The organism is Halomonas litopenaei, from assembly GCF_003045775.1.
Lineage (GTDB): Bacteria > Pseudomonadota > Gammaproteobacteria > Pseudomonadales > Halomonadaceae > Halomonas > Halomonas litopenaei.
The window spans coordinates 1-57,671 of record NZ_PXNS01000016.1 but is presented as its reverse complement, the minus strand read 5'-3'; the positions used below and the strand labels follow the sequence as shown (position 1 = coordinate 57,671).

Below are 57,671 nucleotides of genomic sequence, written 5' to 3'. Positions count from 1 at the left end.
CCGTCAGTTCGGGGAGGTCAGGAGCCACCCAGCGATAGGGCTCATTGCTGGCAGGATCTCTGTTGTATCCAAAGTCGTGGTTCAGCCTGAAGCTATAACTCCCACCGCCATCGGTGACAGAGAGAAGGACAGCGGGCTCCACGCCGCGGGTATTCATCAGCGCAGTGGCGCTGGCATTGGCTCTTTCAGTGTCGGTATTCATGGGAGTGTCCTCGCCGCCGGTTGGTGGCGGCAAACAACGAAAACAAGGCAACAAGCACGGTGTGATTCCTGCGTCTGCCTTAAACCTAGGCACTGATTTTCGCTCTCGACACTGGACTGACGAACATCATTATCACTCGAAGCCTCCTTGTTTTCCGACATCAAAAATTTCTTTTTTATAAAACAGATAATTGCGCGTCAGAAAACGCCTCATCCGCCAATTCACACTTTGTGATAAAAAATTCACAAATTTTTAAATGATTGATAATTCGACACTTTACTGTATAAATAAATACCAAGATCACTGCCATCAAGCGACTAAACAATCGATTAAGCACAATTTTGCATACTTATTCCACGCCTCGGGCAATGATGACTGCGAACAATCACACAAAACACTCTAGATTTTACGTCACGATTTTCTTCCCTTGTCAGTTCGACAACTGAAAAAACAAAAACCACGCTTCCATCTTTCCATAAGCGAGTACACGCCGGCCTTTACGCACGTCGCTATAACGCCATAACAAAAATTATCACCTTTTGATAAAAACCCCGATTGGCCGAATTCAAGTGCTGATGTTGTGGGTCGAGATCACCGCCCGAAGAACAGCCGATAGTTGCTGCGCTTGCAGGATGCAGTGCACGGCCCTGTCGCTGGGAGGGGGCCGGGAGAGAGGGCTGGGAGCGCTCGTAGCGATGCGAGATAGCCGAGGCGTCTCGTACTCGAGGGAGGCTCGTCGCTATGCAAAAAACATCACCCGGCCAAGGGCCGGGTGATCGAAGGGGACTTTCGCTGGAGTGATCCACCACTTGCTCCACGGCCTATTCGACCGCTTGCTCCACGGCCTATTCGACCGCTTGCTCCACGGCCTATTCGACCGCTTGCTCCACTCTCTACTCCACTGCCTACTCCACCAGCAGCGCGGCCTCCTGGCCGATGCGCTCCAGGGTGGTGTCGCCGGCACCGGCGACGCTCAGGGCCAGCGCTTGTTCGCTGTCTGCGCCGCTGTCACTGCCGCCACAGCGCCATTGGGATGATCAGCCCAGCAGCCTTCGAAGCTCGAATGATCGCATAGACCGGTGTCCACTTTTGTTGGGCAAGATCAGGAAGCACCCGCCTGGCGATGGAGCCCAGGCCGTTATGCCTTTCGGGGGATGGCGCCCTCCCACCTCACTCGCCACACTGCGACCACGCCCGAGCAACACGCCAATGCTGCACATCCTGGCACCACCCGACGGATACCGGGAAGACATCAGGCGCCAGACAGCGTCCTGCTTCAGTGATCACATGTCTCCCCTGGCACCGCGGCTCTCTTCTTTCCCTGGGCCCGACACATGGAGTGGAAAATGAGGACTTCCATCGCTGCGACAATGCTGACCGTGGCCCTGTCGGCAGGCCTGTTGGCGGCCAAGGCCCCCATCGCCATGGCCAGCACGCTGTCCCGGGCGGTGGCGGAAAACGACCATCGTCAACCGGCCATTCCCCACCCCCAGCAGCAGGCTGCGGCCGCCCAGGCACTGGCGGACTTCGAGGCCCGCGCAGGCCAGAAGCCTAATATCCTGCTGTTTATCGTCGATGACCTGGGCTACGGTGACCCCGGCGCCTTCGGTGGCGGTGAGGCCATCGGCGCCCCCACCCCGCATATGGACCGGCTGGCCGATGAAGGCCTGATGCTGACGTCGACCTATTCGCAGTACACCTGCACGCCGACCCGCGCCGCCATCCTTACCGGCCGACTGCCGGTACGCACCGGCCTGATCCGCCCGATCCTTGCCGGCGACAGCGTCAGCGTGAATCCATGGGAAGGCGAGACGTCCATTGCCAGGCTGCTGTCGAACCAGGGCTACTACAGTCTGCTGGTGGGCAAGTGGCATATCGGGGAAGAAGAAGGCATGCGCCCCCACGATGTGGGCTTCGACGAGTTCTACGGCTACTATCGCGCGCAGAAGGAATACACCCAGCGCTTCGATGAGCGTCGCTATCCCGACCTGGTACTGGATGACGACAAGCTTGAGCGCTACGACCGGATCAAGGCCGATGACAACCTGATCCATGGCCTCGCCGACGGCACCACCGAGGTGGTCAGCCAGGTCAGCTCCATCGAGGACATGGCCGAGGGTGACGCCCGACTCAGGGACTACACCGTCGACAGCATCCAGCGGCTGTCGCAGCAGGACGCGCCCTTTTTCATCACCCACGCCTTCATGAAGGTGCACGCCGACAACTGGCCATCGGAGGCGTTTCACGGCGCCAGTCCATCGAAGTATCCCTACAAGGACGCCGTCGTCGAGGTCGACAGCTATATCGGTGACATCGTTCAGGCGCTGGATGACAGCGGCGAGCTGGAGAACACCTTCATCTTCGTCACCTCGGACAATGGGCCCCAGATGGATAGCTGGCCGGACAGCGGCTACACCCCCTTCCGTGGCGCCAAGGGCACCACCTGGGAAGGCGGCGTGCGGGTCCCGGGCATCGCCTACTGGAAGGGCATGATCCCGCCCGGCCAGCGCTCCGACGGCCTGTTCGATCTGATGGACCTGTTCAATACCTTCGCCACCCTGGGCGGCGCCGAAGACGGCATCCCTCAGGACCGCTACATCGACGGCATCGACCAGACGTCCTTCCTGCTTACCGAGAACGGTCAGTCCCACCGCGAGCAGGTCTACATGTGGCTGGGCAACCAGTTCACCGCCCTGCGCATGCGTGAGTACAAGATGCATACCGCCGTGGTGCGCGCCGACGATGGCCTGCGCTGGATCGACATGGCGACGGTGGAAAGGACCGCCCTGGCCCCTTGGCTGTTCAATCTTTACATCGACCCCAAGGAACAGATGACCGTCGGCCACCGACGCAACGCCTGGCAGGCGTCCATGGTGGCCGAAGCCGGCGCCCATCGCGCTACCTTCGAGAAATTCCCGGCCAAGAACATCGGACTGGAGTAGCCCGGGCGCCGGGCTCAAGGCCCGCAGCGCCCATCGCAGGAATCGTCTCTGCCAGGTCGGCAGACGGTGACGACCGTGGCGCCGACGACGTCTGTGCTATCGAGGCGACTTGCCTACTCTGAGGCTGTCGCCGCACGGTGCTTGAGCAGGCTGATGCCGGTCACCGCACCGAGAATCAGCAGCATGCCCCCGACCTGAGGCAGGGTCAGGCTCTCGTCCAGCACGAACAGCCCGAACAAGGTCGCGGTGACCGGTTCGACCATGGCGACGATGGAGGCCATGGTCGGCAGCGTATAGCGCACGCCGACAACGTAGCAGAAGAACGACAGCGCGCCGCCCAGCACACCGACCAGCAGAAACAACGAAACGTCAGCGGACGCCGGCACCGAGGCCAGCGTCGACAAATCCGCCAGCGGCAGGATCAACAGGGCGGCGGTGGCCAGCGCCATCGGCAGCGCCGCCGTGGCCGAGCCATGCAATGCCGCAAAGCGAAAGCCGAAGATGAAGAAGGCGTAACCGACGCCTGCCAGCAAACCGGCGGCGATGCCGAACGGCGTCACCACCCCGGCGTCGGCGCGATAGATGCCGGTCAACAGCACGATACCGCCCATCACCACCGCCATGGCCAGCCACTGCACCAGTGACGGACGCTCGGCCCCGGTGAGGAAGGACACGACGAACACGAAGATCGGCGCGCTGTACATCAGGGTCGCCGCCACCGCCACGCTGCTCTCACTGATGCTGATGAAGTAAAAAGTGAAGTTGGCGGCGATACCGCACCCGGCGAGCATTGCCCACATCGCCATCCGGCGGTTGACCGTCGGTCGCCCGCGCCGCCACCAGGACAGCGCCAGCCACACGAGCATCACACCCACCCCCACCAGCGCCCGCCAGAAGGACACCGCCTCAGGCGTCCAGTCGCGCTGCAACAGCAGGCTGCCGAAACCGCCGGCGAGCCCCCACTGCAGCGATGCCAGCATCACCAATAACGTCCCTGTCATTGCCATGACATGCCCTCGCTTCGAACAAATGAGCTCTCGGTCGGGCGTCGCTGCCCAACCGTACCCCAGCGTAGGAAATGATCACGGCGCGTCCTAGAGGCGCGGCAATGACTTCGTGTAAGCCTCATGTACCTTCGGTGGGGTGGCGACACCTTCGGCTAAGGCGCCCCGCGTCACCTCACGCCAGCAGCGCCTCGATATCATCGAGCAGCGCCTGGGGCACCCAGGCGCCACGGGATTCACTCAGCGCCCGCTCACGGTAACGACGCTGGGCCGGCAAGCGTGCGCCCTGGCCCAGCAGCTCGTCGAACAACCGCTCGGCCCTGTCCATGTGCGCCTCGCTGGTGGCGCCTGCAGTGCGCGCCGGGTCGATGGCGATGATCAGTTCGCCGTGGTACGGAAGTCCTGCGCGACCGGCGTCGTGCTCGCTTGACTCGACGCTCAGCAGGTCGCCGATCATCGGGCCGGCGATCAGCTCGACCATCAGCGCCAATGCCGATCCCTTGTGCTGACCAAACGGCAGCATGGCGCCGTGATCCAGCACTTCTTCGGGGTCGGTGCAGGGCGCCCCGTCGCGATCGACCCCCCAGCCCTCGGGGATCGGCTTGCCCTCGCGGCGATGCAGCTCGATGTCGCCCCGGGCGATGGCACTGGTGGCAAAATCGAACACCAGCGGCTCGCGCCCGGGCCTGGGCCAGCCAAAGGCCAGCGGGTTGGTGCCCAACAGCGGACGACTGCCGCCGTGGGGCGCCATGTAGGCCTGGGTGGGGTTACAGACGATCGCCACCAGGCCCTGTTCCGTCAGCCGCTCGAGTTCGACCCACAAGGCGGTGGAATGCACGCAGTGATTGATCGCCATCAGCGCGACCCCGGCGTCGCGGGCCTTGCCCACCAGCAGCGGCAGCCCCAGCTCGAAGGCCAGCGGTGAAAAGCCACCGCCGGCATCGACCCGCACCACCCCCGCGGCCACGTCTTCTACCTCCGGGACGGCGTCGGCGACCGCCGCGCCCTGGCGCAGCGTCTGGACGATCCCCAGCAGACGGTAGAGCCCGTGTGAGTGGCTAGCGTCCATCTGCGCCGCCACCAGGGTCTCGCCGAGGGCCCTGGCCTGCTCGGCACTGAAGCCCTGGTGCTCCAGCACGCGGCGACTGAGCGACATCAGCGCCTCGCGGGTCAGGTAGGCCCCGTTGTCGGCGGTGGTGTCGGTGTCCTTCATGGGGGCGTCTCCTTTGTCAGTGTCCGGGGTCATTTCCACGAGGGGCCACTCAGCTGCTCGGGTAGCCACAGCGCCAGCGACGGGAAGCTGAGTACCAGCGCCAGCACTACCAGCTGTACCACGATAAAGGGCACCACCCCGATGTACATGTGCTTGAGCGTCACCTCCGGCGGTGTGATCGCCCTGAGGTAGAAGATCGACGGTGCCAGCGGCGGCGTCAGATAGCTAGTCTGCATCACCACCAGGAAGGCCACGCAGAACCAGATCTCGTCGAAGCCGAGTGCACGCACGATGGGCATGGCCACCGGGATGACGATCAGCACCACCGAGATCATGTCGAGCACGAAGCCGGCCAGGAAGGCGATCAGCAGGATCATGCCGAGGATCATCCAGGGGCTCATGCCGGTGTCCATCAACAGCGACTGCACCGTGGCCATGCCACCGGCGGCGAAGAACACCCCGGCGAACATGTTGCCCCCCAGCACGATCAGCAGAATCATCGCCGAGATATTCAAGGTCCGCTTGGCCGAGTTCCACAGCACGTCCAGCGTCAGGTTGCGATAGGCCAGCGCCAGCACCACCGATCCCAGGGCACCGCAGGCGGCCGCCTCGGTCGGCGTGGCGATGCCGAGCAAGATCGTCCCGAGCACCGTCATGATCAGCGCCATGGTCGGCAGCAGCGCACCGAAGGTCATCTTGAGCTTCTCGCCGAGGGTCGCCCGCTCGGCGTCATCCTGCGCCATGCGCGGTGCCATCTCCGGCTTCAAGTAGGCGATCAGCACGATGTAGAGCAAGAAGAACAGCGCCATCAGGAAGCCCGGGAACATCAGGCCGCTGAACAGCGACCCCACCGAGACGCTGGCCACCGGGCCCAGCACCACCACCGTGATAGACGGCGGGATCGCCGTCCCCAGCGAGCCGCTGGCACAGATGGTGCCGGACATCAGCGACTTGCTGTACTGATGCTTGAGCATGACCGGGATGGCCAAGAGCCCGATCACCGCCTCGGTGGCACCGACCACGCCACTGGCCGCGGCGAACAAGGTCCCCATGACCACCGCGCCGACGCCCAGTCCCCCGGGCAGCCGACGGGTCCAGAAGTGGATCGCGGTGAACAGCCGCTCGGCGATACCGGAGCGCTCGAGCATGGCGCCCATGAAGATGAACAGCGGCACCGCCGCCAGAATCGAATTGGAGGCGGTGTCCTCGATCTTGGTCAGCAACTGATAGGCGGCAGCGTCACCGAACTGCATGATGCCGAACAGCGTCGCCACCAGAATCATTGAAAATGCGATCGGAAAGCCGGCGATGATGAAACCGATCAAAGCCGGGAACATCACCAGCGCAAGATAGTCACTCATGCCGCGCCCCCCTGTTCGGGCGTGCGGCCTTGCATGATATGAACCGCCTTGAGGATCTCGGCCACGACCTGCAGCGCCAGCAGCACGAAGCCGGCCCACCAGGTCAGAAATACGGGCCAGATCACCGGGTTCCAGGCCGAGCGGCCAGAGCGCTCGTTCGAGGCGAACGCCTCCAGCGCATACTGCCCCAGCTCCCACACCAGCCAGCCCAGCACCGGCAGAAACAGCAGGTAGCCGACCAGGCGCACCGCTGCGTTGGTGCGATCCGACCAGCGCAACGTCAACAGATCGACGCTGACGTGCTGGCCCAGGCGCAGGGCGTTGGCCATGCCCAGCATGAAGATGGCACCCATGACCATGTAGCTGACCTCGAAGGCCCACAGGGTCGGGCGGCCTAGCACGTAACGGCTGAACACCTCATAGACCAGGGCCGCGATCAGCGGAAAGGTCAGCATGGCGCCCAGCCCTCCCGCCAGGCGGGTCAGCCGCTCGATAGCGTGAATAAGCTTCATCTCGTTTGCCCACAGGTGGTGGTAAAGACAGCGGCCCGACCAGGCAGCGAGGGGGTTAGCTCTTGCTGTCTGGCCGGGCCGCAAGGCGTGTGGTCAGTCGCGACCCATGGCACCGATCGGCAGGCGATACTGCTGCCAGTTGGTCATGCTGGCCTTGAACTCACGCTGGGACTCGAGCACCCGGGCAAACCACTCGTTGCTCTCGGCGTTCTCGTCTTCCCACTTGCGCGTTTCTTCATAGATGGCGTCGATGAACGACTGATCCAGCTGGACGATCTCGTTGGGGCCGTCGACCAGCTCCTGATAGGCCTCGAGGTCGGCGTAGGAGCTCGCGAGCCAGGAGTCGAACACGCTTAGCTTGCCGGCCAGACGCAGCAGCTCCTGCTGTTCGGCGCTCAGCGCATCCCAGGCGTCCTGGTTGACCTGGCACTCGAGGAAGCCACCCGACTGGTGCACACCGGGCAGGATCACGTACTGCGCCACGTCCTGGAAGCCGGTGGGCTTGTTCATCTCGGGGCTGCCCCACTCGGCGGCATCGATCACGCCACGGTCCAGGGCGTTGTAGATCTCGCTGCCCGCCATGACCACGGTGGATGCACCCAGCTGAGAGGCGATCTCGGCCCAGGCGCCGGAGGTGCGCAGGCGCAGACCCTGGAAGTCTTCCAGCGTCTCGACCTTCTTGTTGGAGTGCAGGAAGATCTCGGTGCCCAGAATCGAACAGGGGAAGGCCACCACATCGAAGACGTCACGGCGGAACTCTTCATACAGCTCCACGCCGCCGCCCTCGTACATCCACATCATGAACTCTTCCGGCGTCAGGCCGCTGGAATGCCCGGCCAGCAGCGCCGCGGTGGGATCGGTGCCGTAGTCGTAGTTGACGTAGTTGTGGCTGACCTCGGCCACCCCGGCCTTGACCGTATTGGTGACCCGCAGCGCGCCCCCCAGGGTGCCACCGGGGAACACCTCGATGGCGATGTCGCCGGCCGTCAGCTGGTCGACGTAGTCGGCGAAGGTCTGGGCATCGCGCTCAAGCCAGGGACCGCCGCCCCAGGGAGTGGCCATCTTCCAGTTCATTTCCTCTGCGTTTGCACTCAGCGAGGCACCCGCCAGCGCGGCCGCCAGGGCGACACCGCCCGCCAGTCGATTCAGTTTGTACATTATTATCCCTATTGGATTTTCTTGTGGAAATTCGGAGCGCAATGACCGTGCTGGCAAGCGCTTTGGCAACCCCGGGATCACGCCGGAGCACCCGCTCACACGCACACACCTTGCTATTGTCGCGTTCGTGAATGAGGATTGCATATACGCAATATTCAGTCAAAATTATAAAAAAAGACCAACAATCAACGCTTTTTCTTGAAAAATTCAAGACAAAGGCGTCGGAGGCCAGCATGAGCGACACCGTCACCCCGCCCCCACGCGTCAGGGAGCGTCCGCGCAAGGCAGGTTCCATCGGCACCAACCTGAAGGCACTCAGAAACGATAGGGGCCTGACCATCGCCCAGATGGCCGAGGCCTCGGGCAGCTCCGCCGCCAGCATCTCGCGTATCGAGAACGGCCGGCTATCCCCGACCTACGACGTGATCGTCAAGCTGGCCGCCGCCCTGGAGGTCGATGTCAGCGAACTCTTCTATCACAACGAACGCAGCGCCCTGAGCGGCTGGCGCACCCTGACCCGGGCGGGCCAGGGGCCGGTGGTCGAGACGCCCAACTATCGCTTCGAGCTTCTGTGCAACGACATGGTGGCCAAGGACTTTCTGGTGTTTTCCACGACGGTGCTCAACACCAGTATCGAGGAGTTCGGCGAGTTGCAGCGCCACGCCGGACATGAGCAGATCGTGGTGCAGCAGGGTGAAGTGGAGGTATGGACGGAGCACTACGAACCGACCCGGCTCAAGGTCGCCGACAGCATGTCCTTCGACAGCCAGATGGGCCACGCAGTGATATCGGTCGGCGAGCAACCGGCGCGGATACTGTGGATCTGTACGTCCTGAGAGACTCGACCGCCGTAGGCTCGTCCCGACATCGAGCCCCGTGCACACTGCGCCGGCCCGGGACAAGCACCGGCGTGGCCGGCCACACAGGGGCCGACCACGCTCGTCGCCCGTAGCGCTTCCGTACAGGCAGACGAGCGATGGCTCAAGTGCGAGCGATAGTGCCAACGGCTTGCCGGACAACGTCGCAACATCGCCGATACGCTGGCGATGCCTGACGATGGCGACATCGATATCGACTTAGAACCTCCTCGTGCGGAGATCGCCACCAGACCAGCCGATGACCCATGATGCTGCTAGACTGCGCAAGGGCCAGTAAGGCAAGGCTGATCCTGCAGTGGCGGCCTGCGCCCAAAGCAGCAACGCACGGATCACCCGTTCAGGACGAGATATCGCTGGAAGACATTCTTGCGAACCGGCGCCTGCCGAGATCCACCAGGCTACACAGGACAAACACCAAAGCGGCGAGGCTGACGATGGTCGGACCGGTGGGCGTGTCGAGCCAGTAGGCCGCCTGAAGACCGCCGCTAGTAGACGCGGCTCCGATCACCGCTGCCACCAGCACCATGGCTTCCGGGGTGCGGCAAAAGGGTCTGGCGGCGGCGGCGGGAATGATCAGCAGTGCAGCGATCAACAGTACCCCCACCACCTTGAGTGCCACAGCCACGACCACCGCCAGGGACAGTGTCAGCACCAGCTGCTCGCGCCCGGGATGGATGCCATTGGCCCGTGCCAGATCCGCATCCAGGGTCGCCGTCAACAGTGACGACCAGCGCCACCCCACCAGCGCCATGACCAGCAAGGCGCCGCCAGCGATCAACACCAGATCCCCCTTGCCGACCGCCAGAATGTCACCGAACAGATATGCCATCAGGTCGATACGCACCCCGGACACGAAGGACACCGCCACCAGCCCGAAGGCCAGCGCCGAGTGAGCCATGACCCCAAGCAAGGTGTCCATGGCATAGTCGCGCCCGCTGAGCAGTGAGACCAGGATCGCCATCAGCAGCGACACCACCAGCACTCCGGCGAAGATCGAGGTCGACAGCAACAGCGACAGAGCCACACCAAGGATGGCGGCGTGCGCGGTGGCATCACCGAAGTAGGCCATGCGGCGCCACACCACAAAACAGCCCAGCGGGGCGGCGGCCAAGGCCACACCGATACCGGCGAGCGCCGCACGCAGCATGAAGTCATCGAGCATCAGGCCGAGACCCCCAGTGAGTGGGCAGCGCCCACCTGCGCCAAGGCCGGGCTAGCGGCGTCTTTTTCGCGCAGATGTTCGTGGCGGTAGAAGGCGAGCGCGTCAGCGGTATCGGGGCCAAACAGCGCCTGATAGGCCGGGGACGCCAGCACTCGCTCGGGCGTGCCCTGGCAGCAGACGTGGCGATCGAGGCAGATCACCCGGTCCGAGGTGCGCATCACCACATGCAGCTCATGGCTGACCATCAGGATCGCGCAGCCCGTTTCGCGCCTCACCCGCTCGATCTGGCGATAGAAATCCGCCGTACCCCGGTGGTCGAGGCCCTGGGTTGCCTCATCGAGCAGCAACAGGTCGGGCTTCTCCAGCAGGGCTCGCGCCAGCAGAACACGCTGTCGCTGACCACCTGACAACGACAGCAACTGTTGCGAGCCCAGCTCAGGCACGCCGGCCTGCGCCAGGGCCTGCTGCACGGCTTCGCGGGAACGTCGACGCGGCAGGTTGAGAAAGCGTGTGACCGTCATCGGCAGGGTCGGATCGATGGCCAGCCGCTGCGGTACGTAGCCGATGGTGAGCCCGGGCCTTCGCACCAAACGTCCGCCAGCGGGCGTCAGCGCACCGATGATGGTACGCAGTAGCGTCGATTTGCCCGACCCGTTGGGGCCGACCAAGGTGACGATTTCGCCGCATTCGAGCTTGAGGTCTATGCCCTCGAGGATGGTCTGCCCTCCCAGGACGACCCGCAGATCATCGATCGACAATAGCGGCATGAACATTCTCCAGAGCCTTTCTCGATTTCGAAAACAATGTTATATCATAACAAAACATGCCACAATCACCCGCCCCGAGAACGCTCCAAGAGATCGATGACGATGCACACCTCGCTACGCCCCCTTCTCCTCCCTTGCCTGCTGCTTCCTGCGATGGCTGCCGCAGAGGTCCCCTCGGTGGCCGTGGATATTCCGCCGGTCCACAGCCTAGTGGAGCGCGTGATGGGAGACCTGGGGACGCCGCAACTGGTGATCCAGCCTGGGGCCTCTCCCCACGGCTACGCCATGCGTCCTTCCGAGGCGGAAGCACTGGCACAGGCCGACGTGGTGTTCTGGGTCAGCGATGGATTGACGCCCTGGCTTGCCAAGGCACGCCAGTCACTGGCGCCGGATGCACAACAAGTCGAGCTGATGGAAAGCGCCGGCACACAGCGCCTGACCTATCGACAGGGCGCGACCTTCGAGGCCCACGATCATGATGAGCACCATGAGCTCGAGGAGCATGAGGGCCACGAGCACGACGCGCATGACGGCCACGAGCACGAGCAGCATGCCGGCCACGACCATCACGACCATTCAGGCTGGGACCCCCACGGCTGGCTGGACCCGGTCAACGCCCAGGCCTGGCTCGATGCCATAGCAACCTCACTGGCCGAACTCGATCCCGACAACGCCGCCATCTATCGACACAACGCAGAGGAAGCCCGCGGCGAGCTCGACGACCTGATCGATGAACTGGAGACCCGCCTCCAGCAGGCCCAGGGTACGCGCTTCATCGTCTTCCACGATGCCTACCAGTACTTCGAGCGCCGCTTCGATGTGCCGGCGGCCGGAGCGATATCCTTGGGGGATGCATCTGACCCGAGCCCTGCGCGTATCCGAGAGATCCAGCAGCGTGTCGCCGAACTCGGCGTGCAGTGCGTCTTCCGAGAGCCCCAGTTCAACCCGGCGCTGGTGGATAGCGTGTTCCAAGGCACCGGGGTCGAGACGTCGCTGGTCATCGATCCCCTGGGCGTCGACCTGCCGCTCGGTACCGAGCTCTATCCCGCATTGCTGCGCCAACTGGCCGACGGCGTCGCCCGCTGCGCCGCCGAGGCCGAGTGATGAAAGCCCTGTTCTCTCCAAGGCCTCCCCGGGGAGGCCACAACGCCCCACCGACCATCCCAAGGAGCAAGACGATGGACCCGATTCTGACCCGCCGCATGGCCGTCGCCGCAATCAGCGCCCTGACACTGGCGACCGCCCCCCTGGCCCTCGCACAAAGCGATTCCGCGGCCAGTGATGCGCACGATCACGATCACGATCACGATCACGATCACCATGATCATGAGCATGATCACGCCAAGGACATCTACGCCGGCTATTTCGACGACGACCAGATCAAGGACCGACCGCTGTCCGACTGGGAAGGCGACTGGCAGTCCGTCTACCCCTACCTGCTGGACGGCACCCTCGACGAAGTGTTCGCCCACAAGGCCGAACAGAGCGATGACAAAACCGCCGAGGAATACAAGGCGTACTACGAGATCGGCTACAAGACCGACGTCGACCGTATCGTCATCGATGGCTCTACCGTCTCCTTCCACGAAGATGGTCAGGTGCTCTCCGGCGAATACGCCTCCGACGGCTACGAGGTGCTGACCTACAAGGCCGGCAACCGCGGCGTTCGCTACATCTTCGAGTACCAGGGTGAAGACGACAGCCTGCCGAACTACATCCAGTTCAGCGACCATGCCATCTACCCGACCGAGGCCGACCATTACCACCTGTACTGGGGTGACGACCGTGCGGCCCTGCTTGAAGAGGTCACCAACTGGCCGACCTACTACCCCTCAGAACTGGATGGCCAGGGTATCGTCGATGAAATGCTGGCCCACTAAGGACCAGGCACAGAGAGACCAAAGCCCCTCGATCGAGGGGCTTTGTTTTATCGGTGAGTCGGTGCACTAGCCGGAATGCACAGCAGTGCGCCGGACGAACCGTTCACCCACCAGAAACGGTTTGCCAGCGCCATCCTGCTGAACTCGCCTATCGTGCTGACGATGCAGGCCCGCATTATCGCCCTTTACCGCTATGATGTATAATTTTACGCATAGCTGCGTAAAGAGGCGTATTCCATGGTTTCCGCAACTTATGTCTTTCACCGACCAGCCCTCGCACAGTCGATCGTGACAGGCCTGGCTGGCGATGGCCTGATCGACTACAGCGGCGGGCTATTCCTCGCCGCACCACGGCGCACCGGCAAGAGCACCTTCCTGCGGCAGGACCTGATGCCTGCCTGCGAACAGCACGGCTGGGAAGTGGTTTACGTCGACCTCTGGGCAGACCGCCAGATGGATCCAGGCCTGCTGATCGAACACGCCATCATGGCCAGATTGCAGACCTACTCGCCGCGCATCAAGAAGCTCTTGAGTGCTGCCGGCGTCGATTCCGTCACGCTACACAAGACGCTGACGTGGGACCTGACAGGTTCCGCTCTGCCGGATGAAGCCACCCTGACGGAAGCCCTGCAGGCACTGCACGAAGCATCGGAACGTCTGGTCGTACTCTTCATCGACGAGGCACAGCATGCACTGAGTAGCGAGCAGGGGATGAACACCATGTTCGCACTCAAGGCCGCTCGCGATGCGCTGACCCTGGGCAGGGCAAAACCAGGCCTGCGTCTGGTGTTCACTGGGAGCAGTCGTGACAAGCTGGCCCAACTGGTGTTGAGCCGCGACCAGCCCTTCTTCGGCAATACCGTCACACCCTTCCCGCTGCTGGGGGATGATTTCGTGGAGGCATTTACCCACCACGTCAATGCAAGGCTGGCTCCTGGCAACACCTTCCAGGTCGCAGATGTCGCCAAGACCTTCGAACGTGTGGGTCGCCGTCCTGAACTGCTGTGGGACGTCATCAAGCGCGTTGCCTTGGAGCACGGGCGGGCCGACGACCTCGGAAAGCTGCTGGAGCAAGGTGCACAATCGATCCAGGCAGACTACCAGGCCCTCTTCCAGTCCGACTTCGATCAACTGCCCGAGCCACAGCGCGCCATCCTGCTCGTCCTGGCCCGAACGTCGGCGCAACAGCGCCCTTTTACACCCTTCACCAAGGATACGCTCAAGGAGATCCAGGCTCTTGCCAAGCGCAAGACCCAGCCTTCGGCATCCACCGTTCAACGTGCACTCGACTCGCTTCGCGATAAGGGCCTGGTATGGCGCTCTGGTCGGGGAGTTTACGCCCTTGAGGACAGCGGAATGGGAGACTGGCTGCTCTATGCTGATGAGGCAGGCCCAGCGAAGCCCCTTTGACGCGTTAAAGCCGTCAGCAAAGTTTGCTATCCACCACTATCGCCTCTTGGGCAGGTTGAGATACCGGCCTGCCAATCCCGCTGGTCCAGCACGAAGGCCTCCTAGGCTCAGTCCGGAAAGTCGAGGAGCGAAGGTTAGACAAGGCAAAAATCGGTGAGAAAGCGCAGTTAACGGGGTGTAAATGAGCATTTTGACCGGGATGGCGAACCAGCCGATTTCTAACGCCGTATTACCGAGCGCAGACACTTTTCAGACAAGCCCTAAGCCGTATCCAGAAACACTCTTACAGGGATGGCAGCCTTGCCCACCCAGTACCCGGGCCGCTAGAAGCAGACGATCTACAAAGACAGATCATCGCCAGAGATTGATCTACGCAAGACAACCCGAGCATGCGGAGCCCGAAAAGAAGATCAAGGCCGGCCACACACGGCCAGGCCTAAACTTTTCACACACAAAAACGACAAGACCCGCCGAAGCGGGTCTTGTCATTCATCTAAGCTAGCTAACTAGAAGTTAGATAACTTTGATGTTAGAAGCCTGAAGGCCTTTCTTGCCCTGGGTCACGTCAAAAGAAACCTCTTGACCGTCCTGCAGGGACTTGAAACCTTCAGCCTTGATTTCGGAGAAGTGGGCGAACAGGTCGTCACCACCGTCGGCCGGAGAAATGAAGCCGAAACCTTTAGCGTCGTTGAACCACTTAACTGTGCCAGTTGCCATGATCGATTTCCTTAACGCAGAGCGTTGTCATTACAGTTTGCCGGGTGTCATCCCAGAAATATGGATATAACAAGGGGGATATTGCCAGGCTACCGAATGATTCGATCACTACTGAAATATACGACTTGCTAACCAACGAGAAGCATCGTCTCACGGCTCGCCGCGCCTTGTCAAACCTTTTTAAAGCATGGCAACAGAACTTTCGCACGTTGCGCTGCTGGTCCTCGGGACGATCGAAAAAACATCATCAAGATCCGATAAAAAACTGAATTATTAATCACTTACACGAAATCAGCCTGCGTGATCGACATTGGCATCGTCCGGTACGGCCAGGCGATGGCGGCAATCACCCACGCTTTCGTCCTGCTCTCGGCCCAGCACTCCTGTCAATCGCGCGCCGCATGTGTACGACGGTTTCTCCTAATTCAGTCGTGCAAAACGCCAGAGTCTGGCGATTCGCCACGCTTTCCCTCTAGCAAAACGCTTCGGTTGGCCGAACACGGCTACCTCAAGTCATCTCCTCGCTGCTATTCACTACCCCAACCTATTGAATAAAAAGACCAATTGGTCTTTCTGGCACGACTTGAGCAATAGCCATGTCAATCACAGGAGGACGCCAGGATGAAGGTCTCGCTGCCCCACAAACTCACCACCGCCTTAGCACTCACTGCAACCCTGGGTGGCTGCGCCTCCATCGGTACCGATCCCGTGGCACCCCGTGAAGGCTCGCGAGTGATGACCAACCACACGCCCTACACCCGCTGCCTGAGCGCACTCAGCCAACAACCCGGTGAAAACCTGCCAGTGGTCAGCGTAGGACAGATCCTCGACCGGACCGGTCAAGTCAGCTACTCGACCATCACCGAGAGCCGCACCTTGACCCAGGGCGTGTCTGAAATGCTGATCAGCGCGCTCTACAAGACGCGCAAGGTACGCCTGGCCGAGCGCCTCGACATTCGCATTCCGCTAGCCGAGCGCCAGCTCAAGGATGCCGGAGCCATGCAACGCGCGCCCGCAGCGCTCAACGTGCAGCCCGTCAACTACGTCATTCTCGGCGCACTCACCGAGCTCAACTACAACATCCTGACCCAGGGGGCACGCCTTTATGTAGGACTGATAGGCGCAAGCAACCGAGAAGCGGTCATCAACGTAGGCCTGGATCTCCGAGTGGTGGACGCCACTACCTTTCAGACCGTCTACGTCACCAGTTTGCAAAAGCAGATTGTCGGCAACCAGGTGGAAGCGGGCGTCTATCGCTTCTTCGACAATCAGCTCGTGGAATTCGATGCCGGGACGGTGAGGAACGAACCTCTCCAGCTCGGTGTTCGATCCGTCGTGGAAATGGCTGCATACCAGATCCTGACGGAAGGGCTCGGCCTGCCGATCAACGACACCCAAGCGTGTCAGGTGGCAGACGGGCATTACCCTGCGGCTTGAAAACATCCGAAAAAACAAGGAACGCCGTCATGAAAACTCAGCAAAAAACCGCACTGTCCGCTGCTATCGCCCTCACTGGTCTGATGTCAGCCTCCTCGGCCTTGGCCTTCGACTCGGTGACCTGGGTGTGGGATGCCACGGTCAACAGCACGGTCGACACTTCGGCGCTGTCTGAAGTCAATGTCGCCCCCGAAGGCCTGAACATGACCGAAAATGACCAGACCGCCCTGGGCACCATCAGCGCCACTAGCCTGGTCACCGCCGTCGACAACACCATCATACCGCTGCTCGATGGAAACGCCTTTGAAGACCTGGCGGCGGTAGAAAGCATCGCGACCGCAGTGGGTAACAACGCCGCGATCGAGTCCGATGTGTCGACCCAAACCGACAACTCTCAGGTGTACGCGGGGCTCGACGCCTCAGTCGGCACGCCGCTGACCGGTGAACTGGTGGATGCCACGCTGCCTGGTGCCGTCACCGCGACCGCCTCGGCACTCGCCATCCTCAACGCCACAGTAGACGTTGACGCAACGGCCGTAGGCAACAACATGACCGTCGACCTGACCACCCTGTCTGACAACGACGCCTTCGCCATCACCAACAACGAACAGCTCTCTGTGGCACTGGTCACCAGCACTGCCACTGCCGACGGTGTGCTGTTCAACGGCATCAACGGTATGGGAGGAGGCGATACCGCCGCCGTATCCTCCACCGCCACCGCCGTGGGCAACAACCTGTCGGTCAAGGTGGATGGCAACTTCTGATTCCTCATCTCAACCCTGGCTCGGGCATCCGTGGCCTCCACGGATGCCCTGGGAGTTCTCTCATGACACGCACAGTTAACCGACATGTTTCCGACATTGACTGCCTCCCCCTCGACTCTGGTGCCCTTCCCTCTCGGCGATGGGCCAGCTGGATGGCCGCAGCCCTTGGCGCAGCGCTTCTATCTGCCGGTGGCCCCGCTGAGGCGAGAGATCGAGATCCGCTCGTCGGCCCCTACCCCTACGACTTCCCCGCGCGAGCCAGCATCCAGGGTTCCCTCATCCTGCAGGAGGCACGGCGTCGCAATAACGGTAGTGGAGGTTCAGGATCTGGCGGCAGCGGCAGCATTAATGCCGGTGCCATCGTCAACAACAATTCCACGTCGATCGCCGTGGGCAACTGGCAACAGATCGAAATGACTCTGGGCGATGGGGCAGAGGGTCTGATCATGACCGAAAACCATCAGACTAATGAAGCCGAGGCCAACGCCCTGTCAAAGATCAATACCACGCTGAACCTGGATGCCGAGAGCTCAGAGGACGTGCTTTCCAACGAACAAACAGCGAAGTAGCAATAACTTGCCCTAGCAATAATGAGAAATTCAGTACTCAAAGTGGAATAACTACGAATGGAGTACCAGCCAAATCCCAGACAATGTCAAACACTGTTAAAGCAACCTTTAAAACAAGGAAAGCTGCTTCGAGTCTGGCTAGGGTGGCAATTGACTCTTGTACGAATCAGAAAGGCTGCGGCAACCGGTACACCCGTTCATACCGAAGCCATCGGTGTCATCAAACCCGATCGCCAAGCGCTGATCGGACGGCGCACTGAAAGATGGCGACGCACGCATCCAAAGAGCACCTCGAGTGACAACTCGTACAAGCTCTGAAACCGGCTTAGAGCCAGCCAAGGGTATTGCCATGACGTCTTACAATGCGCAGGAGCATCACCTTACTTCAACCACATGTCTCCCCAAGCCTGGAGTGCTGATCATCGTAGTCGAGGATGACACCGATACCGCTCACCTCTATCAGACCATCCTGGCCACGCGTTACCACCACGTGGCCGTCTGCCACAGCGGTAGTGAAGCCGTCGCCAGGCTGGTCAGCCACCAAGGCCCTGCCGTAGTGGTACTGGACTACCACCTTCCCGACATGACCGGTATCGAAGTCATGGCCACCTGTCGTGACCTTGAACACCCAGTCGACTGCATGATGGTGTCCGCCGACCGCCTGAACGACCAGGAGGCCGGATGCGGCGAGGCGATACGTCTGACCAAGCCGCTCGGCTGTCAGACGCTGCTGCAGTGGACCGCAAAGCTCGTGCACAAGGTACAGACTGCAGTTCACGGCGAAGGCCCCGGCGACCATGCCCCCGAAAATCTGCTGATCGGTCAGAGCGCCGCCATGCAACACCTCCGCACGCTCATCCCACGCTTGGCGCAGTCGCGTTCTCCCTTGTGGCTACACGGAGAAAGCGGGACCGGAAAGGAACTCGCAGCGCGCAGTGTGCACTACTGCAGCCCAAGATCCTCCGGTCCGTTTGTGGCCGTTAACTGCGCAGCATTTCCCGAGGCACTGATCGAATCCATGCTCTTTGGTCACGTCAAAGGAGCCTTCAGTGGTGCCACGCGGGATCACAAGGGTTTCTTCGAAGCGGCCGACCAGGGCACCCTGTTTCTCGACGAAGTCGGCGATATGCCACTGCCCTTCCAGGCCAAGCTGTTGCGCGCACTTCAGACCGGCACCATCACTCCCGTGGGAAGCACGCGAGACGTTCGTGTCGATTGCCGGGTGATCACCGCCTGCCACCGAGACTTGGCGCAGTCCGTGCGAGAGGGGGCGTTTCGGGAGGATCTCTATTACCGTCTCAACGTTCTGAGTCTTGCCTTGCCACCCCTGCGCGAGCGACAAGGGGACGCCTTGATGCTGGCAGATCACCTGCTGGAGTCGCTGGCCAGAGAAGAACGTATCGCAGTCTGCCCCCTGGATGAGGAGGCCAGAAACTGGATCCAGCAGCACGACTGGCCCGGCAATGTCCGAGAACTGGAAAATCGTCTGAGGCGCGCCTTGCTGCTATGCGACGGAAAAGCGATAACGGTCAACAACCTGATGCTGAACGATGACGAGCGCCTTCCGTCCGCACTCCCGCCCTCGCAAGCGCCGTCTGGCGTCGGTATACACTTCAGCCCAGGTCGCATGACCTTGCGCCAGATAGAAGACGCGGCCATCGAAGCGACTCTGGAAGCCTGCGACGGCTGTATAGAACGCGCCGCCCGGCAACTCGGAGTGGCGGCGTCCACCTTGCACCGACGGCGCAGGCGCCAGGCCGCCTGAGGCATGTCGAGACCAGCGGCCCGGACACCAGCAAACTCACACACTGTCCTCAGACAAACCTGGGGCGGACGCCGGTCCCCGCCTCCTCGGTACCTGACATGGGACACTCGAACGCCAAGGTCCATCGCCGATGACACTGCGACAAGACCTTATGCATCGGTGCTGCTAGGCCGCTCAGGACAGATCGACACCCCTGCCACGCCATTGGCAAACCGCGTCACTACCCCCGCGCTCGATACGGGCAATTTGCTCGCGACAGTGCGACATTTTTGCCTTCGGCGCCAACTGCTCCAGGCGCGCCGCTTCCGCGGCAAGCTGCCGACACCCCAACGAGGCCGCCGCGCCCTTGAGCGAGTGCGCCTCGCGTTTGATCCGCTCACGGTCACTGCCATCGACAGCCTCGCGCAACGCTTCGACCCGACCATCGAGTCGAGAGAAAAACGCTGCGAGCAGCGACTTCAACGTCTCATGCTCCAGGCTCTGCTTGAGTTCGATCACGGTGTCAGCATCCAGGCCGCCCCTCCCGACGCAGCTGTGATCCTGCACGGGCCTGGCGGCGTCAACATCGGCAACCTGCTCGGGCGCGTAGTCAAAAGGCACGACATGCAAAGCAGCCTGACGGCGCCTGGGTGGGTAAGCGCGAAGGACATCGGCCAGCTCCAGCCGCGTGAAAGGCTTGCTCAGAATGTCGTCCATTCCCGCATCACGACATGCCTGCCGATGCTCCGGCATGACATTGGCCGTCATGGCCACAATAGGCAGGTGGCCCTCGCCCTCTTCGGCACGAAAGCGCCGAGTCGTCTCCACGCCATCCATGCAGGGCATCTGCATATCCATCAGCACCAGGTCATAGTCCTTGCACTTCATCGCAGCCAGCCCCTGCTCTCCGTCTTCGACAAGGTCGAAGGTCTGACCGAGGCGCTTGAGCAAAGCGGCCACCAGATCCCGGTTGACAGGGTTGTCTTCCACCACCAGCAGATGTCGTGAGGCCAGTGCTTCAGACGGATCGTCGAGCAGACGCTCGCTGACACCCTCGGCGGCGCTCAGTGGAAGACAAAAGCGAAAGACGCTGCCCAGGCCCGGCATGCTGTTCAATTCAAGGTTTCCCCCCATGGCTTCTATCAGCCGGTAGCAAATCGCCAGGCCAAGACCGGTCCCCTCGTGACGGCGCGACAGAGATGTATCCACTTGCGTGAATGGCTCGAAAAGCGCGGCCTGGGCCTGTTTGTCGATTCCGACTCCAGTATCACGCACCTCGAAGATGATCGACGCAGGCTTTCGCGATTGGACAGCGAGCGTAATGCTGCCCGCCTGGGTGAACTTGAAGGCGTTGTCCATCAGGTTCATCAGCACTTGTCGTAGGCGGGTCGCATCACCGATCACCACCGCAGGCAAGTCATCACCTAACTGCACGATAAACGACACGTCTCTGGTCTGACGTGATCGATATCCTTCGGCAAGCCTCGCGACCATCCGCGTCAAGGGAAATGGAGAATGGTCAAGATCAAGACGTCCGGCCTCGATCTTCGAGTAGTCCAGTACGTCATTGATGACCGCGCGCAGCGAGGCGGTGCTTTCCCTCAGGGTCGCAAAGTGCTGCTCACGCTTTTCCTGGCAGCGCTCATCCTCGAGCACATCGAGCATGCCCACCACACCATTGAGCGGGGTGCGGACCTCGTGACTCATGATCGCCATGAATTCCGACTTGGCCTGACTCGCCGCTTCTGCCTGCTGCACAGCACGCTGAAGTTCCTGAGACTGCTGCTGCAGACGCTCACCGTGGCGAGCACGAGAGCGCGCCTCGCGCCACAGCGCCATGACAAGATAAGTTCCTGCCAGCATGATCAATATCATCAGCACGAACAGCAGGACGTACACCCGCAGCATGCCCTGCCGGGTCTGTTCACGAACGCTCGCGAGCGCCTTGTTATGGTCGAGCAGCAACCGTTCCGCATCGTCACGCATGGCGCTGATCAGCTGTGACAATTGCCGGCGCTGAGCAGGCAGCGGTGCCAGCGCTTCCTGATAGAGTGGCTGCAGCAGTACATCAATATCTTCAAGGCGGGCATCGAGGTGCCACAATGCTTCGAGGAGCTCAGGTTGTGAAGCCAGATATTCTCGATATTGTCCTTGCTGCAGCAGCTTTATCCGGCCGTAGAGAATGTCGAAACGCTCCATCAGCCGGGTCCAGGAAGAAAGCTCGCCACGAGTACCTGATACGCCGTGCGTCAGCTGGCTGTCCACCTGCTCCAGCGCCACTTCGACTTCACGTGATTGACGATCCAGTTGATAGATCGCCCAGGTGACGTTCTCCAGCCCTTCATGTCGCAGTCGATCGTGACGCTGGAAAGCGGTCACACCAATGACAAGACAGGCCGCGAACAGCAAAAGTGCCGCTGCCGCGGATAACTTGAGACCGCGCGCCTCCTTCATCGACTAGTTGTCGTATACATCAATGGCGGCTACCTGCCAGACGGAGCGGGTGAGATAGGTCTCGGTCAGTAGATCGGGATTGTCATCGAACGGGTAGACGATAAAGAGAGGCCCTTGTTCGCGAATGCTCATCGGCTCACCATCCTTGTGGGTCGCCAGCACGACCCCATGTTCAGCAAAGTCAGAGGCCGGCACATCGGCGGCGTAATCGTTCAGCGCGGTGACGCGCAGATCACTCCCTTGTGCTCCCACCTCCGCCAGCAAGGCGACGCCCAGCGGTCCACTGAAGGACACCTTCCCCTCATGCCAGGGAGTCTGTGTCACGATCTCGCCCTGCTCGAGGCTCGCCAACATGGCCATGTCGAAATGTGCCTCGTCACCGACATTGGTCTGGGTGATGTCACCGCTCACCACCAGTACCGTCTTGCCGGCAGGCGACTCCAGCGCCATTGCCTGATTCGCAACAAGCCCAACCGCCAGGACCAGCAGGACAGGAGTCTTGCACCACAAGGTCTTCATCGACGCATCTCCAAACGTTTGAGCACTTACCTATTCGGTATATGCTAATTTTGGATGTAGGTTTGTGAAACTTTGTCAAACCTGCTCCTGCGAGGCACCAAGACAGGAAACTTCGGTATGCGCATCGCTATCCTCGAAGACGACCCCGACCAGCAGGCTTTGATCGCCGCGGCGCTAGGCGACGGCACAGCCACGCTGACCCCCTTCACCACGGCCCACGACCTGTTTCGGGCAATGCAGAACACAAGTTTCGAGCTACTGGTGCTCGACTGGCGTTTACCGGAGGTCGATGGGTTCGAAGTGCTTGAGACCTTGCGCAATGCGTATCAGTGGCCAGGCGCGGTGCTGTTCATTACTGCCGACGACGCCGAAGACAACGTCGTCCGAGCCCTCGGGGCAGGGGCCGATGACTTTCTGCACAAGCCGCTGCGGGTCCCCGAGCTCAGGGCTCGGATCGAAGCCCTGGGTCGCCGGCTAGGTCACGTAGACAGCGTTGGAACGACGCTGTTCGAATGCGGCCCCCTCCAGCTCGACCTGACGGCAGGGATCATCCGCCTGCATGGCGATATCGTCGAGCTCACCGATCGGGAATATCGGCTGGCTGCCCTGTTTCTCCAGAATCCCGGTCAGCTCTTCACGCGCGCCTATCTGCTTGAGCGAATCTGGAGCGTCAGTGGTGACCTCAATACCCGTACCGTCGACACCCACATCAGCGGCCTTCGGCGCAAGCTGAAGCTGGATGGGCAACAGAACCACCGACTCAAGAGCGTCTATCAACAAGGTTATCGTCTTGAACTGAGCCAGCACTAAACCTCTGCCACGCGACGCCCCCTCCTCCGAGCCCCGCCAAGGCAACAACACGACGCGACAACCAACTGTGGGCCATCTGTCGCGTTTGTAGCGCGGCATGCGTCAACCCGGTAGTTAAACCGAGACCAAGAGGATGGTCAGCGCCGCGCGAAACATCAGCGCAGCCGACCGATAAGGCGGTGAACATCACTCGCTGGACTTGGCTTCCACACCGGGAATGGGCTGGGTTGACCTGGGAAACTGTCCTTTCAACACATCAACACCCGACTGGGGATTGGCCAGCGGCACCAGATCTTGCCGGGCCTGACGCCGCTCCTCTGTGTCGATCCCCATACGTTGGTCTCGATCTTCGACCAGGCCTGGCTGCGGCTCTCCGGTACGATTAAAGGACCAAGCCAGCTCGGGCTTACCCAGTGGCAACGCCTGGTCTTCTTCATCGCTGTGTGAACTGCTCCATGTATGCCACGTCTTGCCATAGCTGTTCATCTTGGATTGCATCAGCTCATGATCAGCGGCTTCAGGCAGGTTGGGAGCGACCAATTGGCCAGACAGAATCTCGCCGTTATGGGGATGCCAATATTGCTTCTCTTCTTCAGGCAGGCTCTCAAAAACGCTTTCGGATATGATGTATTCCACCCCGGTGAGGTGGGCATCCGCGGTATTTCCATCGTAAAGCGCACACTGCATGAAGTCTTCATTGACCTGCTGGCAGAAATGATGCGCTTCGAATTGATGGCTTGGCTCATCTTTCATGGGATGGAAGCCAACAAGATATATATTGAGCTGATCCGTCGGTGCATCGGTCTGCAATGCACTGGCTCCTGCCTCCAGCACATTGGTCTTGGTGCTTTCTGGCTGTCCGGGCACGTCGGCTGCAGGGCCCGTCTCGGCCATACCGGTACAGCCGTTTAGAACGACGACACACAGAGCCGCTGACGCACCGCGATAAAACACTGGAGTTACAGGCACACGCTTATCTTTCATGACCATTCCCTTGGCACGATGAATATCACGCTCACCCATCGCATTATCTGACAGATGCGACTGGATGACGTCTTTGCAATAGCATCACGACTATACAAGCCGGCCCTTATCTACATCAACACGCCGAATGCCAACTGTATATGACGTCAGCCTTGCTCTTGGCGGCTCTCCCAGCCGTTGTTTATCAGTTACTTAGCGGCTTCTGGGCATCGGGATGAGGACGGAGACGGAGACAACATGCGGAAGCCACGGACAGTTGTCAGCCGTTGATTATTGCCATTCGTGCAATAACAAATTGCAGACAGGCGCCTTTTTTGTGTCTGCACCAATGCACTAAGCTCGCGAACCAGCCTGTTGGACTCGCCACAGCACAGGCGGCCGGCCCAAGTGCATGTCAGTGCTCATCCTCTGACGACTCATCGTGAAGGAGGTCTCGATCATGTCAGCGCCCATCCTTACCCGCTTGGCGTTCGTCAATTATCAGCTCGATCGCCCGGAAGGTCTGCAGATCAAGGTGGACCCGGACGGCGAGACCGGTCGGCGCATTGAGCCGAAGCATGATCGCCAAAGCGTCAGCTTGCAGGATCTGCGCGCTACTCAGCCAAGCTTCGCGTCCCAGGGCCTGCTGTTTCTCGATACGCCCGAGCTTGCCGTGGATGTACGCGACGCCAAGGCGCGCGACCGCCTGCACACGCCAGCCATCGAGGTGTTGCTCAAGCAGCAGCTCGGTGTCAGTGAAGTGCATGTGTTCGACCACACCCTGCGCGGCTTCGAAGGTGAACGCGTGCCGGCGCAGCATGTGCATGTCGACTACTCGCCACGCTCTGGCCCGCAGCGCGTGCGCGATCTGCTGCCGCCCGAGCAGGCGGAGCATTGGCTGAGCGGCCACTACGGCATCGTCAATGTCTGGCAGCCCGTCGAGCAGGCCGTCGCGCGTGACCCGCTGGCATTCGCCGATACCCAAAGCGTGCACCACGAGGACTGGGTCAACATCGACATCCTCTATCCAGATCGCTGCGGCCAGATCCAGGGCCTCGTCCATAATCCGGATCACCGCTGGTACTTCGTCTCACATATGCGCCCCGACGAAGCCATCGTCTTCAATGCCTTCGACAGCGCCGGCAAGCCACCGGTCGCGCATACCGCGGCCGAGCTGCTCGACACGCCCGAAGATGCGCCCACACGCACCAGCCTGGAGACGCGGGTATTGGTCCGCTATCCCGACTGAGGTGCAGCGGCCGTTGGTAGCGGCTGAGCGCCAAGGGCAACATGGCGGATACCGGGCCCATCCAGGTAGCTGACTATTTCTCCTCGGTACCGGCACTCACCGCCAGTTGACGGTCATCCAGGCCTTCCTCCCGGCAGGCATCGCTGTCCCCACGTTTTCGTCTCACATTCTTTGTCATTCAGGAGCTTTGCCATGAGCTTGTCATTCCATGTCGTCAGCCACGAACGCGGCTTCTCCCCCACGCCCCTGCCCATCTGGACGGACAACGGCGACGTGTCTGACCTCTTCGAAACCGACGCGACGCCTGAGGTTGTCCGTCAGGAGGTCGAGGGTGTCCCCGGCGCCTTCCAGCTGCTCAATGTGCTGACACCTGCCGAGGCCGACAACTTCGTTGCCGTTCTGGAGGACATGGGCTTCGAGGAAGATGCGCCCGTCTCCCTGCCGCGCTCGGTACGCCACAATCACAACGTCAACTGGATCGTCAGTGAAGCGGTCGATCAGGTCATCTGGCAGCGCTCGGCGCCGCGGGTCACCGAGCAGATCCAGGGCGAGGGAGCCAAAGGCATCAATGCGCGCTTTCGTGTCTATCGCTACGAGGCCGGCGACTTCTTCAAACCGCACACCGATGGCGCCTGGCCGGGCAGTCGCGTCATCAATGGCGAGGTCGTCCAGGACGCCTATCCGGGCCTGATGAGCCAGTACACCTTTCTTATCTTCTTAAGCGATGGCTACACTGGCGGACGCACCGAGTTTCTGGTCAGCCGCCGTGATCCCGACAAGCCGGCTCAGTCGCGGGACGATATCCAGACGGTCTCGGTCTCCACGCCCAAGGGTGGCGTACTGTGCTTCCCGCACGGCTCGCACCCGCAGCACTGCGTGCACGCCAGCGAGCCGATCCGCGACGGAGCCAAGTACATCATCCGCAGCGATATCCTCTACTGAGGACTCTCAGATGAGCACCATCTGATAAACACCGCCTGATGAGTATCGTCCAAGCAGTCGCGACGTGCGCACAGGGCTCGATCTCCCTTTAGATCGGTCCCTTCGTGTATGTGGACGGCGAACAGCGCTCACGCCTGGCTAGTGACAGGACAGCCGCTCGCGGCGGGCCAGCAAGAAGTCGATCCAGGCGCGCACGCGCGGGTTATGCTGATTCTCGCGCGCGTAGACGACATGGATACCGGTATCGAAATCCGATGAGGTGACCTGATAGTCCTCCAGCACCGGCATCAAGCGGCCGCTTGCCAGCTCTTCCCGTATGGCCCAGAGCGGTTGTACCACGACGCCGGCGGCGCCCAGCGCCGCCTGGGTGAGAATGTCGGCATTGTTGGTGCGCAACGCGCGGGCCCGCACCGAGATACGATGCTCCCGATCCCCTTGCACCAGCCGCCAGTGATGATTGGCGGTGGTATAGCTGAAGGTCAGCAGACGGTGCTGCTCCAGGTCTTCCGGCCGATGAATGGGGGGCTGGGCCGCGAGGTAAGACGGCGCGGCGGCCAGCACGAAGCGCTGATCACTGATGTGCCGCGCGATCAGGCTCGAATCTTCCAGGTGACCGATGCGCAGGGCCACGTCGAAGTGGTCCTCGATCAGATCCACACGCTGGTCGCTGCTGACGATATCCAGCGCCACCTCGGGATAGCGCTGCATGAACTCGCTCACCAGCGGCGCCAGATAGAGGCGTGAATAGCGCCACGGCACCGAGATACGCAGCGGCCCCGCGACGCGCTCACTCAGCGTCTCGAGCTCATCCTCCAGTTGTTCCACCTCGGCCAGAATGGCGCGAAAGCGGATCAGCGCTCGCTCTCCAGCGGGCGACAGCCGCACATGGCGAGTGGTGCGCACCAACAGCGGCTCGCCCAGCTGGCGCTCCAGATGATTGACATGACGCGTCGCCGTGGAACTGGCGATATCCAGCTCCCGCGCCGCCACATTGAAGCTCTGGTGCTCCGCCACCTTGAGAAAGGTGCGCAGGCGTTGAGTCAGTTCGTTCATGGTGCTCCTGCGAATCCTCGGCGCCCCTGTCGCGTGCCCCACAGGTCAGCCGGCCGGCCAATCACCTGACCAGTAGACTCGGCAGTCGATGGGCGAAGTTGCCTGGCGATGACGGTTGGCGATGGTCGGGCACGAGCATATCATCGTCGCAACGCTGGATGGCCGAAAGGGAGGACGAATGACATGGACATCATGAGCAGCATGAAAGGACTCGCCGGCGGCGTCCTGATCGGCCTCTCGGCAGTGATGCTGATGGCCTTTCTGGGACGTATCGCGGGTATCAGTGGCATCACGCGGGGAGCGCTTCTGGAATCAGGCCCGGACCACCGCTGGCGTATTGCCTTCGTGCTCGGGTTGATCAGCGGCCCGCTGCTCCTTGTGCTGTTCAATCTTGACTGGGGCAATGTGGCCGAGCGCTCAGATGCGCTGATCGGCAAACCCACCAGCGGGGGTCTGAGCATGATGTTCGCAGGCCTGCTGGTAGGCGTGGGAACCGGTATCGGGGGCGGCTGTACCAGTGGCCACGGCGTCTGCGGTATCGCTCGTCTTTCACCCCGCTCGCTGGTGGCCACTGTGGTGTTCGTGGCCGTCGCCATGCTGACGGTCTTCGTGAGCCAACACCTGCTGGGAGCGTCACCATGAAAGCGATCATCGGCTTCATCACCGGCCTGGTCTTCAGCCTCGGGCTGACACTCAGCGGCATGACCGATCCCGCGCGTGTCGTCGGCTTTCTCGACGTGGCCGGTGACTGGGACCCCACACTGATCTTTGTACTTGGCGGTGCCGTCATCACCACCTTCATCGGTTATCGCCTCGTCTGGCGGCGTGGCACTCCCCTGCTGGGCGAGCGCTTCCAACTGCCCAGGCGTCGCGATATCGATGGCCGCCTGCTGCTCGGCGCGGCCCTGTTCGGTGTTGGCTGGGGCCTGAGTGGTTACTGCCCCGGGCCTGCCATCGTCTCCAGCAGCGCCATGAGTCTGCCATTGGCGGGTTTTCTGCTGACGATGCTACTGGGCTGGTGGCTGGCCACACGCCTGACTCGCGGTCACTGATCCGAGTGCCACGCTTCGCCCAGCAAACGCCGGCCATCCGGCCGGCGTCACAACGGTGTCACACGGGATCTTGTGCGGCAGCTGGTTTATTTATCACTCTGAAATCGGAATAAAAGACCGCTTTTAGCAGATAATTTAAACCTAAGCCGAGTCTCTGGCACTGCTTGAGGCCAAAATCAGTCGGAGGAAGCTTGAGAGACGAGGCCAGGCTGAGAAGTCCGCTGCAGAGAACGAAACGGCCACACAGCATGTCAATCCTGATAGTGCGTGTACTTTTTCGCACTCCCCTTTACCTTATCTGCGGGATATTTCTCAGCATTCTTCTCCATCTTTGCCCGGCACGCCGCTTCGATATCCACGTCCAGCTTGCCTGCCAGCCGGAGCAGATAGAGCTGAACATCGGCGATTTCATCGCGCACGGCGGCCAGTTGCTGCTCATCCAGCTCCCTGGACTGCGCCTCGGTCAGCCATTGAAAGCACTCCTGCAGTTCAGCGGCCTCCACCGTCAGCGCCATGGCCAGGTTCTTGGGCGAGTGGAACTGATCCCAGTCGCGCTCGGTGGCGAACTGGTCCATAGCGTCACGAAGCTGCTTGAACGGGTCTGACATCTGGGGGCCACCTGGTTCTGCGGTATCGGATAGCGCTGAGCATGCCTGCTCTGCCGCTCGCTATCCAGCCAGCACCAACAAAGGCGACCATCCGGCTGGCGACTAGCTCACAGCACGAAGAGGAATTTTCCGATGCCAGTCAGGTCCCCGACCTTCTCGCTCTGATACAGCTTGATCGTGAAGCTGCCGCCGTGGTCCGGGCCCTCAATGGCGCGATGCTGCACCACAACGATCTTGCCTTGCCGTGTGTCACCAGGATTGGCGCGGACCAGACACCAGGCGCCGTTGGGGATGCGCCCTCACCGCACAAACGATGGTCTATCTACCATTGAGCAAAAACAGCGTGATATCCAGAGCCTGACGTGTGTCTCGAATAGTCGGTGCGATTCAGTACCGGTGGTGTACCTGTTCAGGGAAGATGCGAGTGGATGCATGGCATACTTCCCGTGCTATCCCGTGGTCACCGTGTAACACATGAGGATGTGTGTCATGAGCGATGCTACCTTCACCTTTCGGGTCGATGAGGGCCTGAAAGCAGAATTTGCCAGTGCAGCCAAGGCCCACGATCGGACCGGGGCACAGCTCCTACGCGACTTTATGCGCAACTATGTAGCCCAGCAGCAGGAAGCGCAGGACTATGATGCCTGGCTGATGTCCAAGGCGGAGCAATCACGAGCCTCGGCAGAAGCTGGCAATCTAATACCTGCCGCCGATGTGGAAGCCAGGTTTGCTGCCCGTCGTGCGTCTACCCGTGCTCGTCTGGCGAAGCCGAATTGATGGAGCTGGTCTGGACGCCAGAGGCGATGCAGGATCGTGACGACATTTACGATTACATAGCGCCAGAGAATCCGCTGGCAGCCTTAAGTTGTATGAACTGTTTTCAGAGAAGGCGGCACAGCTGGCAGGCCCCCTGGCAGCGGACTGCCTGGCGGTGCTCCGCGAGCTGGTTGTTCACCCCAGCTATATGTTGCTCTATGACGTTGTGGGGATGCAGGTGCGGATACTGGGTGTAGTGCACACAGCTCGCCAGTGGCCGCCTTCACTGGGATAAAAAGATTCTTCGTCACTTCGTGTGGATTTGACCTGATCCAGCATGCGCCACACAGGGCTGCCGATCAGGTAGATCATGGCGATGAAATTAGCCCCGTTCCGGTATCCACGTGCACCTGACCTGGCAGTCCGAAACAGTCCGTTCATACCTTCCAGCCGGGCGTTGCTCAGCCTCGCGTCCAACGCCTCATCAGTTGTTCAGCATGTCGCTTGAGTGTCGACAACGCTTTCGCCATCGGTTTGAGCAGCGGCTGATCACTGCCGGCCGCCTTAATGATCTTGAGATAGTTCGTAATGCGCCAACGGGCTCCGCGCGGCGTCGACGCCTTCTGAATCCAGCGAAGCTTCTCCTTTATCACATTGGCGTCGGCAGTGGCCCCCGGGTTGGCCACCAGTCCCTGGAACGCTGCCAGCTGCTTAGGCGTCACGTTCTCGTTTTCCAGGTTCTTCAGCAATGCCCAGCGCAGTGATTTGGGATGCCCCTTGTCTTGGCGTTCCTTCTTGCGAACCTCATCCAGAGCTTTGGTAAACGTCCGTACGATATGGAACCAATCCACGGTCACCTGGGCGGTGGGGCGACACCTTCATATCGAGTTGCTGATTCTTGAGCTCTCGTGGTCCTTCAAGCCCCAGGCCAAGGGGCAGAATCTGCGTACCGTCCATGCAATGCCTCCCCTTGTCGTGGAGGCCTTATCCTGCCCCAGCTCAGGGGGCGAATTTCACATCCAACTACGAAGAGCCACTTCTTGGTAGGGGTAACATCGGCGAGGTAGCACTTGAGGCCGGCTTAGAGCGTCATCCGTTCCGCGGCGCTGCGCTGGATACGCGATACAAAGATTTCACGTACGGTTTCTTCTTCGGTGCGGCGCGCCCAGTCCTGGTCGTCGTGCTTGAAGCAAAAACGTACAAGGAAGGGAGGGCGCTGGAGAGCCAGCCGATGTGCGCACGCGGACCCGGCGAGGTGGGAGTCAGTGGAAGCACGGCTGCCTAGGGTCGTTAGCGGGCTACATGACGGCCAAACGACGGCTATCGGCCGCGTACTATAGCGACTTATTAAAAGGTTAGGTCCGCTTTGGGTACACGTGATAGCGATCAGTACCCGTTTTCTCGATTACAACCCGACCCCCTGCCGCCAAATTATGAACCTCGAAAAACTCACCTACCCAAGCCCGACGGCGAAATATTTTCTTATCGCCTACGATGTCTGTGCGAACTGGAGACGTGATGCCGCTGTGAACTTCGAGAATCCTCGGTGCGAGGCTGCTGTCGTTGCTGCCTCCAATCGAATCTGGCGGGAAAAACTCGACCACCGACGAGAGGTAAAGGTGATTGTTGTTGATATTGCCTTGGGTTAGCTCGATTTCGACAAATTCCATTTTATGCTTCCTTCTACTTTTAACTGGTATTAGGTAGAGCGCGCGTTTTCCCACTTGAACGCGCATCCGCGTTCAACAATGTTATTCTGCGCGCTCTAACACGACTCCTTATATATTAAGCACAGGTTGGCAGCATACCAAGGATTATCGTGCATGCTGCATATCCCCAATGAACGTTCATGCTGCCTTTGTCGCCATGACCACTTTAGGTCGTTATCCCCCATAAGTGGCCTCTTACCTAGACTGCTACTCAGGACGCAAGTCACGGCTCGACCTCCCCGCCAGCAGCTTCAAAATCAACAGCGCAAACTGCCTCCCTGTCTCTTCGTCCTCCAGCAGCGGCATACTGAGCTTCTCGTGGTCGCTGAGGGCATCAAGCACAGCGTCGGTGACCTTCTTCGGGAAAAGGCCGTGCATCACCTGGTCTGCACTGTGGTTGCGGACCTGGGCCATCACCGCTTCGTCGCGCTCGATACGGTCGGCGATGCCGTTGGCGAAGTGCAACTTGTCTTCGTCGCTGACCTCGGCGCCGTAGAGATCGTTGAGGCGGTCGATGATCTCGGCCAGACGTTTCTTCTCGGGGTCGTGGGGCTTACCGGAGCCCACTTCGCTGACCGGGGTGAGGCCGTAGTCGCCTTCGGTCTCTTCCAGGCGCAGGCGCTTCTCCTCGCGCTTGGTAAGACGGTAGTGAGTCAGCTCCAGCTCACTGACGTCGATGCTCTCCTCCTCCAGCAGCCGGTCGGTGCGCAGCAGCGGGTGCAGATGGCGGGCGAAGACACACAGCTGCTCCAGCTCGGGGTCATCGAAGGTGACGATCTGGCTAAGGAACTCGTAGGTACGCACGAAGCTCTGCAGGTTCTTGCGGATAAGGTCGAGCTCGTCGCGGGTGGTGCCAGCGTCCTTTAGCTCCTGCTCGGCGCGTTTCAGGCCCTTGTCGTCGCCATTCTGCTCGGCGGCCTGGCGAGCCTCTTTCCAAACCTGGAGCTGCTCCAGGGCCAGCTGGTAGCGCTGCTTGAAGCGATCCTGGGCGGGGCGGCAATAGTAGCTGAGGCTGGAGGCCGGCGCCTTGGGGTCAAAGAAGACCTTGGCGAAGGCTTCCACCTCTGGCCAGTGATAGATTCCACTGGCGTCCAGGCCGCGCTGCAGGTCATAGACCACGTTGGGATCAGAAACGTCGGCCAGCTCGGCCTTGCGGTAATAAGGCGCGAAGGCGTCAAGGATTTCCTGCTCGTCATTGTAGAAGTCGAGGATGAAGGTCTGCTTACCGGGAAACAGCCGGTTGAGCCGTGAGAGGGTCTGCACGCAGTCCACATCACGCAGCTTCTTGTCGACGTACATGGCGCACAGCTTGGGCTGATCGAAGCCGGTCTGGAACTTGTTGGCGGCGATCATCACGTTGTAGTCGTCGGTGTCGAACGCCTCAGCCAGATCGCGGCCCTTAAGCCCGGGATTGAGCAGCTTGCTGGTCTCGGTGACCTCTTCGGGGATCTCCTCATCCGGTGGCACGCTACTGGAGAAGGCGACCATAGGGTGAACGTCGGCGTAGCCCTTCGCCACAATGTAGCGGCGCATGGCTAGCTGGTAGCGCACCGCTTCCTGGCGACTAGCGGTGACCACCATTGCCTTGGCCTGGCCATCGAGCAGGTGGCGGACGTTCTCGCGATAGTGCTCGACGATGACCTCAACACGCTGTGCAATGTTGTAGGGATGCAGACGCACCCACTTGGCCAGGGTCCGTGAGGCCTTCTTGGAATCGACTTCCTCGTCTTCCCCCTCGGGATGGGCAAGCTTCCAGGCGGTGCCGTAGGTGACATAGTTACGCAGCACGTCGAGGATAAAGCCCTCCTCGATGGCTTGGCGCATGGAGTAGAGGTGGAACGGCTCGGGCTTATTGTCGGCGCAAGCCGGTAGATCGGGATCCGGCGAACGGCCGAACAGCTCAAGGGTCTTGGCCTTGGGGGTGGCCGTGAAAGCGTAGTAGCTGATGCGCTCGCTGGGGCGGCGTGAGGCCACGGCAGCATCCAGCATGTCCTCTGCACTGATTTCTCCTGACTCCTCCCCGTTGGCCGCTCCGGCGGCAGCCAGCAGGGCCTTGAGCTTGCTGGCCGAGCTGCCTGTCTGCGAGGAGTGGGCCTCGTCGGCGATCACAGCGTAATGGCCCTCAGCAAGCTGAGGGCGCTTGTCCAGGGCGTCAAATAGCGCCGGGAAGGTCTGGATAGTGACGATGATGATGCGGGTTTTGCTGGCCAGCGCCTCGGCGAGCTGCTCTGACTTGCTCTTGCTGCCAACGTCACGGGTGATGGGGCGCACCACGCCGTGGGCATGCTCGAACTGATAGATGGTGTCCTGCAGCTGGCTGTCGAGTACCGTGCGGTCGGTGACGACGATCACCGAGTTGAACAGCTTCTTCCCGTCCTCGGCGTAGAGGTTAGCCAGCTGGTGTGCGACCCAGGCGATGGAATTGGACTTACCGGAGCCAGCACTGTGCTGCACCAGGTAGCGGTGCCCCGGCCCCTCAGCCAGGGTGACCTGCACCAGGCGATTGACCACCTCCCACTGGTGGTAGCGGGGGAAGATCAGCGTCTCCTTGGTGGTGCGCCGGCCGTGGAAGTCTTCGCTGGTCTTCTTCTCCAGGTGCAGGAAGCGACCGAGCACCTTCAGCCAGGCATCCGGCGCGAACACCTCCTCCCACAGGTAGGCGGTGGCGTAGCTCTGCTCGTCTTTCGCGGACGGATTGCCGGCGCCGCCCTCCACCGTGCCGCGGTTGAAGGGCAGAAAGTAAGTATCTTTGCCGGCCAGCTTCGTGGTCATGGCCACCTCGGCCTGACTCACCGCGAAATGCACCAGGGCGCCGCGCTTGAAGCTCAGCAGCGGCTCGGGCTTGCGGGTGACGGGGTCCTTTATCGGGCGGTCCTGGCGATACTGACGCTTGGCGTTCTCCACCGTCTGCTTGAACTGACTCTTGAGCTCCAGGGTGGCGGTGGGGATACCGTTGACGAACAGCACCAGGTCCAGCCGTGGATTGTAGTTCTGGCCGGCGCTCTCGCCCCCATTGCCCTTCTCGCGCGCGTGCGGCGAGTAGGATACCTCCGGCACCACCCGCAGGCGGTTGGCGCGGTAGCGGGCCAGCGAATCCGGATTCATGCCGTGATCAGGCTGGAAACTGCAGAGGTCGAACTTCACCCCCGGTACCTTGAAGCCGTGACGCAGCACCTCCAGGGTGCCGGCCTGCTCCAGCTCGCGGACCACTTTCTGCACAAACACCTTTTCCGGTGCCTGAGGGTTAGACTTGCAAAACTTTTCCCAGCGCTCGGGCCAGGCATCGCGTACGTAGCCGAGCAGATCTTCGGTATAGAGCGCCGTGGCGCGCTCAAAGCCGCTGGCTGTGCCAGCCTTCCAGCCGTGAGCCGTCATGGCATCGATGATGTCCTGCTGGAAGCGAGCTTCCCTGCTGTCCGCCATATTGTCCCCTGCGCTTGGCGTGATTATGCACAACAGCCTAGCGCGTCAGGGATATTTGGAGAAGGCTACTTAAGACAATGCATTGCCCTGAGAGGGTAGTCTTGCCAGTTTTCAGGGAAGGCCATTTCGGCCACTTGAATCGCTTGGCGGTTGATTAGGCCGATAGCCGTTCACGACGATGATGAAATACTCGCTCTAGATGCCGCCGCACGGTATGGCAAAAAGCAACGTTCCTAGATCTGCTTCCGTGAGAGGAGTGGGAGCGTACGCGATGATAGCTGGACACAGCGAACGAGGTGGTTTACCCGCTCTAGACCGATGGTGATCTCCTGCAGATTTAGTTATTTCTCTGAAAGTGGCGCTCTGTGGAGCGATGCCACGCGCATTTGTAAACTGCACTTCGCCACCAGCCACCAGCCACCAGCCACCAGCCACCAGCCACCAGAACAATACTAATGGTGCTTCAGCTAAGCGTCTCGATCAGCTCCGGATCATCCGCTGCTGGCTTGTTGACACGGCTGCTTGTCGGCCAATGGGTCAGCTGGTCGTAGGGCAGCATCGGGGTTCAACGGATCGCCGTCATCGTCCCGGGGTACCGCCGAAATTCAGGTGCCCGGCGTGACGTTGTCGCGGGACGTCAGCTCACCTTCGGACAGTAGCAGCTTTAGAGCGCGCTCCGGACTGTGGAAGTCGCTGTATAGGGCGTAGCAGCTGCACATAGTCTTGGAGCCTCTGTGACAAGAAGCGCTGAAAGCAGCCACAAGCACGTTCGTTTGGGTTGCCAGCAGCAGACCTCATGCCTATCATATGGACATGGATTGGGAATGCCCGATCGGCAAGGGGCCTCGGCGAATGCGTCGGGGCCTTTTGTTTTCAAGGATATACCTTCAGGCCCCACCCTTGGATCCGACCCGCCCGACTACGCCGGAATTTGCCATTCAAAATGTCGTAGGCTCGATTGGGTTGGCCCGGGTTCAATAGGTGCCGGCCTATGGGGCGTGCAACCATGTCGGCTAGCTGCAAGCCAGCCGAATTCACTTTCTTGCTGGCCATGACGATGTCCAAAGTTTCTGCAAGCCCCTCCATTCGTGATCGATCTTTTATGCGTCGAAATTCAAGCTCCAGAGCCTGATCCTCTTGCAGCCCTCTCTGCTCGAAAACCACATGCGTCAACTGACCACTCTGGCCTAGGGCTTGCAGCTCCATGAAAACACGCTCCAGCCCAAACTCCATCGCCACATGATATGGATTACCATCGACCCCATGTCGAGCGGAAAATTCATTTTTCATGATGCAGCTTGCCACCAGGATAAAGGGGGAGTTTGCAATAACATCAGAAAGATCGGAAAGAAAGTCACGCCTGACATTAGGGTTTAGAAGTATATCAAATGGCTTTCTTGACTTCGAATCTCAGCCTCATGCAAAACGACCATATCATGGCCAAAGTAACGAAACTTCAGCTCCTGTATTTTTGGAACAATCTGAGTGAGATAGTCACGTTTATGGATGATACAGAAGGCGAGGACAAAAACGGGGTAATCAGGGTTAATGTTCTTTAGACCATGATCTCCGCTTTCATCGACGTAAACAATATATTCTCCAAAATCCCCCATTCCCATCCTCAACCCTTTTCCTATTCACCTGCTTCATTGACCGCAGCACTCACCTGCAGGTCCTGCCATTCGCCGTAGGTCATGCCGCTACCCTCGGCTTTCCAGGAGATGCGGCCATTAGCGCTGCGTCCAGAGACCACCGCAGCGGCAGCGCTGGGGCTGCTGAAGCTCTGGTCCTCGTTGATGATCCGCGTGCCATCGCTTTCCACCAGCACTCCGTCCTCGCATAGCTGATTGTAGAGGCTCTGGTAACCTCGCTCGGTACCAACCCAGCTGCCCCGGGCCAGGGAACCCTTGAAGACGTAGAACTCGCCGTCGATCTCCTGCCCGGTGGCACGGATACCGTGGCGCGGCACTTCCAGGGTGAAGCGTGGTGATGCCTCGGGCTCGGCAGTCGTAGTCGCTTCGGGCTCTCTCGAAGGGCGGGAGGTCTCGCGCAGGAAGTCTAGGCCCAGCACCGGCAACACGGTGCGTATCTGCTCCATGAAGAACGCCATATCGGCGCGGTCCGACTCGGGCAGGTTGATGTACTCGTGGGCGGTGCCGTTGATCAGCTTGCAGCGGCTGACCTGGCCGGCGCTCTGGATCAGCAGGCTCTCCAGGTACTTCACGTGGGCCTTGGTGAGGTTCTGGTCCTTGCTGATGACCAGGCAGACCTTCTCCCAGAAGTCCTTGCCGCCCTTCTCCTCGGGGCGATTGTGCTGCTTGAGGCGGGTGCCGACGTCGTCGCTCTCGCCGATATAGACCAGCGGGCGCAAGCTGTTCTCGGGGTCCGGGCCGACCAGGAAGTAGATGCCGGTGCGACCGCACTCGGGGCGTTGCACCAGCTCACTGAGCTTGCTGCGCGGCCCAGTGAGCACATGGCCGGTCCAGTTCATGATCTCGGCGGTCAGCAGGCCGTTGGGCGTGCCGTCCACCAGAAAGAGCCGGATGCTGCGTCCTTGCGTCATACCGCCTCCGTTTGCTTGGTTACAGAGGTGGCTGATGAGCCCGCCGGCGGCTGCCAGCCGCGCACGTCGATCTTGCCGGTGACGGCGGCGGAGATCAGAGCAGAGCGGCGCTCTTGGAGCAAGTCGATATTGGCCTGAGCCTCAACCAAAAGGACATCGTGCTTGGCGCTTTCCCGCTTGATATGGCTAACGATTTCTTCTTGTTCCGCAACAGGTGGGGCCGGACATTCGATCATGCCTAACTTGCTTGCTTTGATGCCAAGGGCCGTAGAACCTGTGGCCAATGTTTCCATTCTAGCTTGGCAACTAGTACTCATTAGCCAATACATCAGGTAACTATTCATCATCACTCCCTCCCCCCCCTTAAATTTCACAATCCTTTGGGCCAAAGCAATATCTGTCCGATCTATTAGCGCCACTTGACCTAAGGGGGCTTCCATAGTGAAGAGCAAATCACCTATTTCTGGCTTCCCTCTCTCCAGCAATGACTTGGCTGACTCTGGATCTGCATACTCCTTTGACACCTCATAGTCGATTCGCCCATCGCGAATATTTTTGGCTGTAACAAGGAAAATGCCATCATCAACCTTTTTCGGGGTGCGGCCACGGTAGTCCACTACAGGGCCAATAAACTTCGTTAATCCACCAACCTCCCAATGCGCAGGCACCTCACCTAGCCACTCCACCCCGGAGTCCTTCATCGGCACATCGGGATCCAACCCCTTGGTGACGGCATGAGAGATCACCGCCTGTCGTTTCTCCTTGAGCAGCTCGATCAGTCGCTGTTGCTCTTCAACCAAAGCGTCGATGCGGGCGGTTTCGTGGTCGAGGAAGGCAACAATAGAGCTTTGCTCTTCCACGGAGGGCATCAAAATCCGAACGCTTCCCAGAAAACTTCTGCTTACCCTTTCTCTAGTCCCACCCCTGGATACAGAGGCCATAAACGATAGGTAAGGATCAGAGGAAAGGAAGTAAACGAGGAAATTTGAGCTAATCTCGCTTTTGGTTTTCAGGATGCATACATCCACTGACGTGATCATCCTCGCACCCAAATCAGGAGCTAGACAGGCGCGCCCAACCGGGTCTGCCAAGCGACATATCAAAACATCACCTGGAAAGAACTCCGTGCAATTAAGTTTGCTAAACGTCTCTTCCGAAATATAGCGAAACCCTTGCTCTCGGTACTTTCCTACACCTATATTTCCTGTTTGGATTAGTCTTACCCCTTCATCGGTTATGAAGGGTGTTTCCACCCAGTCTCCATCTGTAAAGCTATAAGCTTCTTGTTTAGCTGCGCCTCGAAGGGGAACCACCCCCCAATGCGCTGGCACCTCCCCCAACCACTCGACACGGGAGACCTTGTACTCGGGATACTTCGGAAACGTCATGCCGACAGCTCCTCGATCATCTGCTTGATACGATCGGTACAGGCCTTGAGGTCGGCGTCGATCTCCTCCAGCGGGCGCGGCGGGGTGAACTCATAAAAGTGCCGGTTAAAGGGGATTTCGAAGCCGACGATGCCGATGCGGCCATCCAGCGGGTCGCGCTTGTCCTCGTCGATCCAGGCGTCGGGGACGTGGGGTTTCACCTCGCGCTCGAAGTAGTCGAACACTGACTCGTCGAGCGGCACGTTCTCGTTATCGCGTAGCCCCGTGTCAGGCTCGGGGTTGCCCTTTTTGTCGAGGCATATGTCCGCATTCGGGTCGCGCTCGGAGAGCGCATTGAAAATCGCCTTCTGCAGCGGGGCGCCGACCTTCATGCCCTGCGGCAAGTGTTGCTTGAGCGCGGCCTTTAGTGCCTTGGTAAAGACCTCACGATTGGTCCAGAGCTGCTCCGGGTCCAGGGTCGCGCAGGCTGCCTTGATCGCCTCACGCTCGGCATCAATGAGCTTCTGAATCGGCTTCTCGTCGTCGAGCTTGGCCAGGCGCTCGGGGCTCGCCTGGAAGTTGAGGCGTAGCGGACGCTCCACGGTAATGCGCCGGTAGCCGAAGGCCTCCACCGGGAAAAGCTTGCTCTCCTCGTTTTCCTGGTTGGCGCCGTAGATACGCACGATCTCCTCGATATCGCGGTCGGCGACGAACTGGCGCTTGCTGCCCAGCGACTTGCGCATCTTGCTGGCCCGGCCGGTGGCGTTGATCAGCTGCACCTGGCCGCGTCGCTCGGCAGGCTTGTTGTTCGAAAGGACCCACACGTAGGTGGCGATGCCGGTGTTGTAGAATAGGTCGGTGGGCAGGCCGACGATCGCCTCCACCAGGTCATGCTGCAGCAGGTAGCGGCGGATCTCGGACTCGCCACTGCCGGCGCCCCCGGTAAACAGCGGTGAGCCATTGAGGATGATGCCGATACGCGAGCCGCCATCCTGGCGGGCGCGCATCTTGCTCACCAGGTGCATCAGAAACAGCAGCGAGCCGTCGGAGACCCGCGGCAGGCCGGGGCCGAAGCGGCCGTCGTAACCCTTGTGATTGTGCTCGTCGGTGATCGCCTTTTGCACCTTCTTCCACTCCACCCCGAACGGCGGGTTGGAGAGCATGAAGTCGAAGTGCTGGCCAGCCAGCTGGTCGTCGGAGAGGGTGTTGCCGAGCTTGATCTGCTCCACCGCCTGGCCCTTGATCAGCATGTCGGCCTTACAGATGGCGTAGGACTCGGGGTTGAGCTCCTGGCCGTGCAGCGAGACGGTCACGTCCTGGCTGACCTGCTGGATGTACTCGTCGCTCTCGGAGAGGAAGCCGCCGGTGCCCGCGGTGGGATCGTACACGGTGACAATGCCGTGGGGGCTCAGCTTGTCCTCCTGACCGGTCAGCACCAAGGAGGTGGTCAGGTGGACGATGTCCCGCGGAGTGAAGTGCTCCCCCGCCGTCTCGTTGGAGCTCTCGGCGAACTTGCGGATCAGCTCCTCGAACACCAGGCCCATGCCGTAATTGGAGAGCCGCTGCGGACTCATGTCGATGGAGGCGAAGCGCTGCACCACCTGGTAGAGCAGGTTGCTGGCCGAGAGCTGCTGAACGAAGCCCTCGAACTCGAAGTGCTCGAAGATCTCTCGGGCATCCTGGCTGAACGACTGCACGTAGCTCATCAGGTCGTCGGCGGTCTGGGTATCGGAGAGCGTACCCAGAGTCAGCGGCGAGGCGTTGAAAAAGGGCTGCTCCGCCGCACGCAGCAGCAGCTTCTCGCGCACCGCCTCGGGCTTGGCCTGGTGGGCGTGGGCGGCGTCGAGCACCTTGGCCTTGGTGGGCTCCAGTACACACTCCAGGCGCCTCAGCAGGGTAAAGGGCAGGATGATGCGACCATACTGGGACTGCTTGAAATCGCCGCGCAGCAGGTCTGCCACGGACCAGATAAAGGCTGCCAGCTGAGAGTGACTCTCCGTGTTCACGATGCTTCCCCACGTTTTGTGCAATTGAGAACTTGTCGGGGAGCATCATACACTGGAGGCAGGGCTTCCAGCAGTCCAGCCTTCAGGCATACCCACAGTGTGATTGACCAGATCACTCTCGGAGCTTGCATCACTCATCAGGCGCTTAATGAAGCAACCCGACTGACCTTTCCCCCAGGGACCGCCACCGACATCAACACTTTCAAAACTTTCAAATTCCAACGTCGCTTTCAGCGACGGATCATGTGTCCGGTCGTCATGAAAATTGGAAGTGCTTGAGGTTATCGGTATCCGAGGCTTGGGCGATCTCAATAAATGGTTCAGCACCGACAGGCAGGGTAAGTAGACTCGCGTCATCTCGCAGGCGGTGCAGTGGCTCGCCTGCTTCCAGGTGCTCGAGCCAGTAGCCATCGGTGCCAAGCAGCACCATTTGACCCAGCTTCAGCGAGAACGCTAGGTGTTCAGGAGCTCTGAAGCGCCTAGCGTTCAGGCAACGGGTTAGCTGGTGCTCACGCCGTTCGTGCTCTTCTCTTGAGCGTGGGGATGGAAGGCCAGACTCATAAGCCAGCAGGTGCGGTGTGGTCAGCCATCGTGTCTTGGTCTGCCCTTGTAGGCCTACCCGGCAATCACCACAGTGCCAGATCTGTGCAACCAGCGTTTCCTGATCAAGGCTGACCATGCAGTAACTGGCGATATCACGAAGGAAGCCGTTGCGGAGAGAGGCCTGCTCCTCTCTGAGGCGAGCATGTACCACCGCTTGTGAGCAAGCCGTTACCTCGGCGAGCGCTTGAAGCCCAGCATCCGCCCAATGACGCGCCAGCTCAGCGCCTCGGGGGCCTTTTTCTGCGCCGTCGACCAGCACCGCCAGAAGATGATGGCGTTGCTGCCCCACTGCCGCAGCATCGCTGTTGCAGCTGCGCTCGCGGCCTTGTCTGCTGAACCAGTTTGCCAGCATCAGCCGCGCTCCCCGGCCAGGACCTCCAGGCGCTCGAAGAGCAGCGCTTCGCGGTCGGGGTCTCCGGCCGCACTCTGCACGGCATATCCGAAGAGATCATTGTCGAGAAGTTTGCTGAGCTCATCTGCGATATAGGCCCGAAGGTCGCTGCCGGCGGCTCTCACCTCATCAAGTAGCTCGGGGCGGCCATCCACGAGATTGAGGATGTCCTCGATGTCGTGGCTCGATAATGGATCGCCCTCACCCCGCCCCTTATAGGCTTCAAGCTTGGTGGCAACGAAAAGCGGTGGTGTGACCACGCGGATGGAAAGATCCCCACCTAGCAAGACGGGCTGTGCCGTTTCCAGTGCCTGGGGATACCAGTGATTGCTGAAGCCGAGCACGTCGTCATGGTCCGGCATCAGATCGACGCGCAACTCCCCCAGCTTCATGGCGCAGATTGGCATATCCTCATCTAGAGAAGAGGGCTCATCGAATCCCTTCGCCTTCAGCGCTTGCTTGAAGCGCTGAAGGTCGACATAGCTCATGACGCTGATGATCAGATCCACGTCATCGGTACTGCGCACCTGCTCTCGAGTGAACGCATCGGTAAGTAGTAGCCCGGTCGTACAGCCCCCGACGAAAGCTACCTGATCGCGCAGTTCATCCCCGAGGGCCTCGGCCACCCGGCGCAACATGGCACGCTGATCGTCAAACAAGCTCATCGCTTACTCCAGATACTCAGCCAGGCGCTCCGCAGCGACCTTGCTCTCGCGGGGATGACCCAGTCGAATGGCATCGACCAGAGCCAACATGGCATACAACTCTCGATCCCGACGCACCGCATAGGGCACACTCTTGAACAACGGCTCAACGGCCTGGCCTTTGCTTTTGCCCCGGGCGTCTGGCCATACCATCGGCAGTTCACCTGAGCTATATAGCTGGCCTTCCAGCGCTGGCGCGGCAAAGGTCGTCGCAATGCCGCGGGTAATTTCCCCGGGCTTGGCCGGGAACACGTAGCGCACCCCATGCATGATGAAGTTGAACAGAGCTCGGACGTTGGCGCGCGGCACGCCGGTTCGGTGATCCTTGCGAATCAGACCTACCTCCAGACATCGCTGAAGGGCAAGGCTAACCTGACTTTTGCTGATGCCAGTTTCCTCGGCCAAGGCCCGCACGCTGTAGCGTGCCTGCAGCTGGTCGTCCTCGAGCCCAGGCAAGCTCTCGCGCACCCCGTCCATGTCATCGAGCGCCCAGTCCCTCCAGTCATCTGGGAGCGCCTTCTCTCCCTTGCCAGTGTGAGTATCGGGGCCGCAGCCGTACTTACGCCTCAGGGCCACCAGCTTCAAGAGCAGACCAATATCTTGACTTTTCATAGTGCCACCACCCGTCTTGTCCCGCGTCCTAGGACACGGGACAGGCTCGATGAATCACTACCGAACTGTCAAGAAAAATCGTCCGCTACAAAGGGATTCGCTTGTCAACCGAGATGGCGTCTGCAAGCTCGAGCGAATCCACCTCCGATAGCTCTACATGTTGCCCCTGCATGGCTGCGACTAAGCCACTAGCTACGCAATAGACCCCACCCTCAGGTTCGCCCGACCGATCCCCCTGGCACAGCTCATCCAAGGCGACAGGCGCAGAGTATGAACCCTGGCTGGCCGGAAGGCCCCGGTACCCGATACGAGTAAAGCGAATATCGCGATGGTTGCAGGCCAGATCCAGTATCAGGGCCGTAAGGCTACCCCATTTCACCTACTGCTCCGGCGGACGGGCGGATCTTATGGCGCCGACGTGCTTCAGAGTTCGGACCAATGCTGGGGACTATCTAGATGGAGGCTACGGGGGCAGTAGACGATCGCACACTGCGTGACGCCCGTTCACTCAAGGAAGTGGTGCTGGAACGATATTCGTGGACAGCCAAGCATCGGGAAGCCCCGGCGTACAAGAGCAATGTAAAACCCAGACAGGACAACCAACAGGCAGGAAGGGGGCGGTGGTGGGCCCAGTAGGACTTGAACCTACGACCAAGGGATTATGAGTGCAATTTTGCTAATTTAAGGATCGTGCCTGCAGCGCAGTTATCCTTAAAATCAAATAGATAGGAATTTCCACTATTTACACTAGCCACACCGTTTTCTCGTAATCAGCAACCAAACCGCAACCAAAGCACAGTTCGTTCTATGCAACCGGATCTTATTCAGGGAGGCGCCCTAACCCGCCTGCCCTGCAGGCTCGGGCGCCATCAAAGCTCGTGCTCGTCCCGCTGACGTGCCTTGAGCTAGACATGGGTCAACATCAGCTCTCCTCCCTGAGAGCGTGGACATCATGAGAAGTATGGTGCATGAAGCGCGCACTTGACGTAGCAGGCAAGTAGCGGCGTTCATGCCAGATGCTTCATCAGAGCCACCTACTCGTCCTGCGACTTTCTCCCGCGGCGCAGGCGCTCCGCAATCCCCCTGCACCATTCCACGCAGGTCATGCTCCTCGAACAAGTCTCTGGCAGCCTGTCATGTTCCTTCGGAAAATCTCGCTTATTATTTATAGTCTCCTCAAGTCGATGCCAGTCCAACGCAGAGATGCGTCCTGAGCCTGTCGTTAATGGCGTGCAGTTCCGCCTGGACCTAGGTGATCAGCGGCACCCACAGTCGCTCGCGGTCCGGCCACAAAATGCAGGCTGGCGCGGCCTGCACATCGGGGTTGTAGGCGGCGGCCTGGCGGATCCGTTCAACCAGCTTTTCGAGTAGTATCATGCCTCAGAATTCCCACTTGTCGGCCAGCACTGCGATCAAGTCAGCCTGACGCTTCTGCACCACCTCAGGCGTCCATTGGTCTTCACCGAGCACTTGGCTGGTGAGTGCGTAGGATGAGACATTGCTGCGGCCACGGAAATAGGCGTCCTTCTTCCTCTTGAAGTCGTAGTTCTGAGCCTGAGAGTTCCGTCGCTTGTTCAAGGGTACAAGATTGGCCAGGCGATGAACCCACTGCTCCCGCATCTCTGACTCCGGCCACCATTCGGCCCAACGACTGTTGCTCGTGACGGTTTGCGGCAACACATGCTCGATAGTGAGCACCGTTGGGTCATAGGTTGCCGCACCATCCGATACGAATGAATCCAGTCTCAGCATCAGGTAGTTACGACGACGGGCAGTCAGTGTATAGATGTCCCCCTGAAGAATCCGCCGCATGTCAGACCTCTCCTTGTCCGTCAGTTCGACGGCTTGCACCGGATTGTCGTCGTCATGCGGCTGCTGCAGCGCAGCGATCAGCAGGGCATAGCGCTCGATACGCTGGTTCACGTTTTTCGCACAGATGTGCATGTAGGCCGCCAGACGTTCCAGCTTCCTGAAAAACCACGCCACATAAGCTGGTTCATTCTTGTGGTCTGCCAGGAAGACCATGGCGGGCGGAACCCAGTCCGAGTTATCGATGCGATTCAGCCAGCGCAGGGATCGATTGACCTTGTCGGCGTCGGTCTCGGCGACGTAATGCGATTCCCGCAGAATAGAAAGAGTCTCGGCATAGGGTTCCAGCACACCCTCGATCAGCGTGCGCGTATCGCTAACCTGTGTCAGAACGTGATTGCGGAACTCCTCCAGCAAAGCCCGCTTGGCCTTCTCCTTCGCATGGATCATGCGCACGTAGGCGAACAGATCGTTGAAGCCGGCACGACCCAGGTCGACCTCCATGTCCTCCCAGCGTTCGTTGTAGATTTCCTGCTCGCTGGTGGTTGAAAGCTTGCCGATGACATCCGCCTTGATGATGTCCGTCGGCTGGAGGTCGAGACCACGGCTATTCATGACGGAGAACACACGAAAAGCGGATTTCTGGCTGGGCGTGGAAACGGCTACGAGAAAGCAACGTTGCAGCAGGAAGCTGATGAAGTCACCCAGCCGCTCCGAGGAGTCTCCGAAGTGCGTCCTGAGCCGATCAATCAGAAGCTGGCTATTTGCCTGGATATTTTTCTGAGATTCATTTTCAAGCGACGCGGTCCCCAAGGCCAGGAGATCATTGAACGCCAAGCGCTGCACGTAACAGGTGAAGAACTCTCGATCCTTCTCACGTAGCGTCAACCGCGGCTTTGGTTCCAGGCCCGCGAACTTGTTTCCCGGCTCGATGATGTACTGGCTGAGTGTGCCCCTGTCCTCACCCTCAAGCTGGGCTGCAATGGCAGCAAGCAGGATCGTCAACGTGGTCAGGCGCTGCTGCCCATCGATCACTTCGGCTTTGGGGCTCCCCTCTTCCTTAATGAGCACGATGCTGCCAAGGAAATAGCCTTCATCCTCCTCGCTCCGGAAGAAGTCATATAGATCGTCGAAAAGCTCCGAAGCCTGATCGGTCGTCCAGGCATAGGGACGCTGATATGATGGGATCAGGTATTCAAAATCGGAACTGAAAATCTTGGCAAGCGGAAACTCCGCTCCGCTGATTTTTTTGCTCATGTAGTTTTCGCTCCCTGCTTTTTTCTCGCCGATAGCGTGAGTTGATAACCGGTGAATCGCGCACTGTTTGAATCGCCTGGCCCGCCAACGGCTGTTCGTTTTATCATGTCGTAATCTTGTAGTAGCCGACTTCGTGGCGTCAGTGGCCCGACAAGCACCGGCACTTCGGGTCACCAGCGCGTCTCCCGCAATAGCTACAAGGCACATACCAGGCCCGCTCATCCCGCTGTATCGGGCTCAGTTCATCAACACGCAAGAAGTGGCCGCCAGGCTTGCCCATCTCTTTTCTGATCAGGGCCTCACCGGGCACCAGGTTGATATCCTCGCGAATGGCCACGTTGGGCCGCAGCAGGACACTACCCACCAGGTGTTCGCTCTGGCTGCTGCGACCCTCAGGCTTTTTTACGGATTGCTCGGTCCCACCCGCCTGCTGTTGAGGTTCATTCAGTGAACGGTCGGTGATGCCCTGCATGATGTCCAGCCCGAACTCCAGCGAGTGGATGTCCACACTATCGCTGTCCCCCCTGATGGCAGATTTTGCCGAAGCGTGTAGGACCAAGTTATCGTCCACTTCCAAGTGAAGCATGATCCGCTCGAATAGCTGCTGCATCGAAGGGGTAACCTTGACGTTCAGGCAGGCCAGAGACTGGCGAGAATCGTTGGCCTGCACATGGCGTCCGTGGCGGGTAGGAGAGAGCAGGCTGAGCTTGCCGACGCCGTCGCGAGGGTCGGTGCAGTAGAGCATCAGGGTTTCCGCCTCGCTGACCTCACCGGCAGTGGGCATCTCGTAGCCCGCACCAATGACCGGGAAGTGCTGATTGCGTGCTGCGTGGACCTCGATGTTCTTGGCCAGGCGCAAGCGTGCCCGGTCATGAGCAATCCAGGCGGCCCCTTCCGAGATGATAGAGAAGCCACGTTCGGAGACCTCGACCCGGGTGGCACCGAACATCTCATAAAGGCCCGACTTGACCGCCGGCATGTTGGCGATGCCGCCCGTGGCGAGACACAGCGAGATATCGGAAGTAGTCAGGTCGGCAGAGTCGATCAGCGATTTGGCCCGCTTCACCCCCTGCCGAACTTTCTGGCCGATGATCGCTTCCAGTTCGCCGCGGGTCAGCAGGATGTCGATATCGGGGTCCGTGACGTCGTTTCGGAAGTAGCCGGGAATATAGATGGGCACTTGTTCCTGAGACGACAGCTTGATCTTGGCCTCTTCGGCGCGGGTCAGTAGGCGCAGATGGGCCCCCGGATCGACATCGGCGTCGTCGGGTTCGATGCCGGCCGCCTCGACGGCGCGCTTCTCGATCTCGCGGCGGATGGCCTCGTCCATCACATCGCCACCGAGCTCGTGGGTACCATCGTTACGGACCTGTACGAGCATGCCCTTCTGGACCTGGCACAGTGTCAGGTCGAGGGTGCCCCCGCCCCAGTCGAATACCAGGAGGTACTGCCCCTCCAGGCGACGGATCTCGTTCTCCGGGTCCTCCTTGCCGCGCAGGTAGCCGTAGAGTGCCGCCATGGGCTCATGGACGAACTGTTCGATGACCAAGCCGGCCTGGTGAAAGGCCTCCCGCAGTTCACGGCGTTGCCTGCCATCCATGTCCACCGGAATCGTGACGACGGCGCGACCGATACCCGGGTCAAGCTTATAGCGCGGGTCCTCCTCGGTAGCGCTCACCACGTGCTTGACGATATCGGCGACCATATCGCGGGGGCGCCGCGGGATGCCATCGACATGCACATGCTCCCTATCCAGTAGCATCTTGGGGGAGCGGACTACGTTGCCGATGACACCTATCTCGTGAGTCATCAGGCGCTTCTTGGCCTCGCTGCCGCAAATAACGCTATCGCCCTCGTAGCAGACCACGGAAGGATAGGGCTCGCCCCCCTGGTCGAATACCACCGTCTGGCCACCAGCCACCCGACTGATCAGACTGTTGGTGGTACCGAAATCGAAGCCGAAGACCACCATGTCACTCTCCTTCTGTCTCGCGCAGTATCTTCTTCAGGTGCATAAGTGTCTCTTCCACATAGGGCGAGACGATGTGCAGCTTGGGCGGGTCACGGTGCAGGGCGATCAACGCCTCCTCCAGACGGGGCACCTCGCTCTTTAAGGTCTTGGTGACCCGGGAGCGCAACCGGTGCTTGTCATCCTCCAGGTGGATGCTGGTGGTCTGAGCATTTTGCTTCTCCTGATGAAGCCTCTGCTCAAGCTCACCGGTCTTTTCCAGCAGGGTATCGCGCTCCTGGCGCAATGTGCTGATCTCCTCCTGCGCTCGGTCGCGTTCGGCGGTGAGGCGCTCGACATCTTTTCCCAGTCGTTCCAGTTCGCTGGCCTGTATGGCCTTGGTGTTCTCGATCTGACGCGACAACCAACCCAGTGGTGAAAAATCATCGGCGTTCTGGGTGTAGGCTGTCTTGAGCAGCGCCTCCGTGGCCTGGGTGGGGTAGTGGGTGCCGGTGGTAAAGACTCCATCCGCGCGTAAGAAGCGCAAGATGTCGTCTTCCTTGGCCCAGCCTTGATTGGCCTGCCAGATCATGCTCAGGAACAACAGGTTGCGCAGCTTGGTCAGGCTCTCCTTCTTCTCCTTGGCCGACACATCCTTGTTGACCGCCACCTGCTCCACTCGGCTGGCGTAGCGCCTGAAGAGTTCCCTTAAGGGAGGGCGTTCATCGTCGGTAAGTGGGAGCCAGGCATCGACACTCTCCATGGCCAGATCGAACCCCTCGCGGCCCGCGTCGACGGCGAACTTCAGCAGTAGGTCCTTTATGGTGCGATTGCTGTGGATCTCGAAGGCGGCGAAGGCCAGGTTTACGGTGCGGGAGAGCGAGGTATCCTCGCGCTGGGCGAGGTCGAGCAGCTCCGATCGCTGGCCGGCCGAAAGGGTTCGCTCTTCCAGCTTCTTCAGAGCGGGCTCGGTGATCTTCTTCGACGTGCTCGAGGTTGCATAGAAGCGCTGGATGATATCGAAGACCCGCGAGATGCCCTTGCTATTCTTTGTCTGGTTCCGCGTGGCAGCAGTCGCTGGCTCGCTGCCCTTGCCTTGTTCTTTGTCGATTGCAGGCCGCTCATTACTGTGGACTCGCGAGCTTGGTGAGGTGGCACCTGGTGAAGGCGTCTTCGATTCCGGTTGGCCTTGGTGTTTGCTGGCCTGCTTGCCGCGTCGCTCACCTTGCGAAACAGCGCCGGTGGCCTTGCTGGTGATCTTCACGGACCTACTCTCGTCCTTTTTGGAGTCAGTCATTCTCTACGTCCTCGATGATGCGGTTGGCCAGGGTCTCGAACAGTGGACTGTGACGCAGCATCCTGGCCCAGCTGACGGCCGGTTCATGATCGCCGGCCTCCCAGCAGGTGTTCATGGCCAGTGCCTGGATCTTTACCCGATCATGCTCGGTGGTCAGACTCTTGCTGGCCAGATGCGCCAGTTGAGGCAGTTGCTCCTGCTGCTCTGCCAGCGGCAGGCTGCAAAAACGCATGATCTCGGCGGTGAGTGTATCCACCGGCAGGTTGTGGCCGGAAGCGGTCCTAGTCTCAAGGGGCGGGCAGTGTTTGCCGGAGCGCAGGCCGTTCAATATCCGGCAGGTGATCGCGACCTGGCCACCGGGGGCGAGTATTTCAGCTTCGCTGAAGGCGTTGTCGTTGAAGTTGACCAGTGCCTTGATCAGGTTGGCCAGGGGACGGTCCATGAAGTGCAGTGCCTCGCGGGCAGCATGGAACTTGGCCGTATAATCATCCCGGTTCAAGCTCGTGCCGCCACGCTGGTCCTTGGCCAGCACGCCGTACAGGAAGTCGCTGATGCCCTCGATATAGTACCTGCCGCCATCCTCCCGCTTGGCCACTGTGATGAACTGGGCGATACGCTCGCTCTCCAGTGGCTGGTTGACAATCAGCATGTTGAAGGCCTTCTCGACCGCTAACAGCTGTGCCTCGGTGGGGATATCGAATTCGATCTGGTAGGTCACCGAGTAGTCGGCGCTGGTCAGAGTGACCTCGTGAAAGCCCGAGATGATCTTGCTGAGTCGGCGGCATGCCTCTTGGCTGGAGACGTCCTGCTGGTCGATCACGATCCGCTCCGCCTGCTGGATGATCCAGTCCGCTGGCAGGAATTGGCTGGCCATTACCTCGCCCCGCTCCTTGACCATACGGCTACCCACCAGCAGCTGGGGACGCTTAAAGGGGTGGTGGTCGAAGACGTGCTGCCGCCTTGCCTCGCGCTCCGTGAAGACCTCGCCGCACTTGTCACAATGGAAGGTGACGGGTCGGTTGGGCAACGTCGGAATCTCGGGGATCAGCACGCTTCCCCCGGCGTTGCCGGGGTCCACTGCATCGGTGATCTTGGCCATCGTTAGCTTCTCTGCGCGTTAGTGCATGTTTTTATGATTTTCTCGCTGCTTTCTTCGCCGCCAGCGTGAGGTGGTAGCCATTGATCCGGTCGCCCTTGGCGCCGCCCGGCTGGGGGCCGAGCAAGGGAAGTGTCTTGCCACTCATCGACAGCCACCACTCGATAGGGTGGTGTCCACTGGCCGGCCTCAATGAGTTCAGCCGCCTGGTTGAGCATGTCATCGAAGTCGACCGCCTGCTCGCGATCAAGCCGTTCTTGCCAAGCCTAGAGCACGTCCTCGAACAGGCCAAGGAACAGGTCGCTACGCACGGCAAAGTCGGTGCCCCGGCCGGCTGCGCGTAGGGCTTTGGGGTTATGGCCCTGAGACTTGTAATGCGACAGAAAGGTACGGAACAGCTTGGCCATGCGCGGCACGTCCAACAGCTTTGCCTCTTTGCCAAGGTTGTCCCGAGACGGGATAGGCTTGAGGCCATGAGCTTCGAGGTCACGCTTGAATACCGACAAGCCCTCCAGACTACGGAGGCCCGCCGAGGTGGTCTCGATATAGCGATTACCATCATTCCGGTGCAACTCTCGCTTCCAAGCCACGCCCTCGGCATAGCCGGTGAAGTGCAAGGGAGGATTGCCTTGTGCATCGAGCGCCAGATGCTCGTGGTACAGGCCGGCATCGGGGTAGTAAAAGTCCGGCGTGTACTGCGAATGGGCACTGTCGGCAGTATCGCGATGACAGGGGCGCTCGTAGCGGTAGCTGATGCCGTGATAGGCCAACCAGTCAGCTATAAGCCGTTCCTCCTGGCTCTTCACTCGTTCGCCACGATGCGTGAGGTAGTCCGGGTCGGCCCGGGTGGTCACCGGCGCGAGATTATCCCGGTCTGCCTGGCTGTCGAAGCTACCGACCGATGAACCGAAGACCGCTGCAAAGAGATCCAGCCTGGCCTTGAAGTCAGTGTCGAATTCACAGAGGCTTCGCAGCAAGTGCACCATCACGCCTTCATCCTGGCCATTGGCCAGCCAGTCTGGGACGGATGGCTTACGACCGGTGGCCTCGCCGATCACCTTGAGCGCAAAGGAATGGAAGGTGCTGGTGTGGATCTGGTCGGCATTGGCCACCCAAGGGCCTAGCTTGCTGCGTGTGCGTTCGCCCAACTCTTTCGCCGCTTCGCTGTTGAATGCCAGCATCAGCACCTCGTGCGGCGCAGCGATCCCGGCTCGCACCGCATACCCCGCCCGGGCAACCATGGTGGACGTCTTTCCCGAGCCGGCCGCGGCGATTAGCAGAACTCGATCATCGAAGCACACAGCGGCCCCGGCCTGCTCCCGGGTCAAGGGCTGGGATTCGACCGCTTCGAAGAAGGCGGCTTCGCGTTTGAGCTCCTCTTCCATGAATGCCTGATTGCGCGCCCCAACCGCCTGCTGCAGGGCTGGCCCGAAGGCGCGGCGAAGGGTCGCGATGGGTTCCGAATCGGACAAGCGGGGAATAGCCGGATGACGTCCGAGCTTGCCCATATCCATGGCGGAATCCGGTAGCGCAATGCTATCCCGCCGGGCACGCATACGGGCTTGCTCACTGTGGCGGATCCATCGGTTGCCAGGGAGCCCCTCTGTCGCGTCCTTCAGCCATGCTCGTAGAGCCGGTGCGCCGGCTCTGGCCAAGGTATGCAATTGTTTGTGCATGCTGGCGCTTAGGGTGACGCCCAGCTTGGCGGCGTCCTGCTTCGGCAACCCTTCTAGCGATACGAACGAAGGCCCCTCGAAGCCGTAGAGTGTGACCTCGCAAGATGCCCATATCCAGCCGCGTTTGATGTCCACTGCAGCGACATTCTCCAACGCGTATTGCTGGCACTGTCTTCCCCGGCGAAGCTCCCAATTGGCGCCGGAGAGTGATAGCTTCCATCCTGGGCGGACGAAGAGCAGACGCGCGAGGAGAGAGGGTGACCACTGCATATTGCGTCCTTGGATAGAGATCAAAAAGCGCGGCACTGCCCCGTATCTGCCGACCGATTACCACCCAGCAACGCGACAGAAGCCGAATTTCCCGCCACCATGTCGCCATGTGTAAGCACGGAAATCTCCACTAGTCCAGGACAATTAACTACTAGCTAATCGCTGAGCCGTATCAGCTACCACACACCAGACCGCTCTGCTCGATCTCCCCGGCGCGCGCCGAGCCGATGCCTTTGATGCGCGTGAGCGCTTCGACATCGGCCCAGGGCCTTCCGTCCATAATGTCCCGAGCACGGGCCGGGCCGATGTTGGGAAGCCGATCCAACTCACTCGCCAGCGCTGTATTGAGATCGATGCAGTGACTGCCGCTGCCTTTAGAGGGGCCGCTTGCGGTCACTGTACTGTTCATCCTGCCAAATCCGGGGCTCGCATCGCCCGTGGTCAAATAGATCGGCGCATGATCCGAGACGAGGCGTCTTGCAGTCTGATGATCGATACCCAGTAACTGAGGAAAATGAACAATACCGGTGCCGGTCACTTGGAGCGCCTTTGTGTCGTACCAAAAATTGTCGTAGAGGCTGGTGTATCGGCCGTCGCTTTTGCTGAGCGTCGTGGCGCCTCTGGTAATCGCGGGCTGGGCGCCAGCATAGCGCAGTGGTTGCCAGGAGCGATCGGTGGGCGCTAGATTGAAGTCGCCGGAAATCACGCGGGCGCTGCCGGGGTAGACCTCGCCCATCCAGTCCCAGATGCTGGCCAACTCACGAATTTCCGGCGTACGGTCGGTGCGGCTGTCGCCGTAGACGATATGCACCGCCGCCATGGCGACCGTCGCTCCATTTTCCGTATCACGGAACTCAGCCAGGTAGGGCTCCCGGGCGAAGAGATCGCCCGGATCCAGGTAGACCACTGCGCCTTGGGTGTACTCGACCGCGCTATCGCGCCACAGGAAGGCGTAACTCTCCCGATAGGAGCTACGACCCACCTCGTGTGACGCCATCGAGCTCCACGCTCCGTCAGTCCGCTGCTCCAGACGCCGCTCTAGCTCTTGTACCGCGTCAGTATCCATCACTTCCTGAAGCGCCCACAGATCGGCCCCCTGCAGGATTTCGGCGACGGTGGTGAGGTTCTTGTCGTTCTTCCAGCCAAGGTGCTTGAGATTCCAGCTACCGATCGTGATAGCCGCCGATGCTTGGGCGCACAGGCCAACGGTGAGCATCAACGCGCATGTGGTGAGTGCGGTTTTTATCAGGCGGGGCATGGCGGTCTCTGGTCAGCGAATTCGGCCGCTGCAACCTACCGAATTAATGCGATGGAGCCAACTCAGGCGCGCTCCGCTTCCCGCCGAGGCCTACGTCCATGGGAGCCATTGCGCCACACCCGACGCGATAACCGGAGCGGCCTACCTCGAAGCGATCGCGTTGAAGGAATATTAGTGATTGGCTGTGGTCTGTTTCGCCGTTAATACTGTATAAAAAAACAAGCTGCAGCAGAATGGAGATACGTCATGCCTATCGTGCCCTTTGCCACCCCCGATTTTCACCTCATCATTCAGCGGCTCCCAGGGGAGAGCGAGCGTGACTGGCAGCGCACGCTCAACAGGGTCGAGGTCTTCGGCCGGGCGGCTGTCACCCGCCTTCCCGACGGCAGCGCCGGGCTGCGCTGGGAGCCCCGGGAGGCGGCGGCATGACCATTGCCATCGACATCATTGGACGCGTCGATGAACTCTCAAGGCCGATGTTGCTCCCCCTGGCTGCCGGTGAGGTTCGTGCCGGGTTTCCGTCTCCGGCCGAGGACTACATCGAACGGGATCTCGACCTGGTTGCGCATCTCGTCCAGCATCCTTCAGCGACGTATTACGCCCGCGCCAAGGGCGACTCGATGGTCCATTTCGGGATTTATGATGATGATTTACTGATCGTGGATCGCGCGCTCGATGTCCGCCCGGGGGACATACTGATTGTCGCGGTCGATGGTGAACTCACCTGCAAGCAATTGGGCATGGCCAATGGCTGCAAGGCGCTGATCTCGGGCAATGCGGCCTATGCGCCCATCCTGCTCAGCGGATGCGATGTAACGGTCTGGGGCGTGGTCACGCATAACGTGCATGCGCTGCGCCGAGGAGTGGGTCGATGATCGCGCTGGCCGACTGCAACGCGTTCTACGTGTCCTGTGAAAAAGCCTTCAGGCCAGACCTGGATGGCAGGCCAGTTGGAGTGCTGACGAACAATGACGGCTGCGTGATCGCCCGATCCCCCGAGCTCAAGGCCCTGGGCGTTGCCATGGGCGCCCCTGCACACATGCTCGATCCCCACATCACTCGACAGTGCGTGCTGTTCTCCAGCAATTACGCACTTTACGGCGATATGAGCCGCCGGGTGACGGCTGTCTATCACCAGTACACACCGGACGTGAGCGTCTATTCGATTGACGAGTCATTCTTGGGGTTCGATGGGTTCCCGGGCGAGAGGCTCGAAGATCACTGCCAGGCCATGCGACTCCGGGTAAGGCAAGAAACGGGCATTCCGATCAGTATCGGACTCAGTACCAGCAAGACGCTTGCAAAGATCGCCAACCATTTAGCAAAAAAGGAGGCGGCCTGTGAGGGCGTGGCCCTGTTGCCACCGGAGAGCGACACGACGCGGCGTGTGCTTGAGCGGTTGCCCGTAACGGAGGTCTGGGGGGTGGCGCGGCGAACCGGCCTGCGCCTCGCGGATATGGGCATTCATACCGCCTGGCAATTGCGCGTGGCTGATCCCAGGCAGCTACGGCGCCTATTTTCGGTCGTCATGGAGCGCACCGTGTGGGAATTGCGCGGGCAAGACTGCATTGAGCTCGACGACATGTCGGTTCCCAAAAGGCAGATCATGACCAGCCGAAGCTTCGGCCGGCTTACCGGCGATCGCCAAGAGCTGCATGAGGCCATCAGGCATCATGCGAGCTGCGGCGCCGAAAAGCTCCGCAAGCAGCAGAGCCTGGCGTGTGCCCTGGTCGTGTTCGTCAAAACCAACCCCTTCCGGCCCGAGCTGCCCCAGCACCACGAAAGCCTCCTGCTGGCACTACCGCGTCCCACCGATGACAGCCGATTGATCGTCCATACGGCGTCGCGGGGTCTCGATCGGATCCATCGTGCGGGCGTGGCCTACCAGAAGTGTGGCGTGATGCTGACTGACCTCGTCGATCGAAACCATGAGCAGTTCGACATCCTGGCGGATCAACAAAGCAATGCCGAACGAGAACGCTCGGAGCGCCTGATGGCGACACTCGACAAGCTCAATCGTGAGCTGGGTGCGGGCACCGTCAAGCTGGGTGGAGGGCGCGAGAACGCGGCCTGGCACCTCCGCTGCGCGTATCGCTCGCCACGCTATACGACGCGGTGGGAGGAGTTGCCGGTCGTCAAGATGCGCTGATCAGTACAGCACGCTGGATACCTGGTTCATGCATACCCGGGCGACATGGTCCGGGCTGCGCCAAATCAGCCGCCAGCAAATGCCGTCCTGCTCGAGCTGCGGTTACATTGCCCGAATACGGGCGGAAACCATGATTAATCTCTCACAACAGCAAAGAGTTACATCATGGTAGGTTAGGGTCGGTACTGGACTGGAACCCCAACATGGCACTACTCACACCGCTAGGCCCGCTGGATCAACTGGACGTCGAAAACTGGGAAGTCCAGAAAGACCTGCTTTCCATGGACAAGCATCGGCTACTGGAGGGACTCGCCATAGAGGGCACTATGGAGAGTATCTTCAAGGAGATGCCACCCCTTGGAGCCAGACCACTTCCTCTCTCGCTCCTGCGGGCCGCTCAGAGGGGGAAGCCCAACTCATGGTGGATATGGCGTCACGAGCCGGATGACTCGGGAACGGGCAAGCTTTTCGACATGCTCGAAAGAAGAAATCCGAAGAGCGTGATTATGTGTGACTACAACGAGAGCCAACGGGATTTCGTCATGTCACGCTATTTCAAGCGGACCGGGGAGTCGGTACAGCAGAGACTGATGGCCCAGAGGCGGATCACGGTACCCGATTTCGAGAGCCCCGCCCCGCTACTCCAGGAAACGCTGAGGGTTCTCACCGCCTTTTTTCGCATCACGGAAGGTGCCCATAACCGCAACATGTTCAGGGACGTCGTTCTCCACCGTCTCTTCAAGAACTGCGCCATCCAGCCGTTTTACGACTTCCTGTGGGACATCGACACCATCCTTGAAATGCCGGACGGCCGGCTTGTCCAGCTGGAGATCAAACACAAGTTTCCTGGCGGTCGAGCCGACCTGTTCTTTGGCCTGAACGATGGCCAGGTCAGGACCATGCTCGAGCTCGCGAAATGTGGGATCGACACTTTCCACATCAATGTCGTGAAACCCTACTGGGACAGTAACAGCAGCACCGGCTACCTGATGAACGATCCATCCGTCCGGGACAACATACTCGTGGCGGGGCACTACCTCGATCGTGAGAAGCTCGAGCTGATCACGAGGAGCAGGAGCGGGAGTAGCGGGGAAACCGAATCCCTCTATGGCAGGAAGAAGCAGTCTTTCAAATCTATCCCTGTCACTGAATTCGTTCGGGTCGGCACTCTTCACGAGATTATCGCCTCCGGCCCGGCGCCCATTCTGGCAGGTGCCGGCCGGGAGCTACTTCCTCCCCTGACACAGCAGGAACTGCTGGAAAAGAGACTCGGTTAGCGAGTCGCCGGCAAATCCTCGGGGAGACGGATGTCGTGACGCCAATATTACCCATCAAAAAATGGGTAAGCGGATTAAATGGTTGATCTTACCTTTGCATGAGAGTGAGACAGACCGGCATCTCATCGGA

Annotated in this window: 50 protein-coding genes and 1 pseudogene (1 of these 51 running past the window's edge); 19 read left to right on the top strand and 32 right to left on the bottom strand. The window is 60.2% G+C overall.

Translation table 11 applies throughout. The features are described from left to right. Positions 1-202, bottom strand: the 5' end (the start) of a protein-coding gene (locus C6W88_RS21550; RefSeq protein WP_108133683.1) for an Ig-like domain-containing protein. The gene continues 7,883 nt to the left of window position 1, outside the view; the window shows 202 of its 8,085 coding nt (coding positions 1-202); the start codon lies at positions 200-202; its stop codon lies off the left edge, out of view. 1,346 nt (positions 203-1,548) lie between these two features. Here C6W88_RS21550 and C6W88_RS19505 point away from each other — a divergent pair. Continuing rightward, positions 1,549-3,144 (top strand): arylsulfatase, encoded by a 1,596-nt coding sequence (locus tag C6W88_RS19505; protein ID WP_108133681.1) that lies wholly within the window; start codon positions 1,549-1,551, stop codon positions 3,142-3,144. Between the two features lie 113 nt (positions 3,145-3,257). On the opposite strand, the gene C6W88_RS19500 is transcribed toward C6W88_RS19505, so the two are convergent. The 5 genes from C6W88_RS19500 to C6W88_RS19480 form a co-directional block, all read right to left on the bottom strand. After that, the gene (locus C6W88_RS19500) at positions 3,258-4,151 is read right to left on the bottom strand and encodes a DMT family transporter (protein WP_231498714.1); all 894 of its coding nucleotides are present in this window, start codon (positions 4,149-4,151) and stop codon (positions 3,258-3,260) included. A 172-nt stretch (positions 4,152-4,323) separates the two neighbouring features. Beyond that, the gene (locus tag C6W88_RS19495) at positions 4,324-5,361 is read right to left on the bottom strand and encodes an Ldh family oxidoreductase (protein ID WP_108133680.1); all 1,038 of its coding nucleotides are present in this window, start codon (positions 5,359-5,361) and stop codon (positions 4,324-4,326) included. A gap of 29 nt (positions 5,362-5,390) precedes the next feature. Next, positions 5,391-6,722: a TRAP transporter large permease gene (locus tag C6W88_RS19490; RefSeq protein ID WP_045992516.1), complete on the bottom strand. Its 1,332-nt coding sequence runs from the start codon at positions 6,720-6,722 to the stop codon at positions 5,391-5,393. Next, a complete protein-coding gene (locus C6W88_RS19485) occupies positions 6,719-7,234 on the bottom strand; it encodes a TRAP transporter small permease subunit (protein WP_108133679.1) in 516 nt (171 codons plus the stop codon). Before C6W88_RS19485 ends, C6W88_RS19490 begins: the two co-directional genes overlap by 4 nt. A gap of 93 nt (positions 7,235-7,327) precedes the next feature. Continuing rightward, entirely contained in the window at positions 7,328-8,392 is a 1,065-nt protein-coding gene (locus tag C6W88_RS19480; protein WP_045992514.1) for a type 2 periplasmic-binding domain-containing protein, read from the bottom strand. A gap of 233 nt (positions 8,393-8,625) precedes the next feature. Here C6W88_RS19480 and C6W88_RS19475 point away from each other — a divergent pair, with 233 nt between their 5' ends. Then, positions 8,626-9,228, top strand: coding sequence for a helix-turn-helix domain-containing protein (locus tag C6W88_RS19475; protein WP_181248688.1), 603 nt, complete (start codon positions 8,626-8,628; stop codon positions 9,226-9,228). Between the two features lie 379 nt (positions 9,229-9,607). On the opposite strand, the gene C6W88_RS19470 is transcribed toward C6W88_RS19475, so the two are convergent. Together C6W88_RS19470 and C6W88_RS19465 are read right to left on the bottom strand one after the other, a co-directional pair. Then, positions 9,608-10,432 carry a metal ABC transporter permease gene (locus tag C6W88_RS19470; protein WP_108133677.1) on the bottom strand — a complete coding sequence of 275 codons (825 nt, stop codon included), beginning with the start codon at positions 10,430-10,432 and terminating at the stop codon, positions 9,608-9,610. After that, positions 10,432-11,199: a metal ABC transporter ATP-binding protein gene (locus tag C6W88_RS19465; RefSeq protein WP_108133676.1), complete on the bottom strand. Its 768-nt coding sequence runs from the start codon at positions 11,197-11,199 to the stop codon at positions 10,432-10,434. The genes C6W88_RS19470 and C6W88_RS19465 overlap by 1 nt, the downstream gene beginning before the upstream one ends. A 222-nt stretch (positions 11,200-11,421) precedes the next feature. On the opposite strand from C6W88_RS19465, the gene C6W88_RS19460 reads away from it, so the two are divergent. The 3 genes from C6W88_RS19460 to C6W88_RS19450 all read left to right on the top strand — a co-directional run bounded on the left by C6W88_RS19460 (position 11,422) and on the right by C6W88_RS19450 (position 14,489). Beyond that, complete coding sequence (locus C6W88_RS19460) at positions 11,422-12,303, top strand: zinc ABC transporter substrate-binding protein (RefSeq protein ID WP_231498713.1); 882 nt, start codon at positions 11,422-11,424, stop codon at positions 12,301-12,303. Positions 12,304-12,377: 74 nt separating this feature from the next. Next, entirely contained in the window at positions 12,378-13,079 is a 702-nt protein-coding gene (locus tag C6W88_RS19455; protein WP_108133674.1) for a ZinT family metal-binding protein, read from the top strand. Between the two features lie 237 nt (positions 13,080-13,316). Continuing rightward, positions 13,317-14,489 carry an ATP-binding protein gene (locus C6W88_RS19450; RefSeq protein WP_108133673.1) on the top strand — a complete coding sequence of 391 codons (1,173 nt, stop codon included), beginning with the start codon at positions 13,317-13,319 and terminating at the stop codon, positions 14,487-14,489. A 513-nt stretch (positions 14,490-15,002) separates the two neighbouring features. On the opposite strand, the gene C6W88_RS19445 is transcribed toward C6W88_RS19450, so the two are convergent. Beyond that, positions 15,003-15,206, bottom strand: coding sequence for a cold-shock protein (locus C6W88_RS19445; protein WP_045993826.1), 204 nt, complete (start codon positions 15,204-15,206; stop codon positions 15,003-15,005). A gap of 621 nt (positions 15,207-15,827) precedes the next feature. Between C6W88_RS19445 and C6W88_RS19440 the strand changes: the two genes are divergently transcribed. The 4 genes from C6W88_RS19440 (at position 15,828) to C6W88_RS19425 (ending at position 19,741) form a co-directional block, all read left to right on the top strand. After that, positions 15,828-16,643, top strand: a complete 816-nt coding sequence (locus C6W88_RS19440; protein ID WP_045993825.1) for a CsgG/HfaB family protein — start codon at positions 15,828-15,830, stop codon at positions 16,641-16,643. Positions 16,644-16,672: 29 nt separating this feature from the next. Then, a complete protein-coding gene (locus C6W88_RS19435; protein WP_045993824.1) occupies positions 16,673-17,407 on the top strand; it encodes a hypothetical protein in 735 nt (244 codons plus the stop codon). Positions 17,408-17,559: 152 nt separating this feature from the next. Then, positions 17,560-17,976, top strand: a complete 417-nt coding sequence (locus C6W88_RS19430) for a hypothetical protein (protein WP_045993823.1) — start codon at positions 17,560-17,562, stop codon at positions 17,974-17,976. Positions 17,977-18,325: 349 nt separating this feature from the next. Beyond that, positions 18,326-19,741 carry a sigma-54-dependent transcriptional regulator gene (locus C6W88_RS19425; protein ID WP_108133672.1) on the top strand — a complete coding sequence of 472 codons (1,416 nt, stop codon included), beginning with the start codon at positions 18,326-18,328 and terminating at the stop codon, positions 19,739-19,741. Positions 19,742-19,915: 174 nt separating this feature from the next. On the opposite strand, the gene C6W88_RS19420 is transcribed toward C6W88_RS19425, so the two are convergent. After that, the gene (locus C6W88_RS19420) at positions 19,916-22,174 is read right to left on the bottom strand and encodes an ATP-binding protein (RefSeq protein ID WP_108133671.1); all 2,259 of its coding nucleotides are present in this window, start codon (positions 22,172-22,174) and stop codon (positions 19,916-19,918) included. A gap of 3 nt (positions 22,175-22,177) precedes the next feature. Then, the gene (locus C6W88_RS19415) at positions 22,178-22,693 is read right to left on the bottom strand and encodes a putative pterin-binding protein (protein ID WP_045993821.1); all 516 of its coding nucleotides are present in this window, start codon (positions 22,691-22,693) and stop codon (positions 22,178-22,180) included. A 117-nt stretch (positions 22,694-22,810) separates the two neighbouring features. On the opposite strand from C6W88_RS19415, the gene C6W88_RS19410 reads away from it, so the two are divergent. Next, positions 22,811-23,503 carry a response regulator transcription factor gene (locus C6W88_RS19410; protein ID WP_108133670.1) on the top strand — a complete coding sequence of 231 codons (693 nt, stop codon included), beginning with the start codon at positions 22,811-22,813 and terminating at the stop codon, positions 23,501-23,503. 186 nt (positions 23,504-23,689) lie between these two features. Here the strand turns inward: C6W88_RS19410 and C6W88_RS19405 are convergent, their stop codons facing one another. Further along, entirely contained in the window at positions 23,690-24,487 is a 798-nt protein-coding gene (locus tag C6W88_RS19405; RefSeq protein ID WP_231498712.1) for an OBAP family protein, read from the bottom strand. Between the two features lie 439 nt (positions 24,488-24,926). Between C6W88_RS19405 and C6W88_RS19400 the strand changes: the two genes are divergently transcribed. Both C6W88_RS19400 and C6W88_RS19395 read left to right on the top strand, forming a co-directional pair. Continuing rightward, positions 24,927-25,715, top strand: coding sequence for a CmcJ/NvfI family oxidoreductase (locus tag C6W88_RS19400; protein ID WP_108133668.1), 789 nt, complete (start codon positions 24,927-24,929; stop codon positions 25,713-25,715). A 192-nt stretch (positions 25,716-25,907) separates the two neighbouring features. Beyond that, the gene (locus C6W88_RS19395; RefSeq protein ID WP_108133667.1) at positions 25,908-26,657 is read left to right on the top strand and encodes a 2OG-Fe(II) oxygenase family protein; all 750 of its coding nucleotides are present in this window, start codon (positions 25,908-25,910) and stop codon (positions 26,655-26,657) included. A 138-nt stretch (positions 26,658-26,795) separates the two neighbouring features. Here the strand turns inward: C6W88_RS19395 and C6W88_RS19390 are convergent, their stop codons facing one another. Continuing rightward, entirely contained in the window at positions 26,796-27,710 is a 915-nt protein-coding gene (locus C6W88_RS19390; protein ID WP_108133666.1) for a LysR family transcriptional regulator, read from the bottom strand. Between the two features lie 183 nt (positions 27,711-27,893). Here C6W88_RS19390 and C6W88_RS19385 point away from each other — a divergent pair, with 183 nt between their 5' ends. Beyond that, complete coding sequence (locus C6W88_RS19385) at positions 27,894-28,352, top strand: YeeE/YedE family protein (RefSeq protein ID WP_108133665.1); 459 nt, start codon at positions 27,894-27,896, stop codon at positions 28,350-28,352. Continuing rightward, positions 28,349-28,762 (top strand): DUF6691 family protein, encoded by a 414-nt coding sequence (locus C6W88_RS19380; protein ID WP_108133664.1) that lies wholly within the window; start codon positions 28,349-28,351, stop codon positions 28,760-28,762. Before C6W88_RS19385 ends, C6W88_RS19380 begins: the two co-directional genes overlap by 4 nt. 251 nt (positions 28,763-29,013) lie before the next feature. Here the strand turns inward: C6W88_RS19380 and C6W88_RS19375 are convergent, their stop codons facing one another. After that, complete coding sequence (locus C6W88_RS19375; RefSeq protein ID WP_108133663.1) at positions 29,014-29,370, bottom strand: nucleotide pyrophosphohydrolase; 357 nt, start codon at positions 29,368-29,370, stop codon at positions 29,014-29,016. A gap of 489 nt (positions 29,371-29,859) precedes the next feature. Here C6W88_RS19375 and C6W88_RS19370 point away from each other — a divergent pair, with 489 nt between their 5' ends. Beyond that, positions 29,860-30,147, top strand: coding sequence for a CopG family ribbon-helix-helix protein (locus C6W88_RS19370; protein ID WP_108133662.1), 288 nt, complete (start codon positions 29,860-29,862; stop codon positions 30,145-30,147). A 195-nt stretch (positions 30,148-30,342) separates the two neighbouring features. On the opposite strand, the pseudogene C6W88_RS22140 reads toward C6W88_RS19370, so the two are convergent. From C6W88_RS22140 to C6W88_RS19265, 18 genes and pseudogenes are all read right to left on the bottom strand, one after another. Beyond that, positions 30,343-30,977, bottom strand: a pseudogene (locus C6W88_RS22140) (ISL3 family transposase). Between the two features lie 504 nt (positions 30,978-31,481). After that, positions 31,482-31,796 (bottom strand): hypothetical protein, encoded by a 315-nt coding sequence (locus tag C6W88_RS19345; RefSeq protein ID WP_108133659.1) that lies wholly within the window; start codon positions 31,794-31,796, stop codon positions 31,482-31,484. Positions 31,797-32,042: 246 nt separating this feature from the next. After that, entirely contained in the window at positions 32,043-35,258 is a 3,216-nt protein-coding gene (locus tag C6W88_RS19340) for a type I restriction endonuclease subunit R (RefSeq protein WP_108133658.1), read from the bottom strand. Between the two features lie 873 nt (positions 35,259-36,131). Continuing rightward, entirely contained in the window at positions 36,132-36,569 is a 438-nt protein-coding gene (locus tag C6W88_RS21730) for a DUF3800 domain-containing protein (protein WP_258183974.1), read from the bottom strand. Positions 36,570-36,631: 62 nt separating this feature from the next. After that, positions 36,632-36,871, bottom strand: a complete 240-nt coding sequence (locus C6W88_RS22135; RefSeq protein WP_375038456.1) for a DUF3800 domain-containing protein — start codon at positions 36,869-36,871, stop codon at positions 36,632-36,634. 20 nt (positions 36,872-36,891) lie between these two features. After that, on the bottom strand, positions 36,892-37,821 hold the full coding sequence (locus C6W88_RS19330) for a GIY-YIG nuclease family protein (RefSeq protein WP_108133657.1): 930 nt from the start codon (positions 37,819-37,821) through the stop codon (positions 36,892-36,894). Beyond that, positions 37,818-39,209 carry a restriction endonuclease subunit S gene (locus tag C6W88_RS19325; protein ID WP_108133656.1) on the bottom strand — a complete coding sequence of 464 codons (1,392 nt, stop codon included), beginning with the start codon at positions 39,207-39,209 and terminating at the stop codon, positions 37,818-37,820. The genes C6W88_RS19330 and C6W88_RS19325 overlap by 4 nt, the downstream gene beginning before the upstream one ends. Then, complete coding sequence (locus tag C6W88_RS19320) at positions 39,206-41,194, bottom strand: HsdM family class I SAM-dependent methyltransferase (protein WP_108133655.1); 1,989 nt, start codon at positions 41,192-41,194, stop codon at positions 39,206-39,208. The genes C6W88_RS19325 and C6W88_RS19320 overlap by 4 nt, the downstream gene beginning before the upstream one ends. A 256-nt stretch (positions 41,195-41,450) precedes the next feature. Beyond that, positions 41,451-42,149 carry a protein phosphatase 2C domain-containing protein gene (locus tag C6W88_RS19315; protein WP_108133654.1) on the bottom strand — a complete coding sequence of 233 codons (699 nt, stop codon included), beginning with the start codon at positions 42,147-42,149 and terminating at the stop codon, positions 41,451-41,453. Further along, positions 42,149-42,853: a hypothetical protein gene (locus tag C6W88_RS19310; RefSeq protein WP_108133653.1), complete on the bottom strand. Its 705-nt coding sequence runs from the start codon at positions 42,851-42,853 to the stop codon at positions 42,149-42,151. The genes C6W88_RS19315 and C6W88_RS19310 overlap by 1 nt, the downstream gene beginning before the upstream one ends. A gap of 3 nt (positions 42,854-42,856) precedes the next feature. Beyond that, entirely contained in the window at positions 42,857-43,468 is a 612-nt protein-coding gene (locus C6W88_RS19305) for a MarR family transcriptional regulator (protein ID WP_231498717.1), read from the bottom strand. 1,284 nt (positions 43,469-44,752) lie between these two features. Then, entirely contained in the window at positions 44,753-44,881 is a 129-nt protein-coding gene (locus tag C6W88_RS22010) for a hypothetical protein (RefSeq protein ID WP_258183972.1), read from the bottom strand. A 3-nt stretch (positions 44,882-44,884) separates the two neighbouring features. Beyond that, the gene (locus C6W88_RS19295; protein WP_108133650.1) at positions 44,885-46,570 is read right to left on the bottom strand and encodes a DUF262 domain-containing protein; all 1,686 of its coding nucleotides are present in this window, start codon (positions 46,568-46,570) and stop codon (positions 44,885-44,887) included. 139 nt (positions 46,571-46,709) lie between these two features. Continuing rightward, positions 46,710-48,542, bottom strand: a complete 1,833-nt coding sequence (locus C6W88_RS19290) for an Hsp70 family protein (protein WP_108133649.1) — start codon at positions 48,540-48,542, stop codon at positions 46,710-46,712. 1 nt (position 48,543) lies between these two features. After that, positions 48,544-49,782, bottom strand: a complete 1,239-nt coding sequence (locus C6W88_RS19285) for a fungal specific transcription factor domain-containing protein (RefSeq protein ID WP_108133648.1) — start codon at positions 49,780-49,782, stop codon at positions 48,544-48,546. A 25-nt stretch (positions 49,783-49,807) separates the two neighbouring features. After that, positions 49,808-50,914: a hypothetical protein gene (locus C6W88_RS19280; RefSeq protein WP_108133647.1), complete on the bottom strand. Its 1,107-nt coding sequence runs from the start codon at positions 50,912-50,914 to the stop codon at positions 49,808-49,810. Between the two features lie 263 nt (positions 50,915-51,177). Further along, the gene (locus C6W88_RS19270) at positions 51,178-52,857 is read right to left on the bottom strand and encodes a UvrD-helicase domain-containing protein (protein ID WP_108133645.1); all 1,680 of its coding nucleotides are present in this window, start codon (positions 52,855-52,857) and stop codon (positions 51,178-51,180) included. Positions 52,858-53,029: 172 nt separating this feature from the next. Beyond that, positions 53,030-54,115: a helix-hairpin-helix domain-containing protein gene (locus C6W88_RS19265; protein ID WP_231498711.1), complete on the bottom strand. Its 1,086-nt coding sequence runs from the start codon at positions 54,113-54,115 to the stop codon at positions 53,030-53,032. 246 nt (positions 54,116-54,361) lie between these two features. On the opposite strand from C6W88_RS19265, the gene C6W88_RS19260 reads away from it, so the two are divergent. The 4 genes from C6W88_RS19260 (at position 54,362) to C6W88_RS19245 (ending at position 57,541) form a co-directional block, all read left to right on the top strand. Beyond that, on the top strand, positions 54,362-54,544 hold the full coding sequence (locus C6W88_RS19260) for a DUF1654 domain-containing protein (RefSeq protein ID WP_108133644.1): 183 nt from the start codon (positions 54,362-54,364) through the stop codon (positions 54,542-54,544). Then, positions 54,541-54,990 (top strand): LexA family protein, encoded by a 450-nt coding sequence (locus C6W88_RS19255; RefSeq protein ID WP_108133643.1) that lies wholly within the window; start codon positions 54,541-54,543, stop codon positions 54,988-54,990. Before C6W88_RS19260 ends, C6W88_RS19255 begins: the two co-directional genes overlap by 4 nt. Then, on the top strand, positions 54,987-56,264 hold the full coding sequence (locus C6W88_RS19250) for a Y-family DNA polymerase (protein WP_108133642.1): 1,278 nt from the start codon (positions 54,987-54,989) through the stop codon (positions 56,262-56,264). Before C6W88_RS19255 ends, C6W88_RS19250 begins: the two co-directional genes overlap by 4 nt. 203 nt (positions 56,265-56,467) lie before the next feature. Next, entirely contained in the window at positions 56,468-57,541 is a 1,074-nt protein-coding gene (locus C6W88_RS19245; protein WP_108133641.1) for a hypothetical protein, read from the top strand. Positions 57,542-57,671: the final 130 nt, after the last annotated feature.

Bases quoted from the DNA above. Each gene is read 5' to 3' on its own strand.
- C6W88_RS19400 (WP_108133668.1), top strand. From the start codon at position 24,927: ATGTCAGCGCCCATCCTTACCCGCTTGGCGTTCGTCAATTATCAGCTC.
- C6W88_RS19465 (WP_108133676.1), bottom strand. From the start codon at position 11,199: ATGCCGCTATTGTCGATCGATGATCTGCGGGTCGTCCTGGGAGGGCAG.
- C6W88_RS19505 (WP_108133681.1), top strand. From the start codon at position 1,549: ATGAGGACTTCCATCGCTGCGACAATGCTGACCGTGGCCCTGTCGGCA.
- C6W88_RS19270 (WP_108133645.1), bottom strand. From the start codon at position 52,857: ATGCAGTGGTCACCCTCTCTCCTCGCGCGTCTGCTCTTCGTCCGCCCA.
- C6W88_RS19385 (WP_108133665.1), top strand. From the start codon at position 27,894: ATGGACATCATGAGCAGCATGAAAGGACTCGCCGGCGGCGTCCTGATC.
- C6W88_RS19445 (WP_045993826.1), bottom strand. From the start codon at position 15,206: ATGGCAACTGGCACAGTTAAGTGGTTCAACGACGCTAAAGGTTTCGGC.
- C6W88_RS19455 (WP_108133674.1), top strand. From the start codon at position 12,378: ATGGACCCGATTCTGACCCGCCGCATGGCCGTCGCCGCAATCAGCGCC.
- C6W88_RS19370 (WP_108133662.1), top strand. From the start codon at position 29,860: ATGAGCGATGCTACCTTCACCTTTCGGGTCGATGAGGGCCTGAAAGCA.
- C6W88_RS19485 (WP_108133679.1), bottom strand. From the start codon at position 7,234: ATGAAGCTTATTCACGCTATCGAGCGGCTGACCCGCCTGGCGGGAGGG.
- C6W88_RS19480 (WP_045992514.1), bottom strand. From the start codon at position 8,392: ATGTACAAACTGAATCGACTGGCGGGCGGTGTCGCCCTGGCGGCCGCG.
- C6W88_RS19315 (WP_108133654.1), bottom strand. From the start codon at position 42,149: ATGCTGGCAAACTGGTTCAGCAGACAAGGCCGCGAGCGCAGCTGCAAC.
- C6W88_RS19470 (WP_108133677.1), bottom strand. From the start codon at position 10,432: ATGCTCGATGACTTCATGCTGCGTGCGGCGCTCGCCGGTATCGGTGTG.
- C6W88_RS19340 (WP_108133658.1), bottom strand. From the start codon at position 35,258: ATGGCGGACAGCAGGGAAGCTCGCTTCCAGCAGGACATCATCGATGCC.
- C6W88_RS19460 (WP_231498713.1), top strand. From the start codon at position 11,422: ATGGGAGACCTGGGGACGCCGCAACTGGTGATCCAGCCTGGGGCCTCT.
- C6W88_RS19405 (WP_231498712.1), bottom strand. From the start codon at position 24,487: ATGAAAGATAAGCGTGTGCCTGTAACTCCAGTGTTTTATCGCGGTGCG.
- C6W88_RS19330 (WP_108133657.1), bottom strand. From the start codon at position 37,821: ATGACGCAAGGACGCAGCATCCGGCTCTTTCTGGTGGACGGCACGCCC.
- C6W88_RS19415 (WP_045993821.1), bottom strand. From the start codon at position 22,693: ATGAAGACCTTGTGGTGCAAGACTCCTGTCCTGCTGGTCCTGGCGGTT.
- C6W88_RS19395 (WP_108133667.1), top strand. From the start codon at position 25,908: ATGAGCTTGTCATTCCATGTCGTCAGCCACGAACGCGGCTTCTCCCCC.
- C6W88_RS19280 (WP_108133647.1), bottom strand. From the start codon at position 50,914: ATGGCCAAGATCACCGATGCAGTGGACCCCGGCAACGCCGGGGGAAGC.
- C6W88_RS19345 (WP_108133659.1), bottom strand. From the start codon at position 31,796: ATGGAATTTGTCGAAATCGAGCTAACCCAAGGCAATATCAACAACAAT.
- C6W88_RS19390 (WP_108133666.1), bottom strand. From the start codon at position 27,710: ATGAACGAACTGACTCAACGCCTGCGCACCTTTCTCAAGGTGGCGGAG.
- C6W88_RS19250 (WP_108133642.1), top strand. From the start codon at position 54,987: ATGATCGCGCTGGCCGACTGCAACGCGTTCTACGTGTCCTGTGAAAAA.
- C6W88_RS19430 (WP_045993823.1), top strand. From the start codon at position 17,560: ATGGCCGCAGCCCTTGGCGCAGCGCTTCTATCTGCCGGTGGCCCCGCT.
- C6W88_RS19440 (WP_045993825.1), top strand. From the start codon at position 15,828: ATGAAGGTCTCGCTGCCCCACAAACTCACCACCGCCTTAGCACTCACT.
- C6W88_RS19380 (WP_108133664.1), top strand. From the start codon at position 28,349: ATGAAAGCGATCATCGGCTTCATCACCGGCCTGGTCTTCAGCCTCGGG.
- C6W88_RS19410 (WP_108133670.1), top strand. From the start codon at position 22,811: ATGCGCATCGCTATCCTCGAAGACGACCCCGACCAGCAGGCTTTGATC.
- C6W88_RS19260 (WP_108133644.1), top strand. From the start codon at position 54,362: ATGCCTATCGTGCCCTTTGCCACCCCCGATTTTCACCTCATCATTCAG.
- C6W88_RS19490 (WP_045992516.1), bottom strand. From the start codon at position 6,722: ATGAGTGACTATCTTGCGCTGGTGATGTTCCCGGCTTTGATCGGTTTC.
- C6W88_RS19500 (WP_231498714.1), bottom strand. From the start codon at position 4,151: ATGGCAATGACAGGGACGTTATTGGTGATGCTGGCATCGCTGCAGTGG.
- C6W88_RS19265 (WP_231498711.1), bottom strand. From the start codon at position 54,115: ATGCCCCGCCTGATAAAAACCGCACTCACCACATGCGCGTTGATGCTC.
- C6W88_RS19375 (WP_108133663.1), bottom strand. From the start codon at position 29,370: ATGTCAGACCCGTTCAAGCAGCTTCGTGACGCTATGGACCAGTTCGCC.
- C6W88_RS19425 (WP_108133672.1), top strand. From the start codon at position 18,326: ATGACGTCTTACAATGCGCAGGAGCATCACCTTACTTCAACCACATGT.
- C6W88_RS19310 (WP_108133653.1), bottom strand. From the start codon at position 42,853: ATGAGCTTGTTTGACGATCAGCGTGCCATGTTGCGCCGGGTGGCCGAG.
- C6W88_RS19450 (WP_108133673.1), top strand. From the start codon at position 13,317: ATGGTTTCCGCAACTTATGTCTTTCACCGACCAGCCCTCGCACAGTCG.
- C6W88_RS19420 (WP_108133671.1), bottom strand. From the start codon at position 22,174: ATGAAGGAGGCGCGCGGTCTCAAGTTATCCGCGGCAGCGGCACTTTTG.
- C6W88_RS19495 (WP_108133680.1), bottom strand. From the start codon at position 5,361: ATGAAGGACACCGACACCACCGCCGACAACGGGGCCTACCTGACCCGC.
- C6W88_RS22010 (WP_258183972.1), bottom strand. From the start codon at position 44,881: ATGATACTACTCGAAAAGCTGGTTGAACGGATCCGCCAGGCCGCCGCC.
- C6W88_RS19255 (WP_108133643.1), top strand. From the start codon at position 54,541: ATGACCATTGCCATCGACATCATTGGACGCGTCGATGAACTCTCAAGG.
- C6W88_RS19290 (WP_108133649.1), bottom strand. From the start codon at position 48,542: ATGGTGGTCTTCGGCTTCGATTTCGGTACCACCAACAGTCTGATCAGT.
- C6W88_RS19245 (WP_108133641.1), top strand. From the start codon at position 56,468: ATGGCACTACTCACACCGCTAGGCCCGCTGGATCAACTGGACGTCGAA.
- C6W88_RS19435 (WP_045993824.1), top strand. From the start codon at position 16,673: ATGAAAACTCAGCAAAAAACCGCACTGTCCGCTGCTATCGCCCTCACT.
- C6W88_RS19325 (WP_108133656.1), bottom strand. From the start codon at position 39,209: ATGACGTTTCCGAAGTATCCCGAGTACAAGGTCTCCCGTGTCGAGTGG.
- C6W88_RS19475 (WP_181248688.1), top strand. From the start codon at position 8,626: ATGAGCGACACCGTCACCCCGCCCCCACGCGTCAGGGAGCGTCCGCGC.
- C6W88_RS22135 (WP_375038456.1), bottom strand. From the start codon at position 36,871: ATGGGGGATTTTGGAGAATATATTGTTTACGTCGATGAAAGCGGAGAT.
- C6W88_RS19295 (WP_108133650.1), bottom strand. From the start codon at position 46,570: ATGAGCAAAAAAATCAGCGGAGCGGAGTTTCCGCTTGCCAAGATTTTC.